The 57,671-nt window shown below is 72.9% G+C and carries 49 protein-coding genes (2 of these 49 running past the window's edge); 31 read left to right on the forward strand and 18 right to left on the reverse strand.

What is annotated here, in order from left to right:
- The 5 genes from AC559T_RS26810 to AC559T_RS26830 form a co-directional block, all read left to right on the forward strand.
- Positions 1-724, forward strand: the 3' portion of a protein-coding gene (locus AC559T_RS26810) for a branched-chain amino acid ABC transporter substrate-binding protein (RefSeq protein ID WP_020459641.1). It extends 488 nt beyond the left edge of the window; only the last 724 of its 1,212 coding nucleotides appear in the window; its start codon lies off the left edge, out of view; the stop codon is at positions 722-724.
- Positions 725-757: 33 nt separating this feature from the next.
- On the forward strand, positions 758-1,687 hold the full coding sequence (locus tag AC559T_RS26815) for a branched-chain amino acid ABC transporter permease (RefSeq protein WP_071065537.1): 930 nt from the start codon (positions 758-760) through the stop codon (positions 1,685-1,687).
- A 107-nt stretch (positions 1,688-1,794) separates the two neighbouring features.
- A complete protein-coding gene (locus AC559T_RS26820; protein WP_498870511.1) occupies positions 1,795-3,255 on the forward strand; it encodes a branched-chain amino acid ABC transporter permease in 1,461 nt (486 codons plus the stop codon).
- On the forward strand, positions 3,252-4,088 hold the full coding sequence (locus AC559T_RS26825; protein ID WP_112107377.1) for an ABC transporter ATP-binding protein: 837 nt from the start codon (positions 3,252-3,254) through the stop codon (positions 4,086-4,088). The genes AC559T_RS26820 and AC559T_RS26825 overlap by 4 nt, the downstream gene beginning before the upstream one ends.
- On the forward strand, positions 4,085-5,197 hold the full coding sequence (locus AC559T_RS26830; protein ID WP_498870492.1) for an ABC transporter ATP-binding protein: 1,113 nt from the start codon (positions 4,085-4,087) through the stop codon (positions 5,195-5,197). The genes AC559T_RS26825 and AC559T_RS26830 overlap by 4 nt, the downstream gene beginning before the upstream one ends.
- 206 nt (positions 5,198-5,403) lie before the next feature.
- Here the strand turns inward: AC559T_RS26830 and AC559T_RS26835 are convergent, their stop codons facing one another.
- Positions 5,404-5,898 carry a PaaI family thioesterase gene (locus tag AC559T_RS26835; RefSeq protein WP_112107381.1) on the reverse strand — a complete coding sequence of 165 codons (495 nt, stop codon included), beginning with the start codon at positions 5,896-5,898 and terminating at the stop codon, positions 5,404-5,406.
- A gap of 286 nt (positions 5,899-6,184) precedes the next feature.
- Here AC559T_RS26835 and polA point away from each other — a divergent pair, with 286 nt between their 5' ends.
- Together polA and AC559T_RS26845 are read left to right on the forward strand one after the other, a co-directional pair.
- A complete protein-coding gene (gene polA, locus AC559T_RS26840) occupies positions 6,185-8,920 on the forward strand; it encodes a DNA polymerase I (RefSeq protein ID WP_498870493.1) in 2,736 nt (911 codons plus the stop codon).
- Positions 8,921-9,244: 324 nt separating this feature from the next.
- Positions 9,245-12,769 carry an EAL domain-containing protein gene (locus AC559T_RS26845; RefSeq protein WP_498870494.1) on the forward strand — a complete coding sequence of 1,175 codons (3,525 nt, stop codon included), beginning with the start codon at positions 9,245-9,247 and terminating at the stop codon, positions 12,767-12,769.
- Here AC559T_RS26845 and AC559T_RS26850 read toward each other — a convergent pair.
- The 4 genes from AC559T_RS26850 to AC559T_RS26865 all read right to left on the reverse strand — a co-directional run bounded on the left by AC559T_RS26850 (position 12,669) and on the right by AC559T_RS26865 (position 16,552).
- Positions 12,669-13,097, reverse strand: a complete 429-nt coding sequence (locus AC559T_RS26850; protein ID WP_498870495.1) for a protealysin inhibitor emfourin — start codon at positions 13,095-13,097, stop codon at positions 12,669-12,671. The genes AC559T_RS26845 and AC559T_RS26850 overlap by 101 nt on opposite strands.
- 29 nt (positions 13,098-13,126) lie before the next feature.
- Positions 13,127-14,188 (reverse strand): M4 family metallopeptidase, encoded by a 1,062-nt coding sequence (locus AC559T_RS26855; RefSeq protein WP_112107388.1) that lies wholly within the window; start codon positions 14,186-14,188, stop codon positions 13,127-13,129.
- Positions 14,189-14,252: 64 nt separating this feature from the next.
- A complete protein-coding gene (locus AC559T_RS26860) occupies positions 14,253-15,539 on the reverse strand; it encodes an ABC transporter substrate-binding protein (protein WP_112107462.1) in 1,287 nt (428 codons plus the stop codon).
- A gap of 245 nt (positions 15,540-15,784) precedes the next feature.
- On the reverse strand, positions 15,785-16,552 hold the full coding sequence (locus AC559T_RS26865; protein WP_498870496.1) for a hypothetical protein: 768 nt from the start codon (positions 16,550-16,552) through the stop codon (positions 15,785-15,787).
- A gap of 93 nt (positions 16,553-16,645) precedes the next feature.
- Between AC559T_RS26865 and coaE the strand changes: the two genes are divergently transcribed.
- Positions 16,646-17,266 (forward strand): dephospho-CoA kinase, encoded by a 621-nt coding sequence (gene coaE / locus AC559T_RS26870; RefSeq protein WP_112107392.1) that lies wholly within the window; start codon positions 16,646-16,648, stop codon positions 17,264-17,266.
- Positions 17,267-17,271: 5 nt separating this feature from the next.
- Positions 17,272-18,012 carry a class I SAM-dependent methyltransferase gene (locus AC559T_RS26875; protein WP_112107395.1) on the forward strand — a complete coding sequence of 247 codons (741 nt, stop codon included), beginning with the start codon at positions 17,272-17,274 and terminating at the stop codon, positions 18,010-18,012.
- A 77-nt stretch (positions 18,013-18,089) separates the two neighbouring features.
- Here AC559T_RS26875 and uvrB read toward each other — a convergent pair whose 3' ends face one another.
- Together uvrB and AC559T_RS26885 are read right to left on the reverse strand one after the other, a co-directional pair.
- Positions 18,090-20,216 carry an excinuclease ABC subunit UvrB gene (gene uvrB, locus AC559T_RS26880; RefSeq protein ID WP_112107398.1) on the reverse strand — a complete coding sequence of 709 codons (2,127 nt, stop codon included), beginning with the start codon at positions 20,214-20,216 and terminating at the stop codon, positions 18,090-18,092.
- 95 nt (positions 20,217-20,311) lie between these two features.
- On the reverse strand, positions 20,312-21,991 hold the full coding sequence (locus tag AC559T_RS26885) for a helix-turn-helix domain-containing protein (RefSeq protein ID WP_498870497.1): 1,680 nt from the start codon (positions 21,989-21,991) through the stop codon (positions 20,312-20,314).
- Positions 21,992-22,295: 304 nt separating this feature from the next.
- On the opposite strand from AC559T_RS26885, the gene AC559T_RS26890 reads away from it, so the two are divergent.
- Positions 22,296-23,573 carry a peptidase M50 gene (locus tag AC559T_RS26890; RefSeq protein ID WP_498870498.1) on the forward strand — a complete coding sequence of 426 codons (1,278 nt, stop codon included), beginning with the start codon at positions 22,296-22,298 and terminating at the stop codon, positions 23,571-23,573.
- Between the two features lie 242 nt (positions 23,574-23,815).
- Positions 23,816-24,901: a TerC family protein gene (locus AC559T_RS26895; protein WP_112107410.1), complete on the forward strand. Its 1,086-nt coding sequence runs from the start codon at positions 23,816-23,818 to the stop codon at positions 24,899-24,901.
- A 34-nt stretch (positions 24,902-24,935) separates the two neighbouring features.
- Here AC559T_RS26895 and AC559T_RS26900 read toward each other — a convergent pair whose 3' ends face one another.
- Entirely contained in the window at positions 24,936-25,460 is a 525-nt protein-coding gene (locus tag AC559T_RS26900) for a helix-turn-helix transcriptional regulator (RefSeq protein WP_498870499.1), read from the reverse strand.
- A gap of 341 nt (positions 25,461-25,801) precedes the next feature.
- On the opposite strand from AC559T_RS26900, the gene AC559T_RS26905 reads away from it, so the two are divergent.
- Positions 25,802-26,851: a glycosyltransferase family 2 protein gene (locus tag AC559T_RS26905; RefSeq protein WP_112107415.1), complete on the forward strand. Its 1,050-nt coding sequence runs from the start codon at positions 25,802-25,804 to the stop codon at positions 26,849-26,851.
- 64 nt (positions 26,852-26,915) lie between these two features.
- Here the strand turns inward: AC559T_RS26905 and AC559T_RS26910 are convergent, their stop codons facing one another.
- On the reverse strand, positions 26,916-27,584 hold the full coding sequence (locus AC559T_RS26910; protein WP_071065520.1) for an MBL fold metallo-hydrolase: 669 nt from the start codon (positions 27,582-27,584) through the stop codon (positions 26,916-26,918).
- 444 nt (positions 27,585-28,028) lie between these two features.
- Here AC559T_RS26910 and uvrA point away from each other — a divergent pair, with 444 nt between their 5' ends.
- Positions 28,029-30,926, forward strand: a complete 2,898-nt coding sequence (gene uvrA / locus AC559T_RS26915; protein WP_112107419.1) for an excinuclease ABC subunit UvrA — start codon at positions 28,029-28,031, stop codon at positions 30,924-30,926.
- A gap of 20 nt (positions 30,927-30,946) precedes the next feature.
- On the opposite strand, the gene AC559T_RS26920 is transcribed toward uvrA, so the two are convergent.
- A complete protein-coding gene (locus tag AC559T_RS26920) occupies positions 30,947-31,366 on the reverse strand; it encodes an SsgA family sporulation/cell division regulator (RefSeq protein WP_020459662.1) in 420 nt (139 codons plus the stop codon).
- A 404-nt stretch (positions 31,367-31,770) separates the two neighbouring features.
- Here AC559T_RS26920 and uvrC point away from each other — a divergent pair, with 404 nt between their 5' ends.
- The 12 genes from uvrC (at position 31,771) to AC559T_RS26980 (ending at position 45,311) form a co-directional block, all read left to right on the forward strand.
- Entirely contained in the window at positions 31,771-33,849 is a 2,079-nt protein-coding gene (gene uvrC, locus AC559T_RS26925) for an excinuclease ABC subunit UvrC (protein WP_498870500.1), read from the forward strand.
- The gene (gene rapZ / locus AC559T_RS26930; protein ID WP_020459664.1) at positions 33,846-34,715 is read left to right on the forward strand and encodes an RNase adapter RapZ; all 870 of its coding nucleotides are present in this window, start codon (positions 33,846-33,848) and stop codon (positions 34,713-34,715) included. The genes uvrC and rapZ overlap by 4 nt, the downstream gene beginning before the upstream one ends.
- Positions 34,712-35,818: a gluconeogenesis factor YvcK family protein gene (locus tag AC559T_RS26935; protein ID WP_368952401.1), complete on the forward strand. Its 1,107-nt coding sequence runs from the start codon at positions 34,712-34,714 to the stop codon at positions 35,816-35,818. Before rapZ ends, AC559T_RS26935 begins: the two co-directional genes overlap by 4 nt.
- Positions 35,819-35,823: 5 nt before the next feature.
- Positions 35,824-36,810 (forward strand): DNA-binding protein WhiA, encoded by a 987-nt coding sequence (gene whiA, locus AC559T_RS26940; RefSeq protein ID WP_041255728.1) that lies wholly within the window; start codon positions 35,824-35,826, stop codon positions 36,808-36,810.
- 237 nt (positions 36,811-37,047) lie between these two features.
- Positions 37,048-38,055, forward strand: a complete 1,008-nt coding sequence (gene gap, locus AC559T_RS26945; protein ID WP_020459667.1) for a type I glyceraldehyde-3-phosphate dehydrogenase — start codon at positions 37,048-37,050, stop codon at positions 38,053-38,055.
- Positions 38,056-38,109: 54 nt separating this feature from the next.
- Positions 38,110-39,312, forward strand: a complete 1,203-nt coding sequence (locus AC559T_RS26950) for a phosphoglycerate kinase (protein ID WP_071065516.1) — start codon at positions 38,110-38,112, stop codon at positions 39,310-39,312.
- A 51-nt stretch (positions 39,313-39,363) separates the two neighbouring features.
- On the forward strand, positions 39,364-40,176 hold the full coding sequence (gene tpiA / locus AC559T_RS26955; protein ID WP_112107428.1) for a triose-phosphate isomerase: 813 nt from the start codon (positions 39,364-39,366) through the stop codon (positions 40,174-40,176).
- 259 nt (positions 40,177-40,435) lie between these two features.
- Positions 40,436-40,666: a preprotein translocase subunit SecG gene (secG, locus tag AC559T_RS26960; RefSeq protein WP_018503306.1), complete on the forward strand. Its 231-nt coding sequence runs from the start codon at positions 40,436-40,438 to the stop codon at positions 40,664-40,666.
- Positions 40,663-42,465 (forward strand): ABC transporter substrate-binding protein, encoded by a 1,803-nt coding sequence (locus AC559T_RS26965; protein ID WP_112107431.1) that lies wholly within the window; start codon positions 40,663-40,665, stop codon positions 42,463-42,465. Before secG ends, AC559T_RS26965 begins: the two co-directional genes overlap by 4 nt.
- A 264-nt stretch (positions 42,466-42,729) precedes the next feature.
- Entirely contained in the window at positions 42,730-43,071 is a 342-nt protein-coding gene (locus tag AC559T_RS26970; RefSeq protein ID WP_020459671.1) for an RNA polymerase-binding protein RbpA, read from the forward strand.
- A 29-nt stretch (positions 43,072-43,100) separates the two neighbouring features.
- Positions 43,101-44,714 carry a serine/threonine-protein kinase gene (locus AC559T_RS26975; protein ID WP_498870501.1) on the forward strand — a complete coding sequence of 538 codons (1,614 nt, stop codon included), beginning with the start codon at positions 43,101-43,103 and terminating at the stop codon, positions 44,712-44,714.
- A gap of 207 nt (positions 44,715-44,921) precedes the next feature.
- Complete coding sequence (locus tag AC559T_RS26980; protein WP_071065641.1) at positions 44,922-45,311, forward strand: PLDc N-terminal domain-containing protein; 390 nt, start codon at positions 44,922-44,924, stop codon at positions 45,309-45,311.
- A 108-nt stretch (positions 45,312-45,419) separates the two neighbouring features.
- Here AC559T_RS26980 and pgl read toward each other — a convergent pair whose 3' ends face one another.
- From pgl to tal, 4 genes are all read right to left on the reverse strand, one after another.
- Entirely contained in the window at positions 45,420-46,211 is a 792-nt protein-coding gene (gene pgl, locus AC559T_RS26985; protein WP_498870502.1) for a 6-phosphogluconolactonase, read from the reverse strand.
- A complete protein-coding gene (locus AC559T_RS26990; protein ID WP_071065512.1) occupies positions 46,208-47,230 on the reverse strand; it encodes a glucose-6-phosphate dehydrogenase assembly protein OpcA in 1,023 nt (340 codons plus the stop codon). Before AC559T_RS26990 ends, pgl begins: the two co-directional genes overlap by 4 nt.
- Before the next feature lie 34 nt (positions 47,231-47,264).
- On the reverse strand, positions 47,265-48,797 hold the full coding sequence (gene zwf / locus AC559T_RS26995) for a glucose-6-phosphate dehydrogenase (RefSeq protein ID WP_020459676.1): 1,533 nt from the start codon (positions 48,795-48,797) through the stop codon (positions 47,265-47,267).
- A gap of 180 nt (positions 48,798-48,977) precedes the next feature.
- Positions 48,978-50,087 (reverse strand): transaldolase, encoded by a 1,110-nt coding sequence (gene tal / locus AC559T_RS27000; RefSeq protein ID WP_112107435.1) that lies wholly within the window; start codon positions 50,085-50,087, stop codon positions 48,978-48,980.
- 855 nt (positions 50,088-50,942) lie between these two features.
- On the opposite strand from tal, the gene AC559T_RS27005 reads away from it, so the two are divergent.
- From AC559T_RS27005 to AC559T_RS27030, 6 genes are all read left to right on the forward strand, one after another.
- Positions 50,943-51,923, forward strand: a complete 981-nt coding sequence (locus AC559T_RS27005; RefSeq protein WP_071065509.1) for a heme o synthase — start codon at positions 50,943-50,945, stop codon at positions 51,921-51,923.
- A gap of 171 nt (positions 51,924-52,094) precedes the next feature.
- The gene (locus AC559T_RS27010) at positions 52,095-52,298 is read left to right on the forward strand and encodes a MerR family DNA-binding transcriptional regulator (protein WP_498870512.1); all 204 of its coding nucleotides are present in this window, start codon (positions 52,095-52,097) and stop codon (positions 52,296-52,298) included.
- Positions 52,241-52,810: a Rossmann-fold NAD(P)-binding domain-containing protein gene (locus AC559T_RS27015; protein WP_498870503.1), complete on the forward strand. Its 570-nt coding sequence runs from the start codon at positions 52,241-52,243 to the stop codon at positions 52,808-52,810. The genes AC559T_RS27010 and AC559T_RS27015 overlap by 58 nt, the downstream gene beginning before the upstream one ends.
- An 11-nt stretch (positions 52,811-52,821) precedes the next feature.
- Positions 52,822-53,223 carry an ArsR/SmtB family transcription factor gene (locus AC559T_RS27020; RefSeq protein WP_071065506.1) on the forward strand — a complete coding sequence of 134 codons (402 nt, stop codon included), beginning with the start codon at positions 52,822-52,824 and terminating at the stop codon, positions 53,221-53,223.
- Positions 53,223-53,723 (forward strand): SRPBCC family protein, encoded by a 501-nt coding sequence (locus tag AC559T_RS27025; RefSeq protein WP_071065505.1) that lies wholly within the window; start codon positions 53,223-53,225, stop codon positions 53,721-53,723. Before AC559T_RS27020 ends, AC559T_RS27025 begins: the two co-directional genes overlap by 1 nt.
- A 31-nt stretch (positions 53,724-53,754) precedes the next feature.
- Complete coding sequence (locus AC559T_RS27030) at positions 53,755-54,390, forward strand: TIGR03086 family metal-binding protein (RefSeq protein ID WP_498870504.1); 636 nt, start codon at positions 53,755-53,757, stop codon at positions 54,388-54,390.
- A gap of 31 nt (positions 54,391-54,421) precedes the next feature.
- Here the strand turns inward: AC559T_RS27030 and AC559T_RS27035 are convergent, their stop codons facing one another.
- From AC559T_RS27035 to AC559T_RS27050, 4 genes are all read right to left on the reverse strand, one after another.
- Positions 54,422-55,435: a COX15/CtaA family protein gene (locus AC559T_RS27035; RefSeq protein ID WP_235014238.1), complete on the reverse strand. Its 1,014-nt coding sequence runs from the start codon at positions 55,433-55,435 to the stop codon at positions 54,422-54,424.
- 88 nt (positions 55,436-55,523) lie between these two features.
- Entirely contained in the window at positions 55,524-56,345 is an 822-nt protein-coding gene (locus tag AC559T_RS27040; RefSeq protein ID WP_498870505.1) for an ABC transporter permease, read from the reverse strand.
- Complete coding sequence (locus tag AC559T_RS27045; protein WP_498870506.1) at positions 56,342-57,508, reverse strand: ABC transporter ATP-binding protein; 1,167 nt, start codon at positions 57,506-57,508, stop codon at positions 56,342-56,344. Before AC559T_RS27045 ends, AC559T_RS27040 begins: the two co-directional genes overlap by 4 nt.
- A 54-nt stretch (positions 57,509-57,562) precedes the next feature.
- On the reverse strand, positions 57,563-57,671 hold the 3' portion of the coding sequence (locus AC559T_RS27050) for a transcriptional regulator (protein WP_071065501.1). It continues 431 nt past the right edge of the window; the window shows 109 of its 540 coding nt (coding positions 432-540); its start codon lies beyond the right edge, outside the window; the stop codon is at positions 57,563-57,565.

The following is a 57,671-nucleotide window of genomic DNA, read 5'->3' on the forward strand; positions in this document are numbered from 1 at the left end:
CCGGGTGATCGCGCCGGACACCGTGCAGGGCGCCGGCGCCGCCGAGTACCTCGCCAAGGTCGTGAAGGCCAAGCGCGTCTACTCGCTGGACGACCGCAGCGAGTACGGCACCGGCCTCTCCGGCGCCGTCGAGCGCGGCCTGAAGCAGGCGGGCGTCGCCTACACCCACGACGGGATCAACCCGACGAAGGACTACACCTCCCAGGCGACGAAGATCATGGCGGACGGCGCCGACGCCGTCTACTACTCCGGGTACTACTCCGACTTCGCGCTCCTCACGAAGGCGCTGCGCAGCAAGGGGTACGACGGGGCGATCCTCAGCGGCGACGGCTCGAACGACGACCAGTACATCCGCCAGGCCGGCGCGGCGAACGCGGAGGGCACGCTCATCACCTGCCCCTGCTCGGACGCCAACACCGACCCGGCCGCCACCGGCTTCGTCAGCGAGTACAAGAAGGTCAACAGCGGCCTGAAGCCGGGCACGTACTCCGGCGAGGCCTACGACGCCACCAACGCCATCATCTCGGTGCTGCGCAAGCTCGGGACCGGCGCCAGCCGCGAGTCGGTGCTCGCCGACTTCGGCTCGGTCGACTTCCCCGGGGTGACCAAGCGGATCCGCTTCGAGCGCAACGGTGACGTCCAGGGCTCGACCGTCTACGTGTACCAGGTGAAGGACGGCCAGCGCGTGGTGCTCGGGCCGGTCAGCTCGCTCGTCAAGCCGTGACCGGCCGGCGAGCGCCTTCCCGGCGGGTGGGGCATGGGCTCGGCTGAGCAGATCAGCCAGCTCACGATCGACGGTCTCATGGTGGGCGCGCTCTACGCGGTGATCGCCCTGGGATACACGCTCGTCTACGGGGTTCTGCAGCTGATCAACTTCGCGCACAGCGAGGTGTTCATGCTCGGCGCGTTCGGCGGGCTCTTCGCCAGCCGGGCGCTGGTCCCGGCGGGCGCCACCCCGTCCGGTCTCACGTCGGCCGGGCTGGTGCTGTTCGGGCTGGTGGCAGGCGCGCTGGCCGGCGCCGCGGCCGCGTACGCGCTGGAACGCTGCGCCTACCGGCCGCTGCGCCGTCGCGGCGCGCCCCGGCTCGCCTACCTGATCAGCGCGATCGGGGCCTCGCTGTTCGCCTTCAACCTGGCCGGCAAGGAGTTCGGCCGGCAGAGCATCCCGGTGCCCGACCTGTTCACCAACGGGACCGTGGTGACGGTGCTCGGCGCGGAGATCTCCACGCAGTCGCTGGTCATCGCCTGCACGGCGCTGGCGATGCTGCTCGCCGTGGACCACCTCGTGGCCGGAACCCGGCTGGGGCAGTCCGTGCGCGCGGTGGCCCAGGACGCCGAGTGCGCCGGCCTGATGGGCGTGGACGTCCAGAAGGTCATCGTCGTGACGTTCGTGCTCGGCGGGCTGCTGGCCGGCGCGGGCGGGTTCCTCTACGCGATGACCTTCAACGCCTCGTACACGATGGGGTTCGTCCCGGGGATCAAGGCCTTCACCGCGGCGGTGCTCGGCGGGATCGGCAACGTGCGCGGCGCGGTCCTCGGCGGGCTGCTGCTCGGCCTGGTCGAGAGCTTCGGCGGCTACCTGTTCGACGCCTCCTACAAGAACGTCATCGCCTTCACGGTGCTGGTGCTGGTGCTGCTGGTGCGCCCGTCCGGTCTGCTCGGGACCAGGCTGGGGCGGCCGGCGTGAAGCTCCGCCGGCCCGTGCCGCGGCGGTCGCCCGCGGTCCGGTCGCATTCCGTCCGGGCACGGAAGGCCCAGTCGCGGCGGGCCCAGCTGCGAGAACTGCGGTCGCGGATGGCCCGGCCGGGGGCGGCCCGGCCGGGGGGTGTGCCCTGGCCGGTCGTGGCCAGGTCGCCGGCGGCCCGGCGGCTGGGTGCCTGCCTGTTCCTGGCCGTGATCGCCGCGGTGGTGACGGGCCCGTCCGGAGACGCCGACCGCCCACTGGCGGGGATCGAAGGCTCGTTCACGCCCGCGCGGGCGGCCGGGTTCGCTGCCGGGGGACTCGCGCTGTGGGCGCTGTCGATCGGTGCCGACCGGCTGACGACCCGGCTCCGGTCCGCCGGCCACGGCGCCGCGCTGGGCGGCGGTCGCCTGGCCGCGCTGGGCGGCGGGGCGTGGGTGGCGCCGGCCGGTGCCGCGTGGACGTCGTTCCGCCGGGGCCGTTGGGCGGCATTCCGCCGGGGCCGGTGGTCGGCGCCGGCGGGCAACCTGGCGCTGCTCGCCGTCGCCGTGGCGGTCCCGCCGCTGCTGTCCACGGCGGCCCAGCAGGCGCTGGTGAGCGAGATCGGGATCTACGCCCTGCTCGCCCTCGGCCTGAACGTCGTCGTCGGCTACGCCGGACTGCTCGATCTCGGCTACATCGCCTTCTTCGCGATCGGCGCCTACACCACGGCCTACGTGACGTCCGCGGACGCGATGCCCTGGCACGCGCCCTGGCAGGTCAACCCGTTCTTCGCGCTACCCGTCGCACTGGTCGTGGCGGCCGTCGCGGGTGTCGTCCTGGGCGGCCCCACGCTGCGCCTGCGCGGGGACTACCTGGCCATCGTCACCCTCGGGTTCGGCGAGATCGTCCAGTTGCTCGCGAACAACGCCGACGGCGTCACCGGCGGCCCGCGCGGCGTGTTCGGCCTGCCGCCGCTGTCGGTCGACCTGCCGGGTGTGCACTACTCCTGGGGCCTGAGGCCGTTGCCCTACTACTACCTCCTCGTCGTCCTGATCGTGCTCGTCATGGTGGTCTTCGGCCGGTGGGAGCGCTCCCGGACCGGCCGGGCCTGGACGGCGATCCGCCAGGACGAGGTGGCCGCCGAGGCCACGGGCGTGGCGACGATGCGGATGAAGCTGCTGGCCTTCGCCGTCGGCGCGTCCGTGTCGGGCTTCGCCGGCGTGGTCCTGGCGACCAAGCAGTTCTTCAACCCGCAGACGTTCGGCCTGCAGTCCTCCCTCCTCGTGCTGACCATCGTGATCTTCGGTGGTATGGGCTCGCGGCTCGGCGTGGTGCTCGGGGCGCTGGTCCTGCAGGGGACGGCCTTCCTCCTGCGTGACACGGTCCCGCCCGCGGACCGCTACATCTACTTCGGCGCAGTGGTGATCCTGATGATGATCTTCCGTCCGCAGGGCCTGCTGCCGCCGCGGGGCCCGCGGGCACCCGCCAGCCCCGGCCCGGCCGCCGCTCCGGAGCGCCCGGCGGTTCCCACCGAGCGCGCCGGAGCCCCGGGACCAGCCGGGCCCGCAGCGTCGACCGAGGCGGCGCGGTGACCGGCCGGCCCATCCCCGGCCCGCGGCCGTCGACGACCCTCGGGCCGGTCCTGGACGTCCGCGACGTCACCCTGCGCTTCGGCGGGCTGACCAGCCTGGACGGCGTCTCGCTGCGCCAGGACCGGGGAAGCGTGCTGGCCGTCATCGGCCCGAACGGGGCCGGGAAGACGTCCCTGTTCAACTGCCTGACCGGTGCCTACCGGCCGCAGCGGGGCAGCGCGCGCTTCTGGCCCGCGGATGACGGCGTCGAGCTGGTCGGGCGGTCCCCGCACCGGGTCGCGCGGCTCGGCGTGGCCCGGACGTTCCAGAACATCCGCCTGTTTCCCGAGATGTCGGCGGTGGAGAACGTGCAGGTCGGCGTCGAGGTGCGGGCCCGGACGGGGGCGCTGCGCGGGCTGCTGCCGACCAGGGCCGTGCGGCGGGAGGAACGGGAGACCCTCGACCGCTGCCATGAGCTGCTCGACTTCGTCGGGCTGGGCCACCGTGCCGAGCGGCCGGCGGCCGCCCTGGCCTACGGGGAGCAGCGACGGCTGGAGATCGCCCGCGCGCTCGGCACGTCCCCCTCGCTGCTTCTGCTCGACGAGCCGGCCGCCGGTGCCACCGCCGCGGAGCGCACGGACCTCGTCACGCTCATCCACGCCATCGCGGGGCGGGGGATCTCGGTGCTCCTCATCGAGCACGACATCCGGTTGGTGGCCGCCGTCGCCCGCGCGATCGTCGTGCTCAACTTCGGCCGGGTGATCGCCGCGGGACGTCCCGACGAGGTTCGGGCCGACCCCGCCGTCGTCGAGGCCTACCTCGGCGAACCGGACGAGAGGCGGGACGGGCCGTGACACCGGAGGGGAACCCCCTCGACGGATCGCCACTCGAGAACATCGCGCCGCTGGAGAACATCTCGCCGGTCGACAGCACGCCGCCGACCGGGAGCATGCCGCCGACCGGGAGTGCCTCACAGGTCGGGAGTGCACCGCAGGCCGGGAGCGTCTCGGCGTTCAGGAGCACGATTCCGGCCGGGACGTTGGTCGACCTGACCGTTCCCGAGCGACCGCTGTTGGACGTGCGCGACGCCGAGGTGGCCTACGGAGCCGTAACCGCGCTGCGGGGGATCTCGCTGCGGGTGGACCCGGGCGAGGTGGTGGCCCTGCTCGGCGCGAACGGAGCCGGGAAGACCACCACCCTGCGGATGATCTCCGGACTCCTCCCGCCCGCTCGCGGCTCGGTCTGGTTCGACGGCGCCCGCCTGGCTGGCACCGGCAGCGGCACCGGGCTCGGTGGCACTGGCACCGGCGGCGGTACCAGTGGGCACAGCGGTACCAGTGGGAACTGCGGCGCCGGTGCCTGGTCCGACGGCACGCGGGACTCGCCGGGGCTGCCGGTGCACCGGGTAGCCGCGCTCGGCATCAGCCATGTGCCCGAGGGACGGCGGATCTTCCCGGCGATGACGGTGGCCGAGAACCTCGCGATGGGCGCCTACACCGACCGCCGCCGGGCCTGGAGCCGTGCCGGCCGCGACGCCCGCCGAGAAGCCCGCCGGGACGTCCGCCGTGGCCTCGACCGGGTGCACGCGCTGTTCCCACGCCTCGCCGAGCGGGACCGCCAGCCCGCGGGCACGCTCTCCGGCGGGGAGCAGCAGATGCTGGCGATCGGGCGGGCGCTGATGGCCCGGCCCCGGCTGGTCCTGCTGGACGAGCCCTCTCTCGGGCTGGCCCCGAAACTGGTCGCGACGATCTTCGAAGTGATCGAGGAGATCAACGCGGACGGGGTGACCGTCCTGCTGGTGGAGCAGAACGCGGCGGCGGCGCTGCGGATCGCGCACCGGGGCTACGTCCTGGACACCGGCCAGGTGGCACTCGCGGGCAGTGCTGACGAGCTGGCCCGCGACCCCCGGGTGCGCGACGCCTACCTGGGCAGCCCGAGCGATTCCGACGCCGTGGCACCCTAGATTCCGACGCCGTGGCACCGAAGTGGCACCGGTGCCGGGGATGTGGCTCGCGGGGCCTGTGGCCGGCGCTTTGGCGAATGCCCGGGGTGGACTTTGGTGCCGTCCGAACCTTCCCCGTGCCCGGCGTTTTCTACTCGTCCGCCCCGGGCGTCCACCTGCAGTCGACGGTAGCAGGGCGGCTGCGCGCGCCGTTCACCGCGTACCGGTCACGGCTTGCGGTCCGCGTCGCCCGATCCCGGCGCCGGGATCTTCCCGCCGGCCGGTGGGCGGTCGCGCAGCATGCAGGTCAGCCGGCAGGTGCACACCGCCCGGCCGGCCTCGTCAGTGACCCGGATGTCGTAGGTGGCCAGCGTCGACCCCCCGTGCACCTGAGTCGCGACCGCCGTCACGACGCCGTCGGTGACCGCGCGGTGGTGGGTGGCGTTGATCTCGATCCCGACGGCGACCCGGTCGGCCCCGGCCGAGAGCATCGAGGCGACCGAGCCGACGGTCTCCGCGAGCGCCACCGAGGCACCGCCGTGCAGCAGGCCGTAGGGCTGGCGGTTGCCGGCGACCGGCATCGTGGCGACCACGCGCTGCGCGCTCGCCTCCGTCAGCACGATCCCCAGGCGTTCGCCGAGCTCGCCGCGGTGCTCGTTGAGCTCATTGAGCATGTTGATCTGATCGTCCGTACTCGTCGCCGTTCTGGACACGTCGAGCACATTAGTTCAATTCCTCATTGGTCATCGGGCGCGGTCGGCGTCCGGCACAGGCACGGGGCTGGGGCTGGCCAGGGCGGTGCAGGGCCTGCGCACGCCGCCGGCTCGACCGCGCGGCCGCCGCGGGCCACGGCCGATCATGGAGTTCCGCGGAACCTCGGAACTCCCACAGGCCGCGACCACCACGAACAGCTCGGCGTAGGGCTCGTGGCGCGTCCCGGTTGTATCTCCTCCTGGCCCTCCGCCGGACATGCGCGGACCTGTCGTACCCACGGCCTAGACTCGCCGCGTGCCTGCGACTACCTCGTCCCCGTCCAGCAGCTCGTCGGCGGCCAGCCGTGCGTCGGCGTCCGCGGACCGTTCCCGGCTGCTGCTGCTCGACGGGCACTCGCTGGCCTACCGCGCCTTCTTCGCGCTCCCGGTGGAGAACTTCTCGACCAGCACCGGCCAGCCGACGAACGCCGTCTACGGCTTCACCTCGATGCTGATCAACGTCCTGCGCGACGAGAAGCCCACGCATGTCGCCGTCGCGTGGGATCTGCCGACCCCGACGTTCCGGCACACGCAGTACGCCGAGTACAAGGCCGGTCGCTCGGAGACGCCGGCGGACTTCGTCGGCCAGGTCGCGCTGATCCACCAGGTCTGCGACGCGCTGGCGGTGCCCGGGGTGAGCGCCGCCGGGTACGAGGCCGACGACGTGATCGCCACCCTCGCCACCCAGGCGTCCGCGGAGGGGATGGACGTCCTGGTCGTGACCGGCGACCGCGACGCGCTGCAGCTGGTGAACGAGCGGGTGACGGTGCTGATGACCCGCAAGGGCATCAGCGACATGACGCGTTTCACCCCCGACGAGGTGCAGGCCAAGTACGGCCTGTCCCCGGTGCAGTACCCCGACTTCGCCGCGCTGCGCGGCGACCCGTCCGACAACCTGCCCTCGGTGCCCGGGGTGGGGGAGAAGACGGCCACCAAGTGGATCCAGCAGTTCGGCTCGCTGGCCGAGCTGGTCGACCGGGCCGACGAGATCGGTGGCAAGACCGGCGCGTCGCTGCGGGAGCACCTGTCCAACGTCATCCGTAACCGTTCGCTGACCGAGCTGGCCCGTGAGGTGCCGCTGGAACTGACGCCGGCAGACCTGCGCCTGCACCCCTGGGATCGCGAGGCCGTCCACCAGCTCTTCGACACGCTGCAGTTCCGGGTGCTGCGGGAGCGGCTGTACGCGGCGCTGTCGGTGGCGCCGCCGGCCGCCGACGAGGGCTTCGAGATCGAGCTGAGCATGCTCGGGCCGGACGAACTCGCCTCGTGGCTCGCCGAGCACGCCTCCGGCGCCGGCCGCACGGGCCTGCACCTGCGCGGCACCTGGGGCCGGGGCACCGGGGTGATCGTCTCGGTGGCCCTCGCCGCCGCCGACGGCGCCGCCGCCTGGATCGACCCGACCCAGCTCACCGCCGGCGACTCCGCGGCGCTCGGCAACTGGCTGGCCGACCCGGACAGGGCGAAGGCCGGCCACGACCTCAAGGGCCCGATGCTGGCGCTGGCCGAGGCCGGTTTCACCCTGGCCGGTGTCACCAGCGACACCGCGCTCGCGGCCTACCTGGCGCTGCCCGGCCAGCGCTCCTTCGACCTCGCCGACCTGGCCCTGCGTTACCTGCACCGCGAACTGAAGTCGGACGCCCCGAGCAACGGCCAGCTCACCCTCGACGGTTCCGGCGAGGCCGACGAGGCGGAGGCCGACGCGATCCGCGCCCGGGCCGCGCTCGAGCTGGCCGACGCCCTCGACGGCGACCTGGAGCGCAGGTCCGCGGCCCGCCTGCTGCGGGAGATGGAACTCCCGCTGGTGACCGTCCTGGCGACGATGGAGCGCGCGGGCATCGCGGCCGACGAGGATCACCTCCTCGAGCTGCAGAAGCACTACGGCGGTGAGGTGTCCGACGTCGCCGCACAGGCGCACGGCATCGTCGGGCGCACCTTCAACCTCGGCTCGCCCAAGCAGCTCCAGCAGATCCTGTTCGACGAGCTCGCGCTCCCGAAGACCAAGCGCATCAAGACCGGCTACACGACCGACGCCGACGCGCTGGCGTGGCTGGCCACCCAGTCCGACCACCCGCTGATCCCCGTGCTGCTGCACCACCGCGACGTCGCCCGGCTCAAGACCGTCGTCGACTCACTCATCCCGATGATCGACGACGCCGGCCGGATCCACACCACGTTCAACCAGATGATCGCGGCGACCGGCCGGCTGTCGTCCACCGACCCGAACCTGCAGAACATCCCGATCCGCACCCCGCAGGGCCGGCAGATCCGGCAGGCGTTCGTGGTCGGCCAGGGGTACGAGACACTGCTGACGGCCGACTACTCGCAGATCGAGATGCGGCTGATGGCGCACCTGTCCGGTGATGCCGGCCTCATCGAGGCGTTCGCATCGGGCGAGGACCTCCATTCCTTCGTGGCCGCGCAGGCGTTCGGGCTGCCGGTCTCCGAGGTCGATCCCGAGCTGCGCCGGCGTATCAAGGCGATGTCCTACGGGCTGGCCTACGGCCTGTCCGCCTTCGGGCTCGCCGGCCAACTCGGAATCGCCCCCGATGAGGCACGCGAGCAGATGGACGCCTATTTCGCCCGTTTCGGTGGCGTCCGGGACTTTCTGCGCGGGGTCGTCGACCAGGCCCGCCGTGATGGTTACACCGAGACCATCATGGGCCGCCGCCGTTACCTGCCCGATCTGACCAGCGACAACACCCAGCGCCGGCAGATGGCCGAGCGGATGGCGCTGAACGCCCCCATCCAGGGATCGGCGGCCGACATCATCAAGATCGCGATGTTGGGCGTGGGTCGGGCGCTGCGCTCGCGTGACCTGAGCTCCAGGCTGCTGCTTCAGGTGCACGACGAACTCGTCCTGGAGATCGCCCCCGGCGAGCGGGCTGAGGTCGAGGCGCTGGTCCGAGCCGAGATGGGTAGCGCGTACGAGATGTCCGTGCCGCTCGAGGTGAGCGTCGGCGCCGGCCGGACCTGGGACGAAGCCGGTCACTGACACCGGCGACCGGAGCCTGGCTTCCCTGGTTTCCGCCTCTTTTCCGCCTTTCCGGCGATGGAGTCGACAATCCCAGCCGTGGTCATCGTCGTCGGCGTTGAATCATCCGGAATTCACGCCGCCTGTCCGAAATGTGGTTGGTAAAGCGTCGTCGCGGACGTTAGATTCATTCGGTTTTTGGTTATGTTCTGACTACGTCAGGTCTCTGTCGTCCGCGCGGGTGGTCCGGCGCGCCCGGGCCCCGTCGGCCACTGGCCGCCACAACGGTGCCGGTCAGCGCCCAGCGCCGGGGACCTGCCGCGGCCAGGGAGAGGGGGACGGGTCGTGACCAGCGGTCCCGTAGTCGTCGACCGCCGCCGCCTGCTAGTGGTCCTCACCGTCGGGATGGTGGGGTTCTTCCTGTTGGTCCTGACCGTCCCCGGATCCCCGGGGCGGCTGCGTGCCGGGACGTGGATCGCACTGGCCATCGCGCTGGTCAACCTGGCCCTCATCCAGCGGCTCGTCGCCGCCCACGAGCGGTGGCCGTGGCTGGCCGCGCTCGCCGCCGCCTCGATGGCGGCCGGGATGGGAGCCGCGGCCGCGGACGCCATACCCGGGGAGGAAAGCCAGCTGTTCCTGCTGTGGTTCCCCTGGATCGCCAGCTACTGCGGTGTGCTCAGGCTCGGCTGGAGCCTGGCCATGGCGGCCTGGGTGGCCCTGACGCTGCTGCTGGCGGCGTCGGTCAACTCCGCTCTCGCCGGCTCGCCGGCGCTGCTGATCACCGCGGCCGTCAGCTCGGCCGGCGGCTGCCTGGTGATGTACGGGCTGTTCCAGTGGCGCGGGGAGCAGGCCTACTCCGATCCGCTGACGTCCCTGGTGGCACGCAGCGGGCTGACCCGTGCCGCGGACCCGGCGATCGCGCGGGCGGTCAAGAAGGACCGCGAGGCGGTCCTTCTCCTGCTCGACATCAACCGGTTCCGGGAGGTCAACGACGCGCTGGGGCACGAGGCCGGTGACGAGCTGCTGCGCCAGCTGGCCCGCGCTCTTCCCGCGGTGACGCCGCGGCCGTCCTTCGTCGGCCGGCTCGGCAGCGACGAGTTCGCGCTCGTCATCCCCGGCCCGCCCGGCGCGGACCGCCGTGACGACGACGAGCTGGGCGGTGGTGATGCCAGCCGCGGAGATCCGGACCGCGGCGGGTCCGTGTCGACGTCGGCGAGTCGGGAGAGCGACCTGCGCGAGCTCGGCCGGTCGGTGCTGCGCCAGATCGAGGGGCCGTTCACCGTGCACGGCGTCGAGGTCGAGGTCGAGGCGAGCGCCGGGCTGGCGGTCGCCCCGCGCGACGGGGAGACGATCGGGTCGTTGCTGCCCTGCGCGGACGCGGCGCTGTCCCGGGCCAAGCGCGAGGGCGAGCGGGTCGGGCTGTGGGACGCGGGCATCGCGGGCGTGCGCTCCTGGGAGATCGCGCTGTACGCGGAGCTGCGCGCGGCCATCGCCAGGGACGAGCTCATCGTCTTCTACCAGCCGCTCCAGGCGGCGGCGACCGGGCGGATCGTCGGCGTCGAGGCTCTCGTGCGCTGGAGCCATCCGACCCGCGGACTGTTGCCGCCCGGCGCGTTCCTGCCGATGGCGGAGCGCTCGGCGCTCATCGTCGACGTCACGAGGTGGGTGCTGGACGAGGCGCTGCGGCAGTGCGCCGTGTGGGCCGCCCGTGGGCTGCACGTGCCCGTCTCGGTGAACCTCTCCGCCCGCATGCTCGTCCTGGACGACCTGCCCAGCCTGGTGACCGGGAGCCTGGCCCGCCACCAGCTCCCCCCGGACGTACTGACCCTCGAGATCACCGAGAGCGCCCTGGTGACCCAGCCCGGCCGGGCCGCCGCCATGCTCCGGGAGCTGCGCAGCAAGGGCGTCAAGCTCGCCCTGGACGACTTCGGCACCGGTTACAGCTCGATGGAGATCCTCAAGGCGCTGCCGTTCGACGAGGTCAAGATCGACCGCGGGTTCGTCGCGGACGTCCGCGGCAGCCTGCTGGACGCGGCGATCGTGCGTTCGGTGCTGGACCTCGGCCACCGGCTCGGCCTGCGGGTCGTCGGCGAGGGCGTCGAGGACGACCGGACGCTGCGGATGATGACCGAGCTCGGCTGTGACATCCTGCAGGGCGACGCGGTCTCGCGCCCGCGCCCGCCGTCGCATCTCGAGGACCTGCTGGTGGAGCGGGCCGCACCCGCCGACCGCCCCGGCGCCGCCGGTGCGGCGGCCCCTGCCGCCCTGCCGGCTGGTGGTGCTGTGCCGGCCGGCAGCGGCGTGCCGGTGGGCGGTGCCGGGTCTGCGGCCGACGCGGTGGAGGCGGTGGACGCGGCGCGTTCCGAGCCGATCGTCGGCCCGGATGCCCCCTTCACGGTGTCGCAGACGCGGCGGTTCGGTGTCCTGGCCCCGCCGGTGGCGGACGAGGCGGCGCGGGTCGCCGCGACCCGGCGCTACGAGATCGCGTTCCGGCCGCGGACCTACCCCCTGGACGACATGGCGGCCCTCGCGGCCGCGATGACCGGCTGCAACGTGGGGTCGGTGCTCCTGGTCGGCGCCGACTCGGAGACCTACCTGGGCCGCCACGGCCACGAACTGAAGGACGTGCCGGCCCGGGTCGGCGTGGCCTCGCACGCCGTCGCGGCGGGCGAGCTGCTGGAGATCCCGGACGCGATGCTCGACACCCGGTTCGCGCACGGGACCAGGGCGTTCCCCGGCCGGAAGGCCCGTTTCATCGCAGCCGTCCCGGTGCGGACCTCCGACGGCTACGCCATCGGTGCGGTCACGATCAACGACCGGATCCAGCGGCGGCTCACCCCGGGCCAGCGCGAGGCGCTGGAGAGCCTCGCCCAGCACGCCGCGGTCATGATGGACGTCCGCCGGGAGGCCGTGCTGCTCGCCGTGGTCACCGACACCGCCCGGGCGCTGGACCAGCTCTGTTACCCGGATGATCTCCCTGCGGCCGCGTCCCTGGTCAGTGACGCCGCGCGGCACATGCTGGGCGGCGACGTCGTCACCGTCCTGATGTCCGACACGCCCGGCTCGACGGTCTACAACTCCGTCGGGGCTTCCCTCGCGCCCGGGGCCACCTCCCTCATCAAGCCGGGGCAGCGGTTCAGCTCGAACGACGAGACGGTCATCGGCGAGGTCCTGCGGACACAGAGCCCACTGTTCGTCCCGGACGCGCCGACCTTTCCCGGCTTCAACCTGGACATCGTCCGCGCCAGTGGTGTGGCCTCCGCGTTCCTCGTCCCGATCCCGGGGGAGGGCGGTGCGCTCGGCGTCATGTGCGCCCGCTGGCCGGCCCCGGTGGCCGCGATCGACCCGTCGCTGTACCGCGCGATGGCGCTGCTGGCCGGGCAGGCGGGGCACGGCCTCGGCCGGCTGCGGGCCGCCTCGGCTCGGGAGCACCACCCGGACGGCACGGCCGGGCTGACCGGCCGGGCGGCCTTCCTCTCCACCCTGCAGGGGCTGTCGCCGGGCGCCGCGGTGTGCCTGTTCGACGTCCAGGCGGGCCGGGACAGGTTGACCAGTCGGTTCGCCGAGCTCCTGCGGGCCGTCTGCGACGAGTCCGCGTATCTCGCCCGCTGGTCGGACAGCCGGTTCGCGGTGGCCGTCCCGACCGGCGGGCGGGAACGGGCCGAGGCGATGGCCGACGAGGTCCGCCGCTCCTGGGCCCGGGAGTCGGCGGTGCCGATCGCCGTCGGCATCTCGGTGACCAGGAGCCACGAGCCGTCGAGCGCCGCGCTCATCGACGCGGAGAACCACCTGCTGGAGACGATGGCGGTGGTGGTCCGGGCCGAGCGGGCAGCCGCGGCGCGCGTGACAGCAACGTCAGCAGGGGTCTGACCCCTTCGGGCACCGGCTCGTGGAACGTCCGCTCCACCCGGCCGCCCTGGAACTCCACCTCGATCACGTAGACGAAGCGATCCGCCCCCGCCGGGCCGCCGCCGGTGCCGCCTGGCCCGGCGGTACCGTCCGGCCCGGCGGTGAGCGAGGCCGCCAGCGACCGCAGCGTGGCCGCCTGGTCGGCGGGGAGCCGGGCGGTGTCGAGCCCGCGCCGGACCGGCCGGCCGATGATCCCGCCAGAGCGTTCCAGGATCACCCGGATGCGCCCGGCCAGGTCGGCGGGCCCGCCGCCGTCCAGGCGGGACCCGGTGTTCCGGTCGTCGGTCACCCTCCGATTCTCCCCGCCCGGCCGGGGCGTCAGACCGGAACGCCGACCGAGGCCCAGGCGTCCCGCACGGCCTGGGTCTCCTCGGGCCCGAACAGCACCTGGGCCTGGCGCGAGGTGGCGGCGGCGAACGACCGGAACGTCGCGTTCGGCCGGAGCTGGGGCGCGCGCAGCGCCTCGTACCAGATCCGGCCCGCGCGCTCCCAGGCGTGGCCGCCGAGGGCCACCGCGAGCGTGTGGAAAGCCTTGTTCGGGATGCCCGAGTTGATGTGCACCCCGCCGTTGTCGGTCGTCGTGCGGACGTAGCCGTCCATGTGCGCGGGCTGAATGTCGTCGCCGAGCACCGGGTCGTCGTAGGCCGTGCCAGGCTCCTTCATCGACCGCAGCGCCACGCCCTGCACGGCGTCGGTGAGCAGGCCCTCGCCGATCAGCCAGTCGGCCTCCTCGGCGGTCTGGCCGCGCAGGTGCTGCTTCACCAGCGAGCCGAAGACGTCGCTCAGCGACTCGTTCAGCGCGCCCGACTGGTTCAGGTACATCAGCTGCGCCTCGTCCTCGGTGACGCCGTGCGCGAGCTCGTGGCCGATGATGTCCAGCGAGACCGTGAACCGGTTGAACAGCTCGCCGTCACCGTCGCCGAAGACCATCTGCCGGCCGTTCCAGAAGGCATTTTCGTAATGATCGCCGTAGTGCACGGTCGCGAGCAGGCCCATCCCGTCGTCGTCGACGGAGTCCCGGCCGTAGGCGTCGAGGAAGAACGCGAACGTGGCGCCGAGGCCGTCGTACGCCTCGTTCACGGCGACGTCGGCCACCGGGGCGTCGCCCTCGGCGCGCACGGTCGTGCCCGGCAGGTCCTCGGACTCCTTCGCGTCGCCGATCGTGCGGCGCGGGCCGCTGGTCGGGGCCAGCCGCGGCGGGGTCGCCGGGCGCTGCACGGAGCGCATCAGGGCGTTGTGCACCCGCACGCTGCGGTGCGAGGAGTCCTGGGCCATGGTGGACAGCGCGCGGGCGCGCTGCTCGTCGTTCCCGTTCCGGGCAATGCGCTCGAGGATGTGCGGCGGCACGGCACAGGGCGCGCAGCGTCGGTGACCGGTCATCGGCGACTCCTCCAGGTGTGGGCCGTCCCGGGCGGATCTGACCGGGGGCCACCGACCTTGGCCGCTACGTGAGCAGATGTCCAGACCGGCCTGCGCCGTCCTGTGCCGCGGCCGTCGCCGCGGTGACGGCCGGAGCCGCCGGGACGAGCTCGCCGCACCGCGGCTGCGGCTCGACGACCTCGAACACGTCACCGGTCGCGGAGACGCGGACGAAGTCGGCGCAGCGGTCCAGCCGGCCCTGCCCGGCCGAGAAGTTGATCTTCTGGGTGAGCAGGCCGCCGGCGTCGTAGTCGGTCACTCCGCGCAGCCCGCGGATGTAGGAGTCGCGGGTCGGGCAGTGCCCCTGGGTCCGCAGTCCGCGCAGGAACAGGTCGGCACTGATCCACCCGTTGACGGCGCTCTGTTGGCTCGGCGGCTGGATCTCGGGGGCGTGCCGGGTCATCGCGGACAGGTAGTCGCGGTGGGCGGGCAGGCCCCGCTCCAGCGCGGTGAAGGGCAGCGGCGTGTAGGTGCCGGCCAGGGCCTGCCGCAGGCCGGAGACCAGCACGCGCATGTCGTAGCCGGCGGGGGAGACCGCCGTCCCGAACGGGTGGCCCCGCTCGGCGGCGGTGATCAGGGCGCCGATGTAGATGTCGAGCGAGGTGGCCGCGACCAGGGTGTCCGCTCCGGTCCGGACGATCCGCCCGACGACGTCGGGCATGGTGATGCCGTCGATCGGCTCCTCGAACACGACCGGGATGCCCGCCGCCGCCAGGCTGCGTCGCGCGCTCTCGGCGTAGAGCAGGGAAGCCCGGGTCGCCGAGGTGATGATCAGCGCCGCCCGGGTTCCGCCGCGGGACTGGACGAACTGCCCCAGGGTGGTCGTCGCCTCGGTGTCGTCGGCGACGTATGTGTACGTGAACATGTTCGGGTGGTCCGCCCACAGCGGCTGGTCGGCCACACCCACCACTGGAATGTGCTGCTGGTCGAGCCAGGGCGCGGACTGTTCCGAGTACGCCGTGTGCTCGAGGATCGCGAACGCGCCCGCGGTCACGAGATCCTTCGCCGCGCGCAGGTTGACGCCCGGGCTGGACTCGTCATCACGCCAGATCGTCGTGATCCGGCGGCCGCCGACCCCGCCGGCGGCATTCTGCTCCGCCATGCGGGCCTCGACACCGGAGCGGTATCCGGTGTACTGGGCCGACATCGCGCCGCTGTCCGGGTAGAGGACGCCGACCGTGATCTCGTCGTCAGTGACACCCGGCGCGCAGGTCCAGGTCGCCGTTCCGCTCTGGGTGGATCCTCCTGCGCCACAGGCGCTCACCAGCGCCGCCGTCACGAGCGCCGTGCCGATCAACTTCGAACGAAACACCAGGACGATCCACCTCTCCGATCCGGCACGCGACAGGCCGCGGGGTTCTCGGGCAGTCACGACGTCTTACGCCCGGGATGGTCGTCCGGCCTGTAAAAAACGTGTTAGATCACAGCGAGGAAATTCGCGCCCGGACGCCGCTCAGGTGGTGCTCGCGGGAAATCCGTCCGGCGCCGGAGAAAATGAGAAAATCGGCGCGGATATACGCTGTCGCCGAACCGTCCCTCGTGCCTGTCCGGCCTTTTCTAGTGGACGTCCTCGACGCTCACCGGCGGGCTGCTGACCGGCGGGCTGGTGGCCGGGGCCGGACGTCGCCCGGCGCGCACCCGGCGGGTCACCATGACCACCGCGGCGTGGGCGCAGGCCAGCGCGATGCCGCCGATGATGAGCAGGCTCGCGTGGTTGTCGAGCCAGCGGACCAGGTCGCTGGTCCACGGCCCGAGGGCGCTGCCCGCCGACAGGTAGAGCGCCGAGGAGGTCATCGAACCGGGGACGAGGAACCGCAGGAACCGGCGCATCGACACCGACCCGGTGCCCAACGCCGCGTCGACGGCCACGTTCGTGTTGATCAGGCAGAACCACAGCAGGCCCCGCTGCGCGCCGTGCCGCGACAGGACGGTGACCAGCCGGCTGGTGCCGACCCGGCGCAGCAGGAGCGACCGGACGTTGTAGCGGGCCAGGCCGAAGTACCCGAGGTCGAGCAGGGTCCGGAGCACCGTGGCGATCAGCAGTGCGGGCAGGAACGCGACGTTGCCGCCGACCAGTATGAGGACGGAGACCGTCGGCCGCAGCGCGATGAGTAGCAGGGGAGCGGAGCTCGCGAGCGTGGGCAGCAGCACCAGGCCCACCGTGCCGGCGGCGAGCAGGCTGCCGGTGAGCAGCGCCGGCCAGCCCCGGGCAATCGCCGCCCGCGTCCACTCTGCCCGGCCGGACCTGGCGCGGTCAGGCCCGGCGCGGACAGGCCCGGCACGGTCAGGCCCGGCACGGCCGGGCTCGCTGCGGGTGGGCGCCACCCGTCCAGTGTGCCAACCCGCGCGGCCGGCCCGGCGCCGCGCGGACCCGTCGCGGGCACGAGGGGCTCCTGGCAGACTCGGCTGGTGCTGATTGTGGGCCTCACGGGCGGAATCGGGTCGGGCAAGAGCGCCGTGTCTGAACTCCTGGTGGAACACGGCGCCCATCTGGTGGACGCCGACCGGATCGCCCGCGAGGTAGTCGCCCCCGGGACGCCCGGCCTCGCCGCCGTCGCCGAGGCGTTCGGGCCGTCCGTGCTGCTGGCGGACGGCGCCCTCGACCGGGAGGCGCTGGGGCGTGTGGTGTTCGCCGACGAGGCGAGCCGGCGGCGGCTCGAGTCGATCACCCATCCGCTGATCCGGGCGGAGATGGCGGCCCGGATCGCGTCCGCGTCGCCGGACGCCGTCGTGATCCACGACATCCCGCTGCTGGTCGAGGGCGGACCGCGCCCCGGCTACGACGCGATCGTGGTCGTCGAGACACCACGCGAGCTGCGTCTGGAGCGGCTCGCCCGGCGAGGTCTCGCCCGCGACCAGGCCGAGGCCCGGATGGCTGCCCAGGCCACCGACGAGCAGCGGCGGGCGGTCGCCGACATCCTGGTCGACAACAGCGGGTCGCTCGACGACCTGCGGAAACGCGTGGGCGAGGTGTGGGGGGAGCTGCTGCACCGGCGTGACGCCGGGCTGGCCGAGCCCTCCGTCGGCCCCGGCTCCTGAGCGCCGTGGCCTGGGAGTGGGACGCGGCCGCCTACGGCCGGCTGCGGCTGCCGCACGAGCTGTGGGGGCAGCGCACGCTCGCCCGGCTCGCGCTGACCGGCAGTGAGACCGTGCTGGACGCCGGCTGCGGCACCGGGCGGGACACCGCGGCGCTGCTCGAGGCGCTCCCGCGCGGCCGGGTCATCGCCGTCGATGCATCGGCGAGCATGCTCGACCAGCTCCGCGCACGGCTGCCTGACACCGAACGGCTCACCATTCTCGCGGCGGACCTGCTCGACCCGCTGCCGATCGCCGAGCCGGTCGACGCCGTGCTGAGCGTGGCCGTCCTGCACTGGATAGCCGATCACCAGCGGGTGTTCGACAACCTCGCGGCGATCCTGCGGCCGGGGGGCAGGCTCTCGGTCGACTGCGGCGGCCACGGCAACATCGCCTCCGTCCAGGCGGCCCTGGCGGCGGTGCTCGGAGAGGTTCCGCAGGTGTGGAACTTCGCGGCGCCGGCCGAGACGGAGCGGCGCCTCGCCGCGGCCGGCTTCGTCGACATCGAGGCCCGGCTGCGCGCCGAGACCGCCCAGTTCGACGGTCCGGCTGCGTTGCACGACTACCTGGAGACGGTCGTGCTCGGCGCGCACCTGGTCAGGCTGGGCGCCGACGAGCGCGCGGCCTTCGTCCGGGCGGTCGCCGAGCGGCTGCCCCGGCCCGCCATCGACTACGTCCGCCTCGAGGTACACGCCCGCCGCGCGGCCTGACCCCGGCCCGGCCAGGCACCCGGGTTCCGCCGGTGGCCCGGCCCCCGGCCCGGTTCCGGCGCCGGGCGTTCGCGCGGCTACCGGACGTTCGCGGCGTCCATCCCGCGCAGCTCCTTCTTCAGCTCGTTGACCTCGTCGCGCAGGCGGGCCGCCAGCTCGAACTGCAGTTCCTTGGCGGCCTCGTGCATCTGGTCGTCGAGCTGGCGGATGAGCTGGGCGAGCTCGTGGCGCGGCATGCCGGCGAGCTCCGCCGCGTACCGGCCGACCGCGTCCCCCGCCTTCGACTTCATCCCGGGTACCGGGGCCTTGCCACGGGACTGCGCCCGGCCACCGCCGCCGATCATCTCCTCGCCCGCGGACTCGCGGACCATGTCCTCGAGAATGTCGACGACCTTCTTGCGCAGCGGCTGAGGGTCGAGACCGCGCTCGGTGTTGTAGGCGATCTGCTTCTCCCGGCGCCGGTTCGTCTCCTCGATGGCCTTGCTCATCGACGGAGTGATCTTGTCTGCGTACATGTGGACCTGGCCGGAGACGTTGCGGGCGGCCCGGCCGATGGTCTGGATCAGGGACTTGTCCGAGCGCAGGAAGCCCTCCTTGTCGGCGTCGAGGATGGCCACCAGCGACACCTCGGGCAGGTCGAGGCCCTCGCGGAGCAGGTTGATGCCGACGAGCACGTCGAACTCGCCGCGGCGCAGCTCGGTCAGCAGCTCGACCCGGCGCAGTGTGTCGACCTCGCTGTGCAGGTAGCGCACCCGGATGCCGAGCTCGAGCAGGTAGTCGGTGAGATCCTCGGACATCTTCTTGGTCAGCGTGGTGACCAGGATCCGCTCGTCGCGTTCCGCGCGGATCCGGATCTCGTGCACGAGATCGTCGATCTGGCCCTTGGTCGGCTTCAGCACGATCTCCGGGTCGAGCAGCCCGGTCGGCCGGATGATCTGTTCGACGACGCCGTCCCCGCGCCCCAGCTCGTAGGGGCCCGGAGTCGCAGAGAGGTACACCGTCTGGCCGATGCGCTCCAGGAACTCCTCCCAGCGCAGCGGCCGGTTGTCGATGGCGCTCGGCAGCCGGAAGCCGTGGTCGACCAGGTTCCGCTTGCGGGACATGTCGCCCTCGTACATGCCGCCGATCTGCGGCACGGTGACGTGCGACTCGTCGATGACCAGCAGGAAGTCGTCCGGGAAGTAGTCGAGCAGGGTGTGCGGGGCCGTGCCGGCGGCCCGGCCGTCGATGTGCCGGGAGTAGTTCTCGATGCCGGAGCAGAAGCCGACCTGGCGCATCATCTCGATGTCGTACGTGGTGCGCATCCGCAGCCGCTGCGCCTCCAGCAGCTTGCCCTGGCCCTCCAGCTCGGCCAGCCGGTCGGTGAGCTCCGCCTCGATGCCGGCAATCGCCCGCTCCATCCGCTCCGGCCCGGCGACGTAGTGGGTGGCGGGGAAGACGAAGACCTCCTGGGACTCCCGGACGATCTCCCCGGTGAGCGGGTGCAGGTAGGTCAGGCGCTCGATCTCGTCGCCGAACATCTCGATCCGGACCGCGAGCTCCTCGTAGACCGGGAACACCTCGATGGTGTCGCCACGCACGCGGAACGTTCCGCGGGTGAAGGCGAGGTCGTTGCGGGCGTACTGGACGTCGACGAAGCGGCGCAGCAGGCGGTCGCGCTCGATCTCGTCGCCGACGCGCAGCCGGACCATCCGGTCGATGTACTCCTGGGGGGTGCCCAGACCGTAGATGCAGCTCACGCTGGCGACGACGACCACATCGCGCCGGGTGAGGAGGTTCATCGTCGCCGAGTGGCGCAGCCGCTCGACCTCCTCGTTGATGGAGGAGTCCTTCTCGATGTAGGTGTCGGTCTGCGCGATGTACGCCTCGGGCTGGTAGTAGTCGTAGTAGGAGACGAAGTACTCGACGGCGTTGTTCGGCAGCAGCTCACGGAACTCGTTCGCGAGCTGGGCGGCCAGTGTCTTGTTGGGCGCCATCACCAGGGTCGGGCGCTGCAGGCGTTCCACGAGCCAGGCGGTGGTGGCCGACTTGCCGGTGCCCGTCGCGCCCAGGAGCACGACGTCCTTCTCGCCGGCCCGCACGCGGCGGGCCAGCTCCTCGATCGCCGCCGGCTGGTCGCCTGAGGGGGCGAAATCCGAGACGACCTCGAACGGCGCGGCCGAGCGCTGGAAGTCCGTGGTGGGGCGTTCGAACGTTGTGCTCACGAGTTCCAGAACACCACACGCCTCCGACAGTTTCCCGGCGGCGGTCCCCGGCCACCTCGGCGGTGGCACCCGGCGGCCCCACGCGGCGGTGTCCCTCAGCGCGAGGTGCCCTCCCAGCCGAGCAGCCGGGCACCGAGCACCGCGGTCTGCAGGACGTACCGGTCCGTCGGAGAGGTCGGGTCATGCCTGGTCAGGGCGTGGATGCGGTCGAGCCGGTAGGTGAGCGCGCGCACCGACAGGTGCAACCGGCGGGCCGCCGCGAGCGCCACGCCGCCGGTCGCGAAGTAGGCGTCGAGCGTCTCGATCAGCGGTCCCGCGCCGCCCCGCGCCGCCCGCAGCGGGCTGAGCACCGCCTCGACGAGCTCCTCCAGCGGTTCCCGGTCACGGAGCAGCACCTTGTAGATGAGCAGGTCGTCGGCGTGCACGACCTGCCCGTCCAGCCGCATCCGCCCGGCCAGCTCGACGGCGTTGCGGGCCTCCTCATAGCCGATGCGCACGCCGGCGACGCCGCTGCGGGGCCGGCTGACCCCAAGCCGCCACACGAGCTCCGGTTCCACCCCCAGCCGCCCGGTGACCGCCCTGATGGCGGTGGACGGCGCCGCGTCCGCGGGGGAGAACGCCGGCAGCGGAGCGAACCCGGCGTCGCCGGGGCCGGGCGGATCCATCCGGCGCCGGCCCCGCGGCGCCGTGGTCCGTGGGCGTGCGATCTCCCGGTCGAGGGTCGGCCGGTCGGCCCTCGGGTGCCCGGAGCCGCCGTCCGGCCGGGCGTGCACGGGGTGATGCACAGGATGGTGTCGTCCCGACGTGGGATCGCTCACGCTGGTCACCCCGGCCCTGGCCGACCCGGCCGTCGGGCCGGCGGCGGGGCGACGGTCCGGTGCGGCGCCGTCGTCCGGCGTGATCGCCGCCGTGGGCGGGACGGGCAGGATCAGGTCGGTCTCCTGCGGGACGACGCAGACGAGCAGCCCGTCCTTGGTCGCGACAAGGGGCTCCGTGGCGCACTGCGCGCGCAGCGCCTCCTCGATCCCGCGCACGACCGCCCGCCCGTCCAGGAAGCGCCGCCCGCCCGCCGCGACGAGGACGACGTGCGGCGCCTCCAGCCGGAGCCCGAAGGCGGCCGCCCGCTCGAGCAGCGGCCCGAGCTCGGAGGTGCCGGTGAGCAGGTCGTCCACCAGCTCGCGGCGCATCGCCTCCTCCGAGCGCGCCCGCGCCGCACGGGCCCGTTCGTAGCCCTCGCACACCGCCGCGACCGCGTCGTCGCTGGCCCGCAGGACGGCCGACGCCGCCGCGCGGGTTCGCGAGACCGCCCCGACGGTCAGCCCGCTGAGATCGGTGGGATCACCGCCGTCCTCGGTGTGCTGGGAGTGCTCGGCGTGGGCGACGGCCGGCACCCGCCCGTCCAGGACCGCCGGCAGCGTCCGTCCCAGGTCGCGCGCGTCCCGGTCGGCCTGGCGGACGACGGGCAGCGACGGCCAGATCCGCCAGGTCGCGGAGAGGTAGAGGTCGACGAGCGCCGGCAGCGAGGCGCCGGACTCGGCGGCGGCCTGGCCGAGCGCCCGGAAGACGTCGAGCTCGGCGCGGGACAGCCGCCGGCCGCTGTCGGCCGCGGAGGCGAGCACCTCCAGATAGTTGCCCAGCAGGCCGGCGTGCAGGCGGGCGTCGGCCGCCGCGAGCACGGCGGCCCGGGGGAGCCGGGTGAGGCTGGTACCGGGCAGCCCGGCTGGCTGGTCGTCGTCCGGGAAGACCGGCCTGGATGTTTGATCCCGTTTCGTCACCTCATGCTCTCCCCCCGCTCGGCTGCCGAGTATCGGCAAGGAAATCGTAGACAAAGTCGCGGACTCCGGACGGTGTCTGCCGGGACACCGAAGGGCAGGCTGAGCGTTGAGCCTGGTACGGAGCCCTGCGGGGCGCCCACGGCAGGCCGACGCGGAGCGGATCCGGCCCCTCGCGGGGACGATCCCCGCACCGCCCGTCGGCCGCCCGGCGCCGCGATCATCGCCCCGCCCAGGTGCCACCACGGCAACACAAAGCCCCCGACGGAAGTGACTGACGGTGAAAGGCAAAGGATCTACCCGAGACATGTCCACGAAGGACGGCTCCCGCCCCACGGCGCTGCCGCCGATCGCAGTGCGCCCAGGCCTGTTCGTGTCCGTGGCGGTCGTGACGGTGCTGCTCGGCGCGCTCACCCTCCCCGCCACCGTGCCGGGCCGTCCGGGCTTCGCCTACTTCAGTGGGGGCGTGCTCGGCGCGGGTCTGCTCGTCGCGATCCTGCTCGGGGCCGACCTGGCCCGGGCCGCCGCCGCGCGCAGGGCCGGGATCACGGTCACCGGGATCACCCTCGGCGCCTTCGGGAGCCGGCTGGGCCTCGCACCCGCACGCGACCGCTCGACGGACCGGGGCGACGGCAGCCCGCTGAGCGGTACCGGCCCGTTGGGCGGAACCGGCCCGGCCGGTTCCGGTGACCCGCTCGCCCCGGCCACCGGTGACGCACTCGCCGACGCCGCCGTCGCCCGTGCGGGCCTGACGGTGACGGCCCTCGCCGGGATGGTGCTGGTCGCCGCCGGCGCGCTCGCCCCCGGCGGAACGCTCGCCCTGGTCGGCGAGCTGGCGCTCTGGGTCGGCACGTTCGCCCTGCTCATCACCGTCGTCGACCTGCTGCCCGCACCGCGCAGCGCCGGCGGGCGGATCCTCGCCGCCCGGGTCCTGCGCCGCACCGGTGACGAGGCGGCCGCGGAAGCGGCCGTGGCCCGCGCGGGTGTCATCACCGGGTGGACCCTGATCGTCTTCGGTGCGGCGGCCACCTTCCTGATCGGGCTGGTCGGCCTGTGGGCGATTCTCCTCGGCTGGCTCGCGCTCGGGACGTCCCGGCTCGCGCAGACGCAGGAGCGCACCTCTGCCGCGCTGCGCGGGGTCTTCGTCCGTGACGTGATGATCCCCGCCCCGGAGGCGCTGCCGTCCTGGAAGACGGTCGCCGCCGCGCTGGACGAGACCGTGCTCCCGTCCCGCGCCTCGGTGTTCGGGGTCCGGGACTTCGCCGGGCCGCTGATCGGCGTCACCCTGCTGCGTGATCTGGCCGCGGTGCCCGCGGACGACCGCGACCTGGCCCGGGTGGCCCGGGTGACCATCCCGCTGGACCGGGTCGCCACCGCCCGTCCGGAGGAGCCGCTCGCCGCGGTCGCGTCGCGGCTGGCGCACCGGCCCGCCGCGGGCGTGATCGTCGTCGTCGCCGACGGCCCGGACGGCCTGCCCGGGATGGTGGGCACCGTGGGCCCGGGCGAACTGGCCCGGGCGCTGGAGACCACGCCGCTGCACGGCCGGGTGGTCACCCCGACCGGCTTCGGCCGCCGTCGCCGGTGAGCTCACCGGTCGCGCCGGGAGCCCGGTCCCGCCGGGTTCCCGGCGGACGTCCCCGCCGTCGCCGGGCCTGAGTGGCCCCCTCGGCGCGCGGGCCTGGCGGCCCGTCCTGAACCCGCTCTGGTCACGCTGCTGGCAACGGCGCCCGGCGGACCAGAGCACAGCATTCCCGGCGGGGCCCGTGAGCCCCGCCGGTGACCGCGGCCACCGGCCGCGACCCCCCCGTACCACCCAAAGGAGATTCCGTGGATGTGCCCGCCTGGGCCTGGGCCGCCTTCATTGGCGGCCTGCTCCTGTTGCTCGCCATCGACCTGATCGCGCACCGCAGGGCGCACGTCATCGGCTTCAGGGAGGCCGCGTGGTGGAGCGTTGGCTGGGTGTCGCTCGGTGTCGCCTTCGCCTTCGTCATCTGGGCCTGGCAGGGCCCCGGCGCGGCCGGCGAGTACGCGGCGGCCTACCTGCTCGAGAAGAGCCTCTCGGTCGACAACCTGTTCGTCTTCGCGCTGATCTTCTCGTACTTCAAGGTCCCGCGGGAGTACCAGCACCGCGTGCTGTTCTACGGCGTGCTGGGCGCTCTGGTGCTGCGCTTCCTGTTCATCGCGGCCGGCATCGCGCTGCTCGAGAACTTCAGCTTCGTGATCTACATCTTCGGCGCCTTCCTGCTGTACACGGCGTTCAAGATGGTCCGCGACGACGGCGTCGACATGGACCCCGGGCAGAGCAGGGCCGTCCGGCTGCTGCGTCGGGTGATCCCGGTGACGGACACCTACCAGGGGCAGCACTTCATCCTGCGGCGCGCGGGCAAGCTGATCGCCACGCCGCTGCTCGCCGTGCTGGTGGCGGTCGAGACCGCGGACGTCCTGTTCGCCTTCGACTCGGTGCCCGCGGCGCTCGGCGTGACGAACGAGACCTTCCTCGTCTACACCGCCAACGCGCTGGCCATCCTCGGCCTGCGGTCGCTGTTCTTCCTCCTCTCCGGGCTGATGGAGAAGTTCCACCACCTGGCGACCGGGCTCGCCGTGATCCTTGCCTTCATCGGGGTGAAGATGCTGCTCACCGACGTCTGGCACATGCCGATCTGGCTGTCCCTCGCGGTGATCGCGGTCGTGCTGGCCGGGTCGATCGTCTGGTCGCTGACGACGGAGCCGCCCGCCGAGAACGGCGACGGCGGCCAGGACGGCCACGCCGGTGGGGCCGGCGGCCTCAGCGGGTCCAGTGAGGTCGGCGGGCTCAGTGGGGCCGGCGGAGTCAGTGAGGCCGGCGACGGCGGTCGTCTGGTGACCGGCACGGACACCCGGGCCGACGCACCGGCGGCCAACGCGGCGGACTAGGGACGCTAGCCGCCGCCGGCGAGGCGGACCCGGTTCAGGCGGGTCGACGGGCGGGAGCGGGGTGGGTCCCGGTGGGCGGGATCCCGAAGGCCGCGATCGTGTCGCGTTCCTGGACCGGGGTCCGCGTCGCCTCCGCGCGCGTGATCCGGTCCCACCGGAAGCAGCGTGGGCCGCCCCGGCGCAGGCACCACGCGAACAGGTACCAGTGGCCCCCGGTGAAACCGATCAGCCGGGGCTCCACCGGACGTCCCTCGCTGACCGCGCCGGCGGCGTCGACGTAGTCGATCGTGATGACGACTCCGTCGAGCAGAGCCGCCTCGACAACGGTGGCCACCGGCCCCCGCGGGGCGCGGACCGGGTCCGTGCCGATCCGCCGTGCCTTTTCGGTGAGCTCCTCGCGGGCGGCCGTGCCGGTCACGCCCAGCGCGTCGAGGACGGCGCCCAGCGCGTCGGCGGCGTCAGCGGCGAACGGCCCGTCCTGGAGCGCGGCCAGCGCCGCCATCACTGCCGCGGCCTGCGTCTCGGTGAGGGCCACCGGCGGCAGCAGGGCGCGGACCATGGCAAACACGGTGCCACGGCGATGTCTCCGTTGCCCGCCGATCACCCGCCGGGGCGAGGTCGGCCCGACCGGGTCCGCGGACCGTCGAAGCGAGTTGGCCGAGCCAGCCCCTGCGCTGCTGGCGCAACACGCTTCAGGTGGAGCGCCGGCCGCCCCCGCTCGGGCATGGTCCGGCAGCGGCGTACCGGCCGACGAGAGCTACCTATTATTAATACGAATTGATGACTCGGCGACGCGCCGATTGTCATGTGGGCGACAGTGTGGCGCTCGCGTTAGTGTTTTGAGGCTGCCGGGATCGTCCGAGCTTCCCGAATCCCTCTGTTTCTCCTTCAAGGCGGACTATGCATAACCTTCTGGCCGTTGTTGTCTCCTATGGTGGATCACCCCAGCTCCACTGTCTTCTGGCGACCCTGGCCGGGGTTACCGGCTGCCGGGTCGCGCTGGTCGAGAACCGGCCCGGCACAGTGCACGAAGACCTGCCCGCGGGCGTTGAGCTGTACGAGGGGCACGGGAATGTCGGATATGGCACGGCTGTGAACATCGCCGTGCTCCGTGCGCTGCGCCCCGGCCCGGCGCAGGAGCCGCGGCCCGCGTCCCCGCCCGAGTGGCTGCTCGTCGTGAACAGCGACGTGACCATGCCTGAGCGGACCAGGGACCTGCTTCCCGATATCCTCGGTTCGATACCCGCCGACGCGGACGTGGTGGGTTTCCCGGTGCAGGCCGAGACCGGCCTCTCCGGCCGGAGCACGGCGGTGCTTCCGAGTATCCGTACGAATGCGTACACGGCGGTGCGCGGTGAGGCCGCCGCGGTGGAACGCTGGCCCGAGCTCTGCTATCCCGTCGGGGCGTTCTTCGCGATCCGTACCCAGGAGTTCCTCCGGATGGGCGGTTTCGACCCGTCCTACTGGATGTACTATGAGGAAACGGACCTTTTCGCCCGGCTGCACGCGTCCGGTGGCCGCATCGCGTGGATCGACGACTGCTGCCATGTCACCCACGTCGGCGGCGGGACCGTCGGCCGCGCCGGCCTGATGTACGCCGAACTCGGCCGTTCGGCCGCCATCTACGCGCGGCGCCACGGCGACACGCTCGGGCGGGGCTGGCTCGCCGTCCACGTGGCGCAGCTGGCGGCGCTGGCGCTGCGCAAGCTCGCGACCGGCCGGACCCACGACGCGCTGCGCGCGTCGAGGATCCTGTCCGGCGTCGCGACGGGGCTGGTCCAGCCTCGCTGGGAGCCCGCCACCCAGTCCCGCTGGCGGGCCGTTCCGGTCGCCACCCGCCGTGACCTGGGTCGGATGGACACCGCCGCGCCCGGGCAGGTGCCGGCGCCCCGGGCGTCCCGCACGTCCCGCGCGGACCGGTCGCCACAGGTGACCGCCGGGTACCGCTGACTGTCAGATACAGCCGACTGTCAGATACGGCTGACCGCCGGGCCGGGTGCGACCGATCGCCGTCTCACCAGCCGCGGGAGCGCCACTCGGCCAGGTGCGGGCGCTCGGCGCCGAGTGTTGTGTCCTTTCCGTGGCCCGGGTAGATCCATGTCCGGTCGGGCAGCGGACCGAACACCTTGGCCTCGAGGCCGTCCATCAGGGTGGCGAAGGCGGCGGCGTCCCCGAAGGTGTTCCCTGGGCCGCCGGGGAACAGACAGTCGCCGGTGAACAGGTGCGGGGCGTCGCCGTCCTGGTCGTAGAGCAGGGCCACGGAGCCGGGCGTGTGCCCGACGAGGTGCACGACCCGCAGCGTGACCTCGCCGACGTGCACCTCGTCGCCGTCGACGACCGGGTCCATCGTCGGGACCGGGATGGCGGGCGCGTCGAGCGGGTGCGCCACGGTGCGGGCCCCGGTCGCGGCGACGACCTCCTCGAGCGCCTGGACGTGGTCGGCGTGCCGGTGGGTCGTCACCACGGTGGCCAACCCGCTGTCGCCGACGAGGCGTAGCAGCGTGTCGGTCTCGTTCGCCGCGTCGACGAGCAGCTGCTCGCCGGTGGCGGCGCAGCGCAGGAGATAGCAGTTGTTGTCGAACGGGCCGACCGCCACCTTGGTGATCGTGAGGTCCGGGAGCTCGCGGGTGTCCGCCGGCCCGCCGACGGTGACCTCGCCCGTGTATCCGGCGCCGATGTTCATCACGGTTCTCCTCGATCTCTCCGTGGACTGGTCCGCGCGGATCCGTCCGTGGCCGGACCGCCGTGGTGGCGGCCGGGCGGCGTGGAATGATCCGCGGAGCGCATCCATTCTGATCGGCGTGACCGCCGTGTGTCCTCGACGGAACAAGGATGTGGCCCGCGGGGTTCCCCTGCGCGGAGCCGGGCACCGCCGTGTGCGGGCACGTCGGCCCGGGCGTGTAGCGTCGGTCGTGTTCGAACGCGCGTTTGATCCGGTGCCGCTGCGGAGCCGGGCCCAGGGCGCGGCGCCTGCCCGCGGGGCCGCGTAACGGGCCGCAAACCCGTCCGTAGCATGCCTGCCGCAGGCCGCGACAGTTGTCCCCCACACCTGATGTCACCCAAACCTGACTGTCACCTGTATCCGACTGTCACCCCCACCCGACCGAAGACCACGAGGGACCTGACGATGGCTGACCGTCTTGTCGTCCGCGGAGCACGTGAGCACAACCTTCGTGACGTCGATCTCGACCTGCCCAGGGACGGCCTGGTGGTCTTCACCGGGCTGTCGGGCTCGGGCAAGTCGAGCCTCGCCTTCGACACGATCTTCGCCGAGGGGCAGCGCCGGTACGTCGAGTCACTTTCGGCCTACGCCCGCCAGTTCCTCGGCCAGATGGACAAGCCGGACGTCGACTTCATCGAGGGCCTGTCACCCGCGGTCTCGATCGACCAGAAGTCGACCTCGCGCAACCCGCGCTCGACGGTGGGCACGATCACCGAGGTCTACGACTACCTGCGGCTGCTGTACGCGCGGGTCGGCCACCCGCACTGCCCGAAGTGCGGCCGCCCGATCGCCCGGCAGACCCCGCAGCAGATCGTCGACCGGCTCCTGGAGCTCCCCGAGGGCACCCGCTTCCAGGTCCTGGCGCCGGTCGTCCGTGGCCGCAAGGGCGAGTACGCCGACCTCTTCGCCGAGCTGCAGAGCTCCGGCTTCGCCCGGGTCCGGGTGGACGGCACCGTCGTGGCGCTCACCGAGCGCCCCAAGCTCGAGAAGCAGCGCAAGCACACGATCGAGGTCGTGGTCGACCGGCTCGCGGCGAAGGAGTCGGCCAAGCGCCGCCTCACCGACTCGATCGAGACGGCGCTCAAGCTCGGCAGCGGCCTGGTGCTGCTCGACTTCGTCGACCGGGATCCGGCCGACCCCGACCGCGAGCGGATGTACTCCGAGCACCTGGCCTGCATGTACGACGACCTCTCCTTCGAGGAGATGGAGCCGAGGTCGTTCTCGTTCAACTCGCCGTTCGGGGCCTGCCAGGAGTGTTCGGGTCTGGGAACTCGCAAGGAGGTCGACCCCGACCTCGTCGTGCCCGACCCGACGCTCTCGCTCGCCGAGGGCGCGATCCAACCGTGGGCCGGCGGGCACAACAAGGAGTACTTCGAGCGGCTGCTGACGGCGCTCAGCGAGGACCTCAGCTTCCGGATGGACACCCCGTGGGAGGGGCTGCCGGAGCGCGCCCGCAAGGCGATCCTGCACGGCAGCGGCGAGACCGAGATCCACGTCGGCTACACGAACCGCTACGGTCGCAAGCGCTCCTACTACACGTCCTTCGAGGGCGTGATGGCCTTCCTGCGTCGCCGCCACTCGGACGCCGAGTCCGACAGCAGCCGCGAGCGCTACGAGGGCTACATGCGCGACGTGCCCTGCCCGGCATGCCGGGGCGCCCGGCTCAAACCGGAGTCGCTGGCCGTCACGCTCGGCGGCCGCTCCATCGCCGAGGTCTCCGGGATGTCGATCGGGGAATGCGCGGCATTCCTGCGCGGCGTCGAGCTCAGCGAGCGGGAGCAGGCCATCGCCGGGCGGGTCCTCAAGGAGATCGACGCGCGGCTCGCCTTCCTGCTGGACGTCGGCCTCGACTACCTGTCCCTGAACCGTTCCGCCGGCACGCTCGCCGGTGGGGAGGCCCAGCGGATCCGCCTCGCCACCCAGATCGGCTCGGGGCTGGTCGGCGTGCTCTACGTGCTCGACGAGCCGTCGATCGGCCTCCACCAGCGGGACAACCGCCGCCTCATCCAGACCCTCGTCCGGCTGCGCGATCTCGGCAACACGCTGATCGTCGTGGAACACGACGAGGACACGATCCGTGCCGCCGACTGGGTGGTGGACATCGGCCCCGGGGCCGGTGAGCACGGCGGCCGGGTGGTCGTCTCCGGCCCGGTCGAGGAGCTGCTGAGCAGCGAGGAGTCGATGACCGGCGCCTACCTCTCCGGTCGGCGGCAGATCCCGGTGCCCGACATCCGCCGCGCGCCGACGAAGTCGCGCTCGCTGACCGTGCACGGCGCCCGGGAGCACAACCTCCGGGACGTGACGGTGTCGTTCCCGCTCGGCTGCCTGGTAGCGGTCACCGGCGTCTCCGGCTCGGGCAAGTCGACGCTGGTCAACGACATCCTCGCCAGCGTGCTCGCGAACCATCTCAACGGCGCGCGCGAGGTGCCGGGCCGGCACCGCACGGTGTCCGGCCTCGAGCACCTCGACAAGGCGGTGCGGGTCGACCAGTCACCGATCGGCCGGACCCCGCGGTCCAACCCGGCGACGTACACGGGCGTGTTCGACCACATCCGCCGGCTGTTCGCGGAGACGACCGAGGCGAAGGTCCGCGGGTACCTGCCGGGCCGGTTCTCGTTCAACGTCAAGGGCGGCCGGTGCGAGGCCTGCTCCGGCGACGGCACCATCAAGATCGAGATGAACTTCCTGCCGGACGTCTACGTCCCGTGCGAGGTCTGCGCGGGCGCCCGGTACAACCGGGAGACGCTGGAGGTGCACTTCAAGGGCCGCAACATCGCCGAGGTGCTCGACATGCCGATCGAGGAGGCCGCCGAGTTCTTCGCGGCGGTCCCGGCGATCGCCCGGCACCTGCGCACGCTCAACGACGTCGGCCTCGGCTACGTCCGGCTGGGCCAGTCGGCGCCCACCCTCTCCGGCGGTGAGGCGCAGCGGGTGAAGCTCGCCTCGGAGCTGCAGCGACGCTCCACCGGGCGGACCGTCTACGTGCTGGACGAGCCCACCACCGGCCTGCACTTCGAGGACATCCGGAAACTGCTCGGCGTGCTCGGCCGGCTCGTTGACGCCGGCAACACGGTGATCGTCATCGAGCACAACCTCGACGTCGTCAAGACCGCCGACTGGATCATCGACATGGGCCCGGAGGGCGGGACGGGCGGCGGCCGGGTGATCGCCGAGGGAGCTCCCGAGACGGTCGCCGCGGTGCCCGAGAGCCACACCGGCGCCTTCCTGCGGGAGATCCTCGGCGACCGGGTCGACGCCCGTCCGAAGTCACGGCCGAAGCTCGCCGGCGCGGCCGCGCTGTGACGGCGCGCGGCCGTGCCCGCTCAGGTCTGGAGGAGGTCGTCGAGGACGGCGTCCAGAGCGACCTCGGGGTGCTCCTCGCCGGCGGGCACGACCCGCTCGGTGCGTTCGAGGAAGCGGCGGACGGGCGCGGCGTCCAGGACGACCACCGACCGGCGCTCGCCGTCGGCCAGCTCGAGGCGGATGCCGTCCCGGGTCGGCTCGGGCGTGATGCGGACGTCCCCGTCGCCGACGGGTGCCGGGCCGTCCAGGCCGGCCCGCAGCGCGTCCCGGGGAGCCACCCAGTGGCCCTGCGGGAGCGCGGGATGATCCGGCCGGGAGACGAGTACCAGCGCGACCGCCAGCGGGTCACAGCTGCGCCAGGTGATCTGCAGAACGGTGATCCTGCCGCGGCTGGGGGCGTCGTCAACGACGAACTCCGTCGTGACGTCCTCCACCTGCACGCGTCGGCTCCCTCGGCCCGATCTACCCGGTTTAACTGCCTCGCCGGTTTACACCGTCGCAGCAGTTCGCTCGTGACGCCACCCGAGTGGACGCGCTTCAGCATACGGCGACCGGGCGCTGACCGAAGGCGGACGGGAGATCGGCCCGGCGACAGGTTGGCCACACGGCGCCGTCCGGGCCCTGGTAGCGGCCCGTCGGTGGGTGCCGGCTCGCCCGTCCGGGCCGGTCGGCGGGCCTTCCACGCGGGCGCCGCCGGCCGCCCGGCGCTCCTCGGGAGCGGTGCCGGCGCACGGCCGGAATCGGTGAGCGACGGGGGCCCTCGACAGCATGGAAGCTCAGCGTGATGAAATAGCTACGTGCAGGCACTGCTCAGGCCGGATGACGGTCGCCGTAGGCTCGGCTCATGGCTGATCCGGCGTCCTACCGGCCCCCGCCGGGCTCGATCCCCGAGACCCCGGGCGTGTATCGCTTCCGCGACGAACATGGCCGGGTCATTTACGTGGGCAAGGCCAAGAGTCTGCGCGCCCGGCTGGCCAACTACTTCGCCGACATCCACACGCTGCACCCCCGGACCCAGCACATGGTCACCACGGCCGGTTCCGTGGAGTGGACCGTGGTGTCCACCGAGGTCGAGGCGCTCCAGCTCGAGTACACCTGGATCAAGGAGTTCGATCCGCGCTTCAACGTCCGCTACCGCGATGACAAGAGCTATCCGAGTCTCGCGGTGACGCTGTACGAGGAGTTCCCGCGGCTCCAGGTGATGCGTGGGCCCAAGCGGCGCGGCGTGCGCTACTTCGGCCCCTACGCGCACGCGTGGGCCATCAGGGAGACCCTGGACCTGCTGCTGCGGGTCTTCCCCGCGCGCACCTGCAGCTCCGGGGTCTTCAAGCGGGCCGGCCAGGTGGGCCGTCCCTGTCTGCTCGGGTACATCGACCGCTGTTCGGCCCCCTGCGTCGGGCGGGTCGACGCCGATGCCCACCGCCAGATCGTCGACGACTTCTGCGACTTCATGTCCGGGCAGACCGGCCGCTACCTGCGCCGGCTCGAGCGCGAGATGCGGGCCGCGGCCGAGGCGCAGGAGTACGAGCGCGCCGCGCGGCTGCGTGACGACATCGGGGCGCTGCGCCGCGCGGTCGAGAAGCAGGCCGTCGTCCTGCCCGACGGCACCGACGCCGACGTGATCGCCTTCGCCCAGGACGAGCTGGAGGCCGCGGTCCAGATCTTCTACGTGCGCGGCGGTCGGGTCCGCGGCCAGCGGGGCTGGGTCGTCGACAAGCTCGAGGACGTCACCACCGCCGACCTCGTCGAGCAGTTCCTGACCCAGGAGTACCTCGACGGCGTGCGCCCGGCCGGCACCGCTGATACCGCTGATACAGCCGGCACCGCCAATACCACCGACCCGGCGCCGGCCGCGCAGATCCCCCGCGAGATCCTCGTGCCCGAGCTGCCGCCGGACGCCGAGGCCGTCGCCGAGCTCCTCGAACGGGCTCGTGGGGCCCGCGTCGATCTGCGCGTCCCCCGCCGGGGGGACAAACGCACCCTGATGGAGACCGTCGAACGCAACGCCAAGCAGGCGTTCACCCTGCACCGGACGAAGCGCGCCGGCGACCTCACCGCGCGCAGCCGCGCGCTGGCCGACCTCCAGGAGGCGCTGGAGCTCCCGGACGCCCCGCTGCGGATCGAGTGCTTCGACGTGTCGAACACCCAGGGCACCGACGTCGTGGCCAGCATGGTGGTCTTCGAGGACGGTCTGCCCCGCAAGTCGGAGTACCGCCGGTTCTCCATCCGCGGGGTCGACGGCCAGGACGACGTGGCGAGCATGCACGAGACCGTCCACCGGCGCTTCTCCCGCTATCTGGCGGAGCGGGCCCGCACCGGCGAGCTCGAGGAGTACCCGGGCGCCTCCACCGGCGACGACGAGGCTCCCGAGACCGGCCGGCCCCGGCGGTTCGCCTACCCGCCCAACCTCGTCGTCGTCGACGGCGGGCCGCCGCAGGTCGCCGCCGCCGCGCGCGCGCTCGACGAGCTCGGCATCGGGTCCGGGCCCGGCGGGGTGGCACTGTGCGGGCTGGCCAAGCGCCTGGAGGAGGTCTGGCTGCCCGACCAGGACGAGCCGGTGATCCTCCCGCGGACGAGCGAGGCCCTCTACCTGCTCCAGCGCGTGCGGGACGAGGCGCACCGGTTCGCGATCACCTACCACCGGCAGAAGCGGTCGACGTCGATGGTCGCCTCGGCGCTCGACGACGTCCCGGGGCTCGGGGAGACTCGACGCAAGGCGCTGCTGCGGCACTTCGGCTCGGTGGCGAAGGTGCGGGCCGCGGGCGCCGAGGAGATCGCGCAGGTGCCGGGCATCGGCCCGCGCACGGCGGAGGCGATCGTCGCCGCTCTGGCGCGGTCGGCCCCGGGCACGGACGCGGCGCCGGCGCCCGCCGTCGACCCGCTGACCGGTGAGATCATCGGCTCGGCGGGGGTGACCCGGTGACAGCGGCGACGCTCGACCTTGCGATCATCACGGGGCTGTCCGGTGCCGGCCGCAGCACGGCGGCCAAGTGCCTCGAGGACCTCGGCTGGTTCGTCGTCGACAACCTGCCCCCGGCGCTGCTGTCGACGATGGCCGAGCTGGGGCACCGTTCCGGCGGGGCGGTGAGCCGGATCGCCGTCGTCGTCGACGTGCGCGGGCGGGCGTTCTTCTCCGACCTGCGCGCGGCGGTGGAGGCACTGGACTCGCGCGGCATGCACCCGCGGATGCTCTTCCTGGAAGCGTCCGACGACGCGCTGGTGCGCCGCTTCGACCATGTCCGCCGTCCGCACCCGCTGCAGGGCGACGAGCGGGTCGTGGACGGCATCAACCGGGAGCGGACGCTGCTCGCGGAGTTGCGCGGCGAGGCCGACCTCGTCCTCGACACGACCGACCTCAACGTGCACGAGTTGAGGGCCAAGATCGACGCCGCCTTCGGCCAGCCGCGCGCCAACCGGCTCAACGCCACCGTGATCTCGTTCGGCTACAAGTACGGCCTGCCGCTGGACGCCGACCTCGTCGCCGACTGCAGGTTCCTGCCCAACCCGCACTGGGTCGAGGCGTTGCGCCCCTACACCGGGCGGGACTCGCAGGTCCGCGACTACGTGCTGGCGCAGCCCGGCGCGACGGAGTTCGTCGACCAGTACACGGCGTTGCTCAGGCTGGTCGGCGAGGGGTACGTGCGGGAGGGCAAGCGGTACCTGACCCTGGCGGTGGGCTGTACCGGGGGCAAGCACCGCAGCGTCGCCGTCGCCGAGCAGCTCGGGGCCCGGCTCGCCGCCGACGGCGTCGGCGTCCGGGTCGTGCACCGGGATCTGGGCCGCGAGTGACCGCCGACGCTCCCGCGATCGTCGCGTTCGGCGGCGGGCACGGCCTGGCCGCGTCGCTGGCCGCGCTGCGCCGGATCACCCGCCACCTGACCGCGGTGGTTACCGTGGGTGACGACGGTGGTTCGTCGGGCCGGCTGCGCGCCGAGCTCGGCGCCCTGCCCATGGGCGACCTGCGGATGGCCCTCGCCGCGCTGGCCGGCGCCGACGAGTGGTCCCAGACGTGGGCCGACCTCTTCCAGCACCGGTTCGGCGGCGGCGGGGCGCTCGCCGGCCACGCGGTCGGCAACCTCGTGCTGACGGCGCTGGCGGAGCGCGCGGGCTCCCCGGTGGCCGCGCTCGACCTGGCGGCGTCGCTGCTCGGCGTCGACGGCCGGGTGCTGCCACTGTCATGCGCCGGCATCGACATCGTCGCGGACGTGACCGGCCTCGACCCGAACCGGGCCGGGGAGTCCGCGGAGGTCCGCGGCCAGGCGGCCGTCGCGACGACCCCCGGCCGGGTGGCCGGGGTACGCCTGGCCCCGGCGGAGCCGGCGGCCTGCGGTGCCGCCCTCGCGGCCGCCGCCGCCGCGGACTGGATCGTCCTCGGTCCGGGCTCGCTCTACACGAGCGTGCTGCCGCACCTGCTCGTGCCCGACATGCGCGCGGCGATCACGGGCGCCGACGCCCACCGGGTGATGGTGCTCAACCTCGTGGCGCAGCCGGGCGAGACGGCCGGCTACACCCCCGAGGCCCACCTGCACGCCCTGGCCACGCACGTCCCGGGGCTGCGCCTCGACGTGGTGATCGCGGACCCGGCCGCGGTCGGCGACCCGGACCCGCTGGCCCGCGCGGCCGCGGACCTGGGCGCCCGGCTCCACCTCGCACCCGTGCGGGTTCCCGGTGAACCCGCGCTGCACGACCCCGAACGTCTCGCGGCCGCGTTCCGCGCCGTCTTCGCGCAGGACGGCGCCGTGGCGGTGCCGTCGGCGGCCCGTCCGATGGACGGCCAGCGGGCCTGGCCTGGCCGGCAGCCGGGAGCGGCCTGTGCCGACCCCTCGGGTGTCGGGTGCTCATCCACCGGTGGCTCCGGCCACCGGATCCCCTCCGGCGAATGCAAGGAGTGATCGGTGTGGCGGCGATGACGGCCACCGTCAAGGACGAACTGAGCAGGCTGCGAGTGGCCAAGCCCTGTTGCCGGCGGGCCGAGATGGCGGCGATGCTGCGGTTCGCCGGCGGCCTGCACATCGTCGGCGGCCGCATCGTGGTGGAGGCCGAGCTCGACACCGGCGCCACCGCGCGCCGGCTGCGGCGTGAGATCGCCGAGGTCTTCGGCTTCCCGTCGTCGGTGGCCGTGCTCGCGGCCGGCGGCCTGCGGCGGTCGGTGCGCTACATCGTCCGCGTCGAGCGGGACGGGGAACAGCTCGCCCGGTCGACGGGCCTGCTCGACCAGCGCGGCCGGCCGGTACGCGGCCTGCCGCCGCAGGTGGTGACCGGTTCGGCGTGCGACGCGGCGGCGGCCTGGCGGGGCGCGTTCCTCGCGCACGGCTCGCTGACCGAGCCCGGCCGGTCCTGCTCGATGGAGGTCACCTCGCCCGGCCCGGAGGCGGCGCTGGCGCTTGTCGGCGCCGCCCGGCGGATGGGCGTGCAGGCCAAGAGCCGGGACGTCCGCGGCGTCGACCGCGTGGTCGTCCGGGACGGGGACGCCATCGGCGCGCTGCTGACCAAGATCGGTGCGCATGACAGCCTGATGGCCTGGGAGGAGCGGCGGATGCGCCGCGAGGTCCGGGCCACGGCGAACCGGCTGGCGAACTTCGACGACGCGAACCTGCGCCGCTCGGCGCGCGCCGCGGTGGCCGCCGGCGCGCGGGTGCAGGCGGCGATGCGCATCCTCGGGGACGACGCCCCCGACCACCTGCTCGCGGCCGGGCGCCTGCGCCTGGAGCACGCGCAGGCGTCGCTGGAGGAGCTCGGCGCGCTCGCGGACCCGCCGCTCACCAAGGACGCCGTCGCCGGGCGGATCCGCCGGCTCCTCGCGCTGGCGGACAAACGGGCCAACGCGCTGGGCATCCCCAACACCGAGGCGAGTGTGTCGCCGGAGCTGTTCGAGAACGCCTGAGCACGCAATCGCTACCACGGACGGGGCACAGGGAGAGACCCGGTACGCGGCGTGGCCGTGGAAGCCCATGGGATAGGGTGATTGTCGAAACGGCGCGGCATTCAACCAAATGCCGAGTGTGCCGGGTCGCTCGGTGTGAGGAGACCGACATGGATCGGTTCGGATTCCCGCCGATGATGTCCCGACTCGCTAGGCTCCTGGCACACGACGGCACACGAGCATAGGGGAGTCCTGGACGTGGCTACGCGGGTGGGTGTCAACGGCTTCGGGCGAATCGGTCGTAACTTCTGGCGGGCGCTTGCAGCCAGCCGGCGTAGTGATCTGGAGATCGTCGCCGTCAACGACCTGACGGACAACAAGACGCTCGCGCACCTGCTGAAGTACGACACGACTCTGGGCACGCTGCCCGAGTCGGTCTCCGTCGGCGAGGACGGCATCCGCGTCGGCGACAGCACGATCAAGGTGCTCGCGGAGCGTGACCCGGCCGCCCTGCCCTGGGCTGACCTGGGCGTCGACGTGGTGATCGAGTCGACCGGCCGCTTCACCACGGCCGAGACGGCCGGCAAGCACCTGACCGCCGGGGCGAAGAAGGTCATCATCTCGGCGCCGGCCAAGGGTGAGGACCTCACGGTCGTCATGGGCGTGAACGACGACGTCTACGACCCGGCGAAGCACCATATCCTCTCGAACGCTTCCTGCACGACGAACTGTGTCGCGCCATTGGCGAAGGTTCTCGACGAGGCGTTCGGTATCGAGCGTGGTCTGATGACCACGATCCACGCTTACACCAATGACCAGGTCATCCTTGACTTCCCGCATTCCGACCTGCGTCGGGCGCGGGCGGCGGCGCAGAACATCATTCCCACCACCACCGGTGCCGCGAAGGCGACCGCTCTCGTGCTCCCGCACCTCAAGGGCAAGCTCGACGGCATCGCGATGCGTGTTCCGGTCCTTGACGGCTCGGTCACCGACCTTGTCGTGAACCTGGCCCGTCCCGCGTCGAAGGACGAGATCAACGCCGCGTACAAGGCGGCGGCGGAAGGCCCGCTGAAGGGCTATCTCGTCTACACGGAGGACCCGATCGTGTCCTCCGACATCGTGGGTACCCCGGCGTCGTGCACCTTCGACTCGCTGCTCACGATGTCCAGCGGCAGCCAGGTGAAGGTCGTCGGCTGGTACGACAACGAGTGGGGTTACTCCAACCGGCTCGTCGACCTGACCGGGCTCGTCGCCGCCCGGATCTGACATCGGCGAACCGGCCCGTCCATCGCACCTTCGCCCACCCCGGAGCAGCCCAGCGTGAGGACGATCGACGACCTGCAGGTCACCGGTCACCGCGTACTTGTCCGCAGTGATCTCAACGTGCCCCTGGACCATTCCAAGGGCGCGCCGCGCATCACCGACGACGGCCGGGTGCGCGCGAGCGTGCCGACCATCCAGGCTCTTCTGGACCGGAACGCGAAGGTGATCGTCTGCTCGCATCTGGGACGTCCCAAGGGGGCCCCGGAGGAGAAGTACTCCCTCGCCCCGGTCGCCGAGCGGCTCGCCGAGCTGCTCGGCGTCCCGGTGGCGTTCGCCGGGGACGGCGGCGGCGACATCGCCGGTGACCGGGCCCGGGAGGTGGTCGGGCAGCTCGCCGAGGGCCAGGTGGCCCTGCTGGAGAACCTGCGCTTCCACCCGGGCGAGACCAGCAAGGACACCGTCGCCCGCGCGACCTTCGCCGACGAGCTCTCGGCGCTCGCCGAGTTCTACGTCGGCGACGCGTTCGGCGCGGTGCACCGGGCCCACGCGAGCGTGTCGGAGGTGCCCAAGCGCCTCCCGCACGCCGCCGGCCGGCTGGTGCTGACCGAGCTCGAGGTGCTGCGGGCGCTGACCGCGGCGCCGGCCCGGCCGTACGCCGTCGTGCTCGGCGGGTCGAAGGTGTCGGACAAGCTCGGCGTCATCCGGGCCCTGCTGCCGAAGGTGGACACGCTCCTCGTCGGCGGCGGCATGTGCTTCACCTTCCTGGCGGCCCTCGGGCACCCGGTCGGCGCCTCGCTCCTGGAGAGCGAGATGATCGACACCTGCAAGGACCTGCTGGCCGAGGCCGGTGACCGGCTCGTGCTGCCCACCGACGTGGTGGTCGCCGACCGGTTCGCCGCCGACGCGGAGACCGCCGTCGTCGCCGCCGACGCGATCCCGGACGGCTGGCTCGGCCTCGACATCGGGCCGGCATCCACCGCCGCGTTCGCGCGCGTGGTCGCCGGTGCGGCGACGATCTTCTGGAACGGCCCGATGGGCGTGTTCGAGTTCGCGCCGTTCGCGGAGGGTACCCGCGGGGTCGCCGAGGCGGTCGCGGCCGGCGGCGGCTTCTCGGTCGTCGGTGGCGGCGACTCGGCCGCCGCGGTGCGCACCCTCGGCATCCCGGAGGACGACTTCAGCCACATCTCCACCGGCGGCGGCGCGAGCCTGGAGTACCTGGAGGGCAAGACGCTCCCGGGCCTCGCCGCGCTCGACGTCTGAGCACCACCGAGTCTGATCTCCACACTTTCACCGAGGAAGGGAAGCAGGGACGTGGCGAAGGGGGCACCCGCCCGCGGGTCGGCCGGAACCGGCCGGCGGACGCTGGTCGCCGGCAACTGGAAGATGAACCTCAACCACCTCGAGGCCATCGCGCTGGTGCAGAAGGTCGCCTTCGACCTCAAGCCCGCCGAACTCGAGCGGGTCGAGGTGGTCTTTCTGCCGCCGTTCACCGACCTGCGCAGCGTCCAGACGCTGATCGACGGCGACAAGCTCGCCGTCGGCTACGGCGGCCAGGATCTCTCCCCGCACGGCTCGGGCGCCTACACCGGCGACATCAGCGGGCCGATGCTGTCCAGGCTTGGCTGCTCGTACGTCGTCGTCGGGCACTCCGAGCGGCGCACGTACCACCACGAGGACGACGCGCTGGTCGCCTCGAAGGTCCTGGCGGCCTACAAGCACAACATCACGCCGATCCTGTGCGTCGGCGAGCACGAGGACATCCGCGCCGCCGGAACGCATGTCGAGCACGTCCTGGCACAGCTCGAGGGCTCGCTGGCCGGTGTGAGCGCGGAGCAGGCGGCCACACTCGTCGTCGCCTACGAGCCGGTCTGGGCGATCGGTACCGGGCGCACCGCCTCCGCCCAGGACGCGCAGGACATGTGCGCCGCCGTGCGCGGCCAGCTCACAAAGCTGTACGGCGAGCCGATCGCGGCCGGCATCCGGGTCCTCTACGGCGGCTCGGTGAAGGCCGCCAACGCGGCCGAGCTGTTCACCATGCCCGACGTGGACGGCGGTCTGGTCGGCGGTGCGAGCCTGGTCGCCGAGGAGTTCGTCGGCATCATCCGCAGCGGTCCGGCGGCGTAGCGGGGGCTGTCCGCCACCGGTGCGCGCCCGCGGCCGGCCGCGCACGAGCCGTCCCGGGGTGTGCCACATCGGTGACCGGGCGGTGTCATGTACGTTTGCACGATCGTCGAGTAGCCCGATCGGGTGCGACGGTACGGGCCCACCACACGTTGCTGGAAAGGCGGAGGAGGTGCGTAGGACGGTGGCGAGGCTCCGCTGGGAGGCTCGACCCGGCCACCGGGTCGCCTGCCACGTCCCCGAGGAGCGGGAGCTGGTCTAGATGACGGTCGGTCTGTCGATCGCCCTGATTGTCGCGAGTGTGCTGTTGGTGCTGCTGGTGCTGCTGCACCGGGCCAAGGGCGGCGGTCTGTCGACACTGTTCGGGGGCGGTGTCTCCTCGTCACTGGGGGGATCGTCCGTGGTCGAGAAGAATCTCGACCGCCTCACCGTCGCGGTGGCACTCTTGTGGATCACCTGCATTATCGGTCTCGGTCTGCTCCTGAAGAATTGAACGCCTCTCCGGGGCGGCGGCTCGGTCATGCCCGAGGGATCGCCGCCCTGCTCACCGCCCTCCTGACCACGGTCGCCCTGCTCACTGTCGCGGGATGCAGCGGCGAGTCGGACCCGACGCCGGGCCCGATGGCGGCGAGCCCGACCACGCCGCCGACGACCGCCTCCCCGCTCGAGAAGCCCGGCGGCACGCTGCGCCTGCTGACCGGGCGGATGCCGACCGGCGACCCCGGGTGGGCCGACGAGCCGGGGGAGCGGGCGTTCGCCCGGCTGGTGACCCGCCAGCTCTACAGCTACCCCGCCGACGCCGACACCGCCAGGTCGACGATCCCGCGCCCCGACCTCGCGGCCGGTGCCCCCGTGGTGACCATGGGCGGCACCGTCTACACCGTGCGGCTGCGCTCGGCGGCCCGGTGGAACACCCCGAACCAGCGCCGGATCACCGCGACGGACGTCGCCCGCGGCCTCAAGCGGATGTGCGCGCCGCCGTCGCCCTCCCCACTGCGCGGGTACTACGCGGCGACGGTCGTCGGCTTCGCCGAGTACTGCGCCGAGCTCGCCGCGGCGCCGGTGGCCGACGCCCCCGCGCTGATCGAGAGCGGCACCGTCCCCGGGATCGAGGTCATCGGCGACGACACCCTCGCGTTCCACCTGATCAAGCCGGTCAACGACTTCGTGGACATCCTGGCCCTGCCGGCCAGCTCGCCGGTGCCGCTGGAGGCCCTGGCCTACCCGCCGGACTCCCAGCAGTACCTCGACAACCTGATCTCCGACGGGCCGTACCGGTTCGTGTCGGAGCCCGGCGGTGGCTACCGGCTGTCCCGCAACCCGGCCTGGAGCGGCTCCTCGGACGGCATCCGGCGGGCGCTGCCCGACCACATCACCGTCACCGACGGGCTCGACCCGGCGACCATCACGGCGCGCATCGAGGCCGGTGACGCGGACATGGCCCTGAGCGGCGACATCCCCGCCGACGACCTGGCCCGACTGGTCGAGAGTGCCGACAGGAAGCTCGTGGTCGCTCCGACCGGCCCGGTCGTCGCCCTCGTCGTCGGGCTCAACGGGCCGTCCGCGGCGGCCCTGCGCGACCAGCAGGCCCGGGAGGCGCTGGCCTACTGCATCGACCGAACGGCGGTGGCCGCCGCGCTGGGCGGCCCCACGCTCGCCACGGCGACGGCCCAGCTCCTGCAGTCGCCGATGACCGGCTACGAGACGTACAACCCCTTCCCGGCCGGGGACGGCTCCGGGGACTCACGGCGCTGCGCCGACGGCCTCGCGAACAACCCGGGCGGGAAGGTGACGGCGCTGTCCCTGCTGACCACGGACAGCGCCACCGACACGGCGGTGGCCGAGGCGCTGCGTGCCGTGTTCGCCCGCGCCGGAATCCGCCTCGACCTGCGCATCCGCACCGGCGCGCAGTACACGGCGGCCGCGTCGAGCCCGGGCGGGCAGTTCTGGGACCTCGCCCTGACCACGATCACCCCGGACTGGTTCGGCGACGCCGGTCGTACCGTCTACGAGCCGCTGCTGGACGAGGCCTGGGTGGGCGCCCGGCCGGCCGACGGCGGCTACCGCCGTCCGGACCTCCTTGCCCGCTACGAGTCCGCCGTGACGGCCTCCTCCGAGGACGACGCCGCCACGGACTGGGCCGGGCTGGAGCGAACGGTGCTGAACGACGCCGCGGTCGTGCCCCTCGCGGTCACCCACACGTCGCGGCTGCGTAGCTCGGCGGTACAGGCGTTCACGATCGTGCCGTCGCTGGGAACCGCCGATCCCACAGCGGTTTCGCTCGGTCCCTGAGGGTCTCCGGACCGGCGGCGGGACCAGTCGCACACCCGTGAGGGGGCCCCTAGGGGCCCCCTCACGTATTAGGAAGCCCCGGTGAGGGTGGTCGGTGCAACCCGTGGTGGACCTCCCGGCCTACACTCCGGAACAGACGTGCTCGACAAGTGCCGGGGGGTGCTGAGGACGTCTACGGTGGCGGTTCGGACGTGGGTGGTCCGGCCGCGGGGGGCCGACCGCCGAGCTACCACCCATGGGACGAGACGAAGGAGCACGCGGGCCGTGGCAGGTGGCAACGCCATCCGGGGGAGCCGGGTCGGGGCAGGGCCGATGGGGGAGGCCGAGCGGGGCGAGACCGCCCCTCGGCAGCGGATTTCCTTCTGGTGCGCCAACGAGCACGAGACGAAACCGGCCTTCGCGGCCGACGCCTCCATCCCGGACACGTGGGACTGTCCGAGCTGCGGCTTCCCGGCCGGGCGGGACCGTGAGAACACGCCCGCCCCGCCGAAGACGGAGCCGTACAAGACACACCTCGCCTACGTGCGGGAGCGTCGCAACGAGAAGGACGGCGAGGCGATCCTGGCCGAGGCGCTGGCGAAGCTGCGGGGCGCGCCGGCCAACTGACCGGCGCACCGCAGGGCACCGGGCCGGCGATGCCGCGTGACGGCGGTTCGTCCGGCCCGGGCCCGGCAGAGATGATCGGCTCCACCGGATCGATCGTCGCCGGCCGGGTCGTCGCCGGCCGCTACCGGCTGATCGAATGCGTCGGCGCCGGCTCGATGGGCACGGTGTGGCGCGCCCTCGACGTGCTGCTGCGGGCCGAGGTGGCCGTGAAGGCCATCTGGATCGGCGGCCGCGCGGGTGCTCCGGGCCCGGACGGCGCCGACCCGCAACGGCTGGCCGCGGCCGTGCGCGAGGCCCGCAACGCCGCCCAGCTGCGGGCGAACCCGCACGTGGTCTCGGTGACCGACGTCATCCAGGACGGCGGCCTGCCGTGGATCGTCATGGAGCTGGTCGCCGCCACGTCGCTGGACACAGCGGTCCGCCGCGGCGGACCGCTGCCGCCGCGCCGGGTGGCCGAGATCGGGCTCGCCGTCCTGGACGCGCTGACCGCCGGCCAGCGGGTCGGCCTCCTGCACCGTGACGTGAAGCCGTCGAACATCCTGCTCGCCGACGACGGGCGGGTGCTGCTCACCGACTTCGGCATCGCCACCAACGTCGCGGACACGACCGACGCAGGCGCGAGCGGCAGTGCGGGAACCCCCGCCTACCTCGCGCCGGAACGGATCACCCGGGGCCCGGCCTCGCTCGCGGCCGACCTGTTCTCCCTCGGCGCCACCCTCTACTTCGCCGCCGGCGGCATCCCGCCGTTCGCCCGCGAGACGGTGCCGCTCACCCTCGGCGCGGTCCTGCACGTCGATCCACCCGCGCTGACGGACACCGACGCGCTGTGGCCGGCGATCGGCGGCCTGCTGGTCAAGAACCCACAGGCGAGGCTGAGCGCGGAGGGCGCGGAGGTCCTGCTCACCCGCGTACTGCGGCTGGTCCCCGGCGAGCCGGACAATGCTGCCGCGCGACCATCGACCACGCGACCATCGACCACGCGACCACCGACCACGCGACCACCGACCGAGCTGCCCGCCGCCCGGCCAGCGCGGCGGCAGACGGCCGCCCCGCCAATGGCCGGGTCCGCCCCGCGGCCAGTGCCACCAGTGCCACCAGTGCGGCCAGTGCCTGCGCCGTGGCCGGTGCCTCTCCCGGACGGCCCGCGCCGGCGCCGTCCACTGGTCGCGCTCGCCGCCGGTGTGGGGCTCGTGCTTGTCCTGGTCGCCGCCGGGCTGCTCTGGGCCGCGCGGGACGAGCGCCCACCGTCCACAGCCGGCCCACCGTCCACAGCCGGCCCACCGTCCACAGCCGGCCCGCCGCCCGCCGCCGACCTGCTGCCCGCCGGCATGGCCGGCACGTGGGTCGGATCGGTGACCCAGGGGCCGATCGAGTTCGGCGTCGAGATCGTGCTCAGGCGCGGCGGCATCGGCGAGATCGTCGGTGACAGCGACTATCCGACGGACGGCTGCGCCGCGCGGCTGCGCCTCCTGGAGGCCGGCGCTGACCGCGTCACCGTCCAGGAACGGCTGTTCCGCTCGGGCGCGCTGTGTCGTGGCGCCGAACGGCTCGTGCTGGCGTTGCGCCCCGACGGCCGGCTGGCCTACACCTTCCCCGCGACGAATATCAACTCAACGGGTACCGGCGTTCTCACCCGGCGCTGACCGGCGGGGCCGGTGCCGGCCGGTTCACCCCCGCTGGGTGAGCGTGGCGGTGCGCCGCGGCGCACCGAGTGGGTATGAGTCGGGTCTCGCCGGCAGGTCGGTCACGCCGGCGGAGTGCCCGTGAGCTCCGGCCGGCGGCCGCCGCGTCGCCCGATCCGCGGCCGCGGTGCCGCGGTCCGGTGGGCCGCGACGGTGAGAGGAGGAATGGTGGACCCCGACTTCCCGTTGCTCAGTGTCTTCCTTTACATGCTGTGGTTCTTCTGTTTCACGATGTGGCTGTTCCTGATGTTCACGGTGATCACGGATGTCTTCCGCAGCCATGATCTCTCCGGGTGGGGCAAGGCCGGCTGGACGGTGCTGATCATTGTCCTGCCGCTGATCGGTTTGCTGGCCTACCTGATCGTCAGGGGCAGCTCCATGCACGACCGCCAGGCCCGGCAGGTGGCATCCCAGGCCGACATGTGGCGCACCGAGGTCCGCGCGGCCGCCGGCCGGCCGAGCGCCGCCGACGAGCTCAGCCGGCTTGCGGACCTCCGCGACCACGGCGTCATCAGCACCAACGAGTTCGAACGGGAGAAGACGAAGATCCTGGCCTGAACGAGATCCCGGCCTGAACCGGGCACGGCCGGCTTCCCCGGTCGCCCCTGCCTCCCGCGGGGGTCGCGCCTGTCCGCGACCTCCGCGGGAGTTTCGCTCAGAGTTCGCTCAGAGCCGGGACGCGGCGGCGCGGTCCACCAGCCAGAGCGTGCGCTCCCGGCCCACCGCGCCGGCGGCCGGGAAGGCCACCGGATCCGCGCCGGGCGTCAGCGCGTTCGCCACCGCCTCGGCCTTCTCCTCCCCGGCGACGACCACCCAGACCTCACGGGCGGCCCGCAGCGCGGGGAACGTCAGTGTCACCCGGGTGGGCGGCGGTTTCGGGCAGTCCCGGACGGCGGTCACCGTCCCGGTGGCCACGGCCGCCGGCGAGTCGGGGAAGATCGACGCGACGTGCGTCTCCGGCCCGAGCCCGAGCAGCAGGACGTCGAACGCCGGAACGGCGGAACCGGCCACCGCCCGCGCCGCGAGCGTCTCCGCGTACGCCGCGGCGGCCGTCTCCGGCTCGGCGACACCGCCGCCGCCCGCTCCCGCGAGGTGGCCCATGGGGAAGACCCGCGTCGGGTCCACCGGAACGTGCGCGAGCAGCGCCTCCCGGGCCTGCTGGTCGTTGCGGTCGGGGGAGTCCGCCGGCACGAAGCGCTCGTCGCCCCACCAGACGTCCACCCGGGCCCAGTCGACCGCGTCCACCGCGGGGCTGGCCCGCACCGCGCGCAGCAGCGCCACGCCGATGCCGCCGCCGGTGAGCACGATCGAGGCCTCGCCGCGCGCCGCCTGGGCGTCCACCAGCGCGGTGATGAGCCGCGCCGCCGCCGCCCGCGCGAGCACGCCGGCGTCCGCGTGGACGACCACCGTGGGCGGTTCCGGAGCGGGCCCGCCGCCCGCGGGCACGGACGGCGTCACGACGCCGCGGGCGGGATCGGCGTGGGTGGGATCGCCGCGAGTGCCGCCTCGGAGCGCTCCAGCGCCGGATCGCGCCAGATGTGCTCGCGGTGCAGCGGTCGGCTGTTCAGATCCGGGACGCCGCTCCAGGCCGAGAGCGCCTCGGCGTACACGCTGTCGTCGTCGAGGCGGCGCAGCTCCTCCGCGAGCAGGTCACCCAGCCCTCGTTCGGGCAGCGGCAGCACCCTGGTCGGGTAACCCGTGCGGGTGATACCGGCCGAACGGCTGTCCGTGCGGGCCAGTGAGAGCTCGCCGTCGCCCACCGCCAGGCGGACGCTCTGGATGCCCTTCTTACCCGGCGCGTCGGTGATCGTTACCGGGACCCGCAGCTTCGCCTGCAGCCAGCCGGCGAACAGGCGGGCGCTGGGGTTGCCCGGCTCGCTGACGACCGTCGCCGGCCCCACCGGCTCGGAGACCTGGTCGAACGCGGCCGCCAGCAGGGTGCGCCACCCCGAGATGCGGGTCCAGGCCAGGTCGGTGTCACCGGGGACGAAGTCCTCGGCCCGCTGCAGCAACGCGGCCAGCGGGTCGTGGGCCGCGTAGGTCCCGGTGACCCGGCGGTCGGCGAACACGCCGAGCGGGTCGTAGGCGATCTTCTCCGGGGGAGCGTCGTACCACCAGGTGACCACGGGGGCGTCCGGCGCGAGCAGCGGGAGCACGACCGACTCGGCGTGCAGCGCGAGCCGGCCCGACATCCGCATCACGACGGCCTCGCCGGGCCCCAGCCGGCCGCCGATCGACACCTCGGCGTCCAGCCGAGGGTGCGGCGAGTCGATCTGCCGGCGCACGACGATCAGCAGCCGGCACGGGTGGGCGGCGGCGGCCGCGGTGGCGGCGCTCTCCGCCTGGCTGACGTGCTGCTCGTCCACGACCACCACGAGCGTCAGCGCCAGGCCGAACGCGAGCGCGCCGGCGGCCCGCCGCTCGGCGGACAGCGCCTTGACCACCGCCGATCCGGTGGTGTCCCACAGGGTGGTCATGACAGTCTCCCTTCGGCGTGGCGCGGATAGCGGGTCATGGCCGGCGCCACCGGCGGCCGTCGCGGGCGAGCATGTCGTCGGCCGCCGCCGGGCCCCAGCTCCCGGCCCGGTACGTGTGCGGCTTCGTGCTCCGCCAGAACTCCTCGAGCGGGTCGATGATCCGCCACGACTCCTCGACCTCGGCGTTGTTCGGGAACAGCGTCGCGTCGCCGAGCAGGACGTCCAGGATCAGGCGCTCGTAGGCCTCGGGCAGCGCCTCGGTGAACGCCTCGCCGAACAGGAAGTCCATGGCGACGTCGCGCACCTCCATGGCCGAGCCGGGGACCTTCGAGCCGAAGCGCAGCGTGACGCCCTCGTCCGGCTGCACCCGGATCACCAGCTGGTTGTTGCCCAGCTCGGCGGTGTCGGTCTCGTCGAACGGCAGGTGCGGCGCCTTGGTGAAGGTGATCGCGATCTCGGTGACCCGCCGCGGCAGGCGCTTGCCCGTCCGCAGGTAGAACGGCACGCCGGCCCAGCGCCGCGTCTCGACGCCGAGCTTCACCGCGACGAAGGTCTCCGTCGTCGAGTCCGCCGGGATGTCGGCTTCCTCAAGGTAGCCGCGGACCCGCTCGCCGGCGAGCCAACCCTGCGAGTACTGCCCGCGCACGGCGAACGTGGCGTAGTCGTCGGGCAGCGACACCGCCCGCAGGACCTTCAGCTTCTCGGTGCGGATGGTGTCCGCGCCGAAACTGACCGGCTCCTCCATCGCGGTGAGCGCCAGCAGTTGCAGCAGGTGGTTCTGCAGGACGTCGCGGGCCGCGCCGGTCTCGTCGTAGAAGCCGGCCCGGGTGCCGATGCCGACGTCCTCGGCCATGGTGATCTGCACCGAGTCGACGAAGTGGGAGTTCCAGATCGGCTCGAAAAGGGTGTTGGCGAACCGCAGGGCGAAGAGGTTCTGAACCGTCTCCTTGCCCAGGTAGTGGTCGATGCGGAAGACGTCGTCGGGGGTGAAGACGTCGTCGACCAGCGAGTTCAGTTCGCGCGCGGACTCCAGGTCGTGCCCGAACGGCTTCTCGATGACGACCCGGCGCCAGCCGCCCGCGGCCTCGTTGGAGGCCAGGCCCGTCCGCTGCATCTGCTTGAGGACGACGGGAAAAGCCGTCGGCGGGATCGACAGGTAGAAGGCCGCGTTGCCCCGGATCCCGTGGCTGTGCTCCAGGTCGGTCAGCGTCGCGGCGAGGCCGTCGAACGCGGCGTCGTCGGAGAACGAGCCCTGGCAGAACCGCAGGGAGCCGGCGAGCCGCTCCCAGGTGTCCTCGCGGAACGGTGTCCGGGCGCCGCGTTCCGCCGACTCGCGGGCGAAGGCGGCGAACTCGTCGTCGCTCCAGTCCCGGCGGGCGAAGCCGACCAGGACGAAACCCGGCGGGAGCAGCCCCCGGTTCGCGAGATCGTAGACGGCCGGTATGAGCTTCTTGCGGGCCAGGTCACCGGTCGCGCCGAAAACCACCAGCGCGCTGTTGTCCGGTAGCCGCGGCAGCCTCCGGTCCCGTGGATCCCGCAGTGGGTTGCCACTAGCGGTGGACGCCACCCGTTCCCCCTTCACAGTTCGTGGTGCTCGCGATTCATGGTGACCGCGGCCCGTGTCACCGCCGGTCCGCCTCCCCGATACTCCCGCCGGCCGGCCCGGTCTGCCCAGGCGGGATGGCGCGGCCGGGCGGAGGAGGTCGGACGGACGGGTCGGGCGGACGGGGCCGGACCGGCGGAACGGTCAGGACGCGGCGGAGCCGAGCTGCTCGCGGATGGTGTCGAGGAGCTGGTTCCAGGAGTCCTCGAACTTGCGGACGCCCTCGACCTCCAGCACCTCGACGACGTCGGCCATGTCCACTCCGAGCTCGGCGAGCTCGGCCAGGACGGCGCGGGCGTCCTCGTAGTTGGGCGTGATGGTGTCGCCGGGCACGACCCCGTGGTCGGCGAACGCCTCGAGCGTCGCCTCCGGCATCGTGTTGACGGTGCCCGGGGCGATCAGCTCCGTCACGTAGAGGGTGTCCGGCAGCCCCGGGTCCTTCGTCGACGTCGACGCCCACAGCGGGCGCTGGGGCTTCCCGCCGGCGGCGGCGAGCCGCTCCCAGCGCGGCGTGCTGAAGATCTTCTCGTACAGCTCGTAGGCGAGTCGGGCGTTGGCGATCGCGGCCTTCGAACGCAGGGCCTCCGCCTTCGGGGTGCCGATCTTCGCGAGCCGGCCGTCGACCTCGCTGTCGACGCGGCTGACGAAGAAGGACGCGACGGAGGCCACGTCGGAGATGTCCCGGCCGGCGGCGAGGGCCTGCTCGAGGCCGGTCATGAACGCGTCCATGACGGCCTCGTAGCGGTCCAGCGCGAAGATCAGCGTCACGTTCACGCTGATGCCCTGCGCCAGCGTCGCGGTGATGGCCGGCAGGCCGGACTTCGTCGCCGGGATCTTGATGAACAGGTTCGGCCGGTCGACCGACCACCACAGGGCACGGGCCTCGGCGACCGTGCGCTCGGTCTCGTGCGCGAGCCGCGGGTCGACCTCGAGGGAGACCCGGCCGTCGACGCCGGAGCTGGCGTCGTAGGCGGGTCGCAGGATGTCGCAGGCGTCGCGGATGTCCGCCGCGGTGATCGCGCGGACGGCCTCGCCCACGTCGACCCCGCGAACGGCCAGGTCGCGGAGCTGCTCGTTGTACGTCTCACCGCCGCCGATGGCCTTCTGGAAGATCGTCGGGTTGCTGGTGACGCCGACGACGCTGCGGGTGCGGGCGAGCTCGGCGAGGTTGCCGGTCCGGATCCGCTCGCGGCTGATGTCGTCCAGCCACACCGCCACGCCGGCGGCTGACAGGTCGGACAGGGGCTTGCTCATCGGACGTAATCCTCTCCGCGGCCGTGTCGTCGCGCCGCAGTGGTGCGGTCGGTGCAGTGGTCCGTGGGTGGGCTTATCGTTCGGGGCGGCCCCGCCGGGCACCGGCGTCGCCGGGCCCGCTGATCGTCGGATGGGCTGATCGTCGGATGGACCGGCGCGTCGTCGCGCGGCCCACGATGGGTGCTCGTCCCCCACAATGATCGCACCCGGCCGGACGGCCCTCCGTCGCCATTGCGCGGCCAGGTGCGGCGGACGCGGGCGTCCCGGCCGAAATCGTCACTGCCCTTGCGCCGCCTTCCTTACTGCTTACGGCGACCGTGCCAGATGTCCCTGCCCTCGGCCCTACCCGCATGCGTGATCCTCACCCCAGTGTCCGTGTCCGAGTGGCACACCGGGAACGTGCCGAAGAACACTGGCTTTCCGCTGGCCTGCCGCCGTCCGCCGCGGCAGCCGACGTCGCCCGGCCGCGGCCGCCGACGTCACCAGCCCGCGGCCGCGGGTGGCGGCGACGCGCGCGGCCTGCGCACAGCAAGCCCGGCGCCCCCGGTGGACGGCGCCCACACGCGGGGTGCGGACCCCATCGGGACGCAGCCCACGCGCACTGCCCGGCTCCCGGCAGCTAGACTCCGACACGTCGTAGAACACCACCCACGCCCTCTCTCGGGCACCGTCCCGCGCGGTTCGCTGGATGACCGCGCCGATCGCGAGGTCGTTCTGTCTCCCGAGGCCGTTGTTCGCCACCGGCAGGGCTTGCCCCGCCGCCCGGTGACGTCGAGCGGTGGCCGTCCGGCCACGGCGGGACCTGCCCCGCGGGCCATTCCCGCCGCGGGCGCGGGTCAACCGCCGCGTGTTGCCGTGACCTCCGCCGCCGTCCCGGTACCCGCCGTCCCGGTACCCGCGGCGCCGGCCGCCGGGGCGGAGCCGTCCGGTGATGTCCTGGTCGTTCCCCGGGGCCGACTGGCCCGGGCGACCGACCGGGCCCGGTCCTACATAGCGCTGATGAAACTGCGGGTCGTGGAGCTGCTCCTCGTCTCCACGGTGCCGGTCATGCTCCTCGCCGAGCGCGGGATGCCGTCCTGGTGGCTGATCGCGGTGACGCTGCTCGCCGGCACCCTCTCCGCCGGCAGCGCCAACACGATCAACTGCTACGTCGACCGCGACATCGACCAGCTCATGGGCCGCACGAAACGCCGCCCGCTCGTCCGGGAGGTCGTCGAACCCGCCCAGGCGCTGCGTTTCGGCATCGCCCTCGGCATCATCTCGACCCTCATGTTCGGCCTGCTGGTCAACTGGACGTCGGCCGTGCTGTCCGTCGGGGCCATCGCCTTCTACGTCTTCGTCTACACGCTCGGCCTCAAGCGACGCTCCCCGTCGAACATCGTCATCGGCGGCGCCGCGGGCTGCTTCCCGGTGCTGATCGGCTGGTCCGCCGTGACCGGCACGGTCGGCTGGCCCGCCGTGCTGCTCTTCGCGGTCGTGTTCTTCTGGACGCCGCCGCACTTCTGGGCGCTGGCGATCCGCTTCAAGGACGACTACGCCGCCGCCGGCGTCCCGATGCTCCCCGTGGTGGCCACGCTCGAGGTCGTCACCCGCCGCATCCTGGCCTACTCCTACCTGATGGTCGCGGTCTCCCTCGCCGTCGCCCCCGTGGCCGACATCGGCCTGGTGTACCTGGTCCCGGCGGTTCTGCTCGGCGCCTGGTTCGTCGCCGAGGCCCACCGGATGGCCGCCCGCGCCAAGCGCGGCGAGGAGATCAAGCCGATGCGCCTGTTCCACATGTCCATCACCTACCTGACCCTCCTCTTCGCGGCCCTGGCCGTCGCGGCGCTGCTCTGACACCCCCCTGATCCGGTACCGCTGTTAGCTGGCTCCCGCCCGTCACCCGCATCCAGGGTGACGGGCGTCGTCGGTTCCGGAGCCGGTCGGCAGCGCTCGGCGCACGCTTGACCTGAAGCGCTTGAGGTTCGTCAGCCTGGAGTCATGACGGAGACGGACGTGCGGATGATGATGACGATTCAGGAGGTCTCGCGGCGGACGGGGTTCACCGAGCCGACGCTGCGCTACTACGAACGGGTGGGCCTGTTCGGCTTCGCTACCTGCGGGCCAAGGCCGATCTGTGGGCCGCCCGTGATCGCGGGGACCTCGACGCGGAGATGCGTGCCGTGGACGTGGTCACCGATCCCGCCGAGCCCGGCCTCAGCGCGTACGTGAAGTCGAAGACCCTCGTCGAGCGCGCCGCGTGGGACTTCGTGCGGCGCGAAGGCGGAACGCTGGAACTCGCGGTGATCAACCCGGTCGGGATCTTCGGGCCGGTGCTGGGCGCGGACTACGCCAGCTCCATCGACCTGGTACGGCGCCTGCTCGCCGGTGCCATGCCCGCCATCCCCCGCCTGTACTCCGGGGTCGTCGACGTCCGCGCCGTCGCCGAGTTGCATCTCCTGGCCATGAACAGCCCGGCCGCGGCGGGACAGCGGTTCCTCGCCGTCGCCGGTGACGAGTACAGCCTGCCCGCCATCGCCGGCGGCGCGCGGCGCGGCGATAACGGTGCCGTAGCGGCGGCTCTGCGTGGCGCGGTGTCATGGTGCGTCGATCTGTGTGCGGTGTCGGCGCCTGCACGATGCCGCCTGTTTCGGCTGCCCGCCAGGCAGGGAAAACAGGTTCTCAACTTGATGGTTGACGTCCTGGCCGCCCACGCCTACCGTCATCGTCAACCGATCGGTTGAGGGAAGGTTTTGTGGATCAGCTGTCGCGACTCTTCGCGGCGCTCACGGACCCGACACGGCGGGATCTGGTCGCCCGGCTCACGGCCGGCGACGCCACCGTCGGCGAGCTCGCCGCGCCGTACGACATGTCCGTCCAGGCGGTGTCGAAGCACCTGAAGGTGCTTGAGCAGGCGGGACTGATCACCCGGGCGGGGAGCGCCCATCGCAGTCCTGTGCACCTCGAAGCCGAGGTGCTCGACCTGATGACGGGGTGGATAGAGCGGTACCGCCGCCGAGCCGAGCAGCGCTACCGCCGCCTGGACGCGGTGCTGGCCGAGATGAACGGCAGTCCGGCGAACGAGGCGTCCACCGCCGGGAGCGGCGGGCCGGACGCGGGCACGAACGACGAACAGCCAATGAGGGGAACAGCCTGATGAGTAGCAACAGCAGCACCGCCACCGCGGGGACGACCCGCATCGAAGCCGACCCGCGGGTACCGCTGATCCGGCTCACCCGGGACTTCGCCGCCACACCGGAGCAGCTCTTCCGCGCGCACACCGACCCGGCCCTGTTCGCCCGGTGGGTCGGGCCGGACGGGTTGGACACGACGATCGAGCACTGGGACGCCACCAACGGCGGAAGCTGGCGCTATGTCGCCCGTCGGGACGGTGTCGACTTTCGCTTCCGCGGCTGCTTCCATGAGGTCCGCCCGGACCGGATCGTGCAGACCTTCACCTTCGAGGGCGAGCCGGACAGCGTGGCGCTGGAGACGATGTGGTTCGAGGACCTCGGTGACGGCCGCACCCGGCTGCACGCCCAGTCGCTGGTCGACAGCTTCGAGAGCAGGGACGCCTGGCTACGCGGCGGCATGCAGACCGGCATCGACGAGGGCTACGCCAAACTGGCTGCCCTGGTGTCCTCCGGTGCCGTCTGATCCGGGCGCGCCGAACAGTGCGGAACCCACGATGACGACGTCCGAGGGGACGAGACCCCCATCCCCGGCAGCATCCTCCGTGGCACTGACGGCGCTCGCCGACCGCCCGGCCGAGCGCCACCGGCGGATCGCCGGCACCTTTACCGACCGGGTTCTCGGAACCCGGGACTGGGATGCCCCCGCGCCGGTCGCCGGTTGGGTAGCCCGCGACGTGGTCGGTCACCTGTGTGAATGGTTCACCGGCTTCCTTGATGCAGGCGGCGGGCCGGCCCTGCGGCACGGTCCACCCGTCGACGAGGACCCGGTGCGGGCGTGGCAGACACACGCCGATGCTGTCCAGCGGCTCCTCGACGACCCGACCACCGCCGCGCTGACCCTTCGCAACCCGCACATGGGCGAGCTGTCGGTCGCCACAGCCACCGACATGATCTACACGGCCGACGTATTCATGCACACCTGGGACCTGGCCAGGGCCACCGGCCAGGACGGTCGCCTCGACGCTGGCTTCTGCGGCCTGCTGCTCGGCGGCATGGAACAGATGGAGGACGTCATCCGATCCTCCGGCCAGTACGGGCCACGGGTCGCCGTCCCCGACGATTCGGACGCCCAGACCCGCCTGCTCGGCTTCATCGGCCGCGACCCGTTCTGGCGGCCCGGCGGCCGGTAGCTCGGCTGGCCCGACCGCTACGGCGGGGAGGTCAACCCGCGGCGACCTGGCGGGAGCCCGTCCAGGCGCTCTCCCTCGCCGGGGGGCGTTCGCTCATGGCCAGCCACAGCTGGACGGTGACGATCCACATGATGGTCGCGCCGGCCATGTGCAGGGCGACGAGCAGCGGCGGGATGCCGGCGAAGTACTGGGTGAAGCCGATCGCGGCCTGGGCGACGACGGTCAGCGCGAGGGCGTTCGCGCTGCGGCGGGCCTCCGCGGGGGCGGGCGTCAGCCGGACGGCGAAGATCATCGCAACGGTGAGGCCGGTGAGGATCATCGCGCCGTCGGCGTGGAGCTGGGCGACGTTGACGATGTCGAAGCCGAACCGCTTCGTGTCCTCACTGTCGCCGCTGTGCGGCCCGGTGCCGGTCACGACGGTGCCCAGGACGAGCACGCCCCCGGCCACGGTCATCAGCAGCCGGGCGAGCCAGAGGAGCTCCGGGCGGACCGCCGGCGGGGTCGGGCCGGCGGCCTGACGGGCCCGCCGGTGCAGCGCCACGGCGTTGAACAGCAGGACCATCGACAGCAGGAAGTGCGCGGCGACGGTGGCCGGGTGCAGCTTCACCAGCACCGTGATCCCGCCGAGCACCGCCTGGCCGACGAAGCCGAGCCACAGGCCGAGGGAGAGCAGCAGCAGGTCCCGCCGCGGTTCGCACAGCCGCCGGGCCGCGATCGGCAGGGCCAGCACGACCAGGCCGACGACGATGCTGACGACCCGGTTGCCGAACTCGATGGCGCCGTTGAGGGCGTACGCCGAGTGCGGGGTGAAGGAGCCGTCGCCGCACTGCGGCCAGGTGGGGCAGCCCAGCCCGGAGCCGGTCAGCCGGACGGCGCCGCCGCTCACCACGATCGCGGCGAGCAGGAGGACACTGGCCAGTGTCAGCCGGCGGAAGGCGCGCAGCCCGATCACCGGTAGCCGGCCGGTGGTGGTGTCCGGCTGGCTGGCGCCGCCGCTCTCGCGGGGCTTGCTCCGACGATCGGTAGAAGTTGGCATCGCGGTCATAGTAATCCGCCCGAGTCCGTGGCAAGGGGTGCGCGCCGCCACTACCGGGTGGCCCGGCACCGGCGCGCGGGCCGTGGTCGCCGGCCGGCTATTCCCAGCGGAACAGCCGCGCCGCGAGCCCCAGCGCGCCCACCGACCACAGTGCGAGCACGAGCAGGTTGCCCGCCCCCGGCCCGGAGCCGTCGGCCAGCACCGCGCGCAGCCCGTCCGACAGCGCGGCCGTGGGCAGGGCCTCGGCGACGACCCGCATCCAGCCGGGCAGCTCGTCCAGCGGGAACACCACGCCGCCCACCAGGAGCAGCAGCAGGTACACGCCGTTCGCGGCGGCGAGTGTCGCCTCGGCGCGCAGCGTGCCGGCCATCAGCAGGCCCAGGCCGGAGAAGGCGGCCGTCCCGAGCAGGACGAGCAGGATCACCCAGCCCGCGCTGGCGACCGAGTCGGCCGGGTCCCAGCCGAGGGCGAAGCCGACGGCGACCAGCAGGACGAGCTGGACGACCTCGACCGCGAGCACGGCCAGCGTCTTGCCCGCGAGCAGGATCGAGCGGGGGAGCGGGGACGCGCCCAGCCGCTTGAGCACCCCGTAGGAGCGCTCGAACCCGGTCGCGATGGCCTGGCCGGTGAACGCGGTGGACATCACGGCCAGCGCGAGCACCCCGGGGACGAGGAAGTCCACTGAGCTCTGCGTGGTCGTCGAGGTCGGCAGGACGTCCACGGCGGAGAAGAAGACGAGCAGGCCGATCGGGATGATCAGGGTGAGCAGGACGGATTCGCCGCGGCGCAGGGTGAGTGTGAGCTCGAGGCGGGTCTGCGCGGCCAGCATCCGGGCCCGCGGCGCCGCGCCCGGCGCCGGGCGCAGATCAAGCACGGTGCCGGGCGCGGCGCCGGCCGTGGCGGTGTCGGCCACGCTCATGACGCCAGCTCCGAGCCGGTCAGCTCCACGAACACGTCCTCCAGGGTGCGCTGTTCGACCCTCAGGTCCTCGGCGAGCACGCCGTTGCTGGCGCACCACGCGGTGACCGCGGCGAGCAGCTGGGGGTCGACGGTGCCCTGCACCAGGTAGTGGCCGGACGGCCCCTCCCGGCCGGTCGTGCCGTCGGGCAGGGCCAGCAGCAGGCGCTCGACGTCGAGGCCGACCGGCGCGCGGAAGCGCAGCTGGCCCTCGGCGCCGCCGCGGGTCAGCTCGGCCGGCGACCCGGCGGCGACGACCCGGCCCCGGTTCACGATCACGACCTGGTCGGAGAGGCGCTCGGCCTCGTCCATCGCGTGGGTGGTGAGCACGACCGTGACCCCGGACAGCCGCAGCTCCTCGATGAGCTCCCAGGTGTCGCGGCGGCCCTGGACGTCGAGGCCCGCGGTCGGCTCGTCGAGGAAGACCAGCTCGGGCCGGCCGACGACGGCCATCGCGAGGGAGAGCCGCTGCTGCTGGCCGCCGGAGAGCCGGCGGAACGGCACGCCCGCAACCTCGGCGAGCCCGAGGCGTTCCATCAGGACGCCCGCGTCGAGCGGGTTGGCATGGTGCGCGGCGATCAGCCGCAGCATCTCGCCGGCGCGCGCGCCCGGGTACATGCCGCCAGCCTGCAACATCACACCCACCCGCGGGCGGAGCGCGGCGCCGTCGCGGATCGGGTCCAGACCGAGGACGCGGACCTCGCCGCTGTCGGCCGCCCGGAATCCCTCGCAGATCTCGATCGTGGTGGTCTTGCCGGCGCCGTTCGGCCCGAGCACGGCGGTGACGGAACCCACCGAGACGCTCAGCGACAGGCCGTCGACCGCCCGGATCTGGGCCGCGCGCTCCCCGCCGGGGAGGACCTGGCCCTCGATGGTCTGTGTGCCGCGGGTCTGCGTGCCGCGGTCGGCACGCCCGGGCGGCGGCGCGTCACCCTGTTTGGTCTCGGTGGGCGGGTGCGCCTGGCGGCGCCCGTGGGCCCGGGAAGATCTTGGTATGGTCGCGGGGCCTCCGGAGGCCCCGGGCGTTCCGGCGCGCAGGTAGCGCGGACGTGCGGTGTTCCCGCCGGCGGACCGCCGGTAGATCTTGACCAGATCGGTCACCTCGACTGCCAGGACCTCCGCCACGCCGCCGATCCTACGGACTCGGCGCGGGGTTATCCGTGCCGTTATCGCCGGGCGTTATCGGCGGGGTTGTGTCGGGCGGACCGTGGCCGCCCGGCGCCGGCCGCCGGCCGGTACCGGCTCGCCGGCCTCGACCAGCGTGCCCCAGGCACCGAGCCGTTCGTAG

It is taken from the genome of Frankia sp. Hr75.2, assembly GCF_949319125.1.
Classification (GTDB): Bacteria; Actinomycetota; Actinomycetes; order Frankiales; family Frankiaceae; genus Parafrankia; species Parafrankia soli.

Excerpts from the sequence above, each read along its gene's own strand:
- AC559T_RS27025 (WP_071065505.1), top strand. The coding sequence starts at position 53,223 with ATGAGTAGCAACAGCAGCACCGCCACCGCGGGGACGACCCGCATCGAA.
- uvrA (WP_112107419.1), top strand. The coding sequence starts at position 28,029 with ATGGCTGACCGTCTTGTCGTCCGCGGAGCACGTGAGCACAACCTTCGT.
- AC559T_RS26890 (WP_498870498.1), top strand. The coding sequence starts at position 22,296 with ATGTCCACGAAGGACGGCTCCCGCCCCACGGCGCTGCCGCCGATCGCA.
- AC559T_RS27015 (WP_498870503.1), top strand. The coding sequence starts at position 52,241 with ATGCGTGCCGTGGACGTGGTCACCGATCCCGCCGAGCCCGGCCTCAGC.
- AC559T_RS27035 (WP_235014238.1), bottom strand. The coding sequence starts at position 55,435 with ATGACCGCGATGCCAACTTCTACCGATCGTCGGAGCAAGCCCCGCGAG.
- AC559T_RS26905 (WP_112107415.1), top strand. The coding sequence starts at position 25,802 with ATGCATAACCTTCTGGCCGTTGTTGTCTCCTATGGTGGATCACCCCAG.
- AC559T_RS27040 (WP_498870505.1), bottom strand. The coding sequence starts at position 56,345 with ATGAGCGTGGCCGACACCGCCACGGCCGGCGCCGCGCCCGGCACCGTG.
- uvrC (WP_498870500.1), top strand. The coding sequence starts at position 31,771 with ATGGCTGATCCGGCGTCCTACCGGCCCCCGCCGGGCTCGATCCCCGAG.
- tal (WP_112107435.1), bottom strand. The coding sequence starts at position 50,087 with ATGAGCAAGCCCCTGTCCGACCTGTCAGCCGCCGGCGTGGCGGTGTGG.
- AC559T_RS26975 (WP_498870501.1), top strand. The coding sequence starts at position 43,101 with ATGCCGCGTGACGGCGGTTCGTCCGGCCCGGGCCCGGCAGAGATGATC.
- AC559T_RS26820 (WP_498870511.1), top strand. The coding sequence starts at position 1,795 with ATGGCCCGGCCGGGGGCGGCCCGGCCGGGGGGTGTGCCCTGGCCGGTC.
- AC559T_RS26910 (WP_071065520.1), bottom strand. The coding sequence starts at position 27,584 with ATGAACATCGGCGCCGGATACACGGGCGAGGTCACCGTCGGCGGGCCG.
- AC559T_RS27030 (WP_498870504.1), top strand. The coding sequence starts at position 53,755 with ATGACGACGTCCGAGGGGACGAGACCCCCATCCCCGGCAGCATCCTCC.
- AC559T_RS26855 (WP_112107388.1), bottom strand. The coding sequence starts at position 14,188 with ATGACCGGTCACCGACGCTGCGCGCCCTGTGCCGTGCCGCCGCACATC.
- AC559T_RS26815 (WP_071065537.1), top strand. The coding sequence starts at position 758 with ATGGGCTCGGCTGAGCAGATCAGCCAGCTCACGATCGACGGTCTCATG.
- AC559T_RS26990 (WP_071065512.1), bottom strand. The coding sequence starts at position 47,230 with ATGACCACCCTGTGGGACACCACCGGATCGGCGGTGGTCAAGGCGCTG.
- AC559T_RS27010 (WP_498870512.1), top strand. The coding sequence starts at position 52,095 with ATGACGATTCAGGAGGTCTCGCGGCGGACGGGGTTCACCGAGCCGACG.
- secG (WP_018503306.1), top strand. The coding sequence starts at position 40,436 with ATGACGGTCGGTCTGTCGATCGCCCTGATTGTCGCGAGTGTGCTGTTG.
- AC559T_RS26900 (WP_498870499.1), bottom strand. The coding sequence starts at position 25,460 with ATGGTCCGCGCCCTGCTGCCGCCGGTGGCCCTCACCGAGACGCAGGCC.